This window comes from Streptomyces sp. NPDC001348 (assembly GCF_053597535.1).
The window spans coordinates 1-50,175 of sequence record NZ_JBSFIK010000057.1 but is presented as its reverse complement, the minus strand read 5'-3'; the positions used below and the strand labels follow the sequence as shown (position 1 = coordinate 50,175).

General features: G+C 71.8%; 46 protein-coding genes. 13 read left to right on the top strand and 33 right to left on the bottom strand.

Annotated features, from left to right (window positions below; genetic code table 11):
• Positions 1-100 precede the first annotated feature (100 nt).
• The 3 genes from ACWC21_RS37850 to ACWC21_RS37840 form a co-directional block, all read right to left on the bottom strand.
• Positions 101-868 (bottom strand): hypothetical protein, encoded by a 768-nt coding sequence (locus ACWC21_RS37850; protein WP_450888848.1) that lies wholly within the window; start codon positions 866-868, stop codon positions 101-103.
• Positions 865-1,074: a hypothetical protein gene (locus ACWC21_RS37845; RefSeq protein ID WP_450888846.1), complete on the bottom strand. Its 210-nt coding sequence runs from the start codon at positions 1,072-1,074 to the stop codon at positions 865-867. The genes ACWC21_RS37850 and ACWC21_RS37845 overlap by 4 nt, the downstream gene beginning before the upstream one ends.
• 198 nt (positions 1,075-1,272) lie before the next feature.
• Positions 1,273-3,090: a prolyl oligopeptidase family serine peptidase gene (locus tag ACWC21_RS37840; protein ID WP_450888845.1), complete on the bottom strand. Its 1,818-nt coding sequence runs from the start codon at positions 3,088-3,090 to the stop codon at positions 1,273-1,275.
• Positions 3,091-3,223: 133 nt separating this feature from the next.
• Here ACWC21_RS37840 and ACWC21_RS37835 point away from each other — a divergent pair, with 133 nt between their 5' ends.
• On the top strand, positions 3,224-4,003 hold the full coding sequence (locus ACWC21_RS37835; protein WP_450888843.1) for an SURF1 family protein: 780 nt from the start codon (positions 3,224-3,226) through the stop codon (positions 4,001-4,003).
• 31 nt (positions 4,004-4,034) lie between these two features.
• Here the strand turns inward: ACWC21_RS37835 and ACWC21_RS37830 are convergent, their stop codons facing one another.
• From ACWC21_RS37830 to ACWC21_RS37800, 7 genes are all read right to left on the bottom strand, one after another.
• Positions 4,035-5,087, bottom strand: a complete 1,053-nt coding sequence (locus ACWC21_RS37830; protein WP_450888841.1) for a hypothetical protein — start codon at positions 5,085-5,087, stop codon at positions 4,035-4,037.
• Between the two features lie 113 nt (positions 5,088-5,200).
• Positions 5,201-5,920, bottom strand: a complete 720-nt coding sequence (locus ACWC21_RS37825) for a SigE family RNA polymerase sigma factor (RefSeq protein WP_450888840.1) — start codon at positions 5,918-5,920, stop codon at positions 5,201-5,203.
• Positions 5,921-6,322: 402 nt separating this feature from the next.
• Positions 6,323-7,375 (bottom strand): aspartate-semialdehyde dehydrogenase, encoded by a 1,053-nt coding sequence (locus tag ACWC21_RS37820; protein ID WP_450888838.1) that lies wholly within the window; start codon positions 7,373-7,375, stop codon positions 6,323-6,325.
• Complete coding sequence (locus ACWC21_RS37815; protein WP_450888836.1) at positions 7,372-8,649, bottom strand: aspartate kinase; 1,278 nt, start codon at positions 8,647-8,649, stop codon at positions 7,372-7,374. Before ACWC21_RS37815 ends, ACWC21_RS37820 begins: the two co-directional genes overlap by 4 nt.
• 182 nt (positions 8,650-8,831) lie before the next feature.
• Positions 8,832-9,500 (bottom strand): DUF5063 domain-containing protein, encoded by a 669-nt coding sequence (locus tag ACWC21_RS37810; RefSeq protein ID WP_450888835.1) that lies wholly within the window; start codon positions 9,498-9,500, stop codon positions 8,832-8,834.
• A complete protein-coding gene (gene recR, locus ACWC21_RS37805; protein WP_132856910.1) occupies positions 9,493-10,092 on the bottom strand; it encodes a recombination mediator RecR in 600 nt (199 codons plus the stop codon). The genes ACWC21_RS37810 and recR overlap by 8 nt, the downstream gene beginning before the upstream one ends.
• A gap of 55 nt (positions 10,093-10,147) precedes the next feature.
• Entirely contained in the window at positions 10,148-10,492 is a 345-nt protein-coding gene (locus ACWC21_RS37800; protein ID WP_389143725.1) for a YbaB/EbfC family nucleoid-associated protein, read from the bottom strand.
• A 295-nt stretch (positions 10,493-10,787) separates the two neighbouring features.
• Between ACWC21_RS37800 and ACWC21_RS37795 the strand changes: the two genes are divergently transcribed.
• Entirely contained in the window at positions 10,788-11,537 is a 750-nt protein-coding gene (locus ACWC21_RS37795) for an SLATT domain-containing protein (protein ID WP_450888833.1), read from the top strand.
• Positions 11,538-11,558: 21 nt separating this feature from the next.
• Here the strand turns inward: ACWC21_RS37795 and ACWC21_RS37790 are convergent, their stop codons facing one another.
• Positions 11,559-13,454 carry a serine/threonine-protein kinase gene (locus ACWC21_RS37790; RefSeq protein WP_450888832.1) on the bottom strand — a complete coding sequence of 632 codons (1,896 nt, stop codon included), beginning with the start codon at positions 13,452-13,454 and terminating at the stop codon, positions 11,559-11,561.
• 229 nt (positions 13,455-13,683) lie between these two features.
• On the opposite strand from ACWC21_RS37790, the gene ACWC21_RS37785 reads away from it, so the two are divergent.
• From ACWC21_RS37785 to ACWC21_RS37770, 4 genes are all read left to right on the top strand, one after another.
• Entirely contained in the window at positions 13,684-15,039 is a 1,356-nt protein-coding gene (locus ACWC21_RS37785; RefSeq protein ID WP_450888831.1) for an aminotransferase class III-fold pyridoxal phosphate-dependent enzyme, read from the top strand.
• A gap of 111 nt (positions 15,040-15,150) precedes the next feature.
• Positions 15,151-15,843 (top strand): GntR family transcriptional regulator, encoded by a 693-nt coding sequence (locus ACWC21_RS37780; protein WP_450888829.1) that lies wholly within the window; start codon positions 15,151-15,153, stop codon positions 15,841-15,843.
• Positions 15,844-15,945: 102 nt separating this feature from the next.
• Positions 15,946-16,596, top strand: a complete 651-nt coding sequence (locus tag ACWC21_RS37775; protein ID WP_450888827.1) for a hypothetical protein — start codon at positions 15,946-15,948, stop codon at positions 16,594-16,596.
• Between the two features lie 226 nt (positions 16,597-16,822).
• Entirely contained in the window at positions 16,823-17,983 is a 1,161-nt protein-coding gene (locus ACWC21_RS37770; RefSeq protein WP_450888825.1) for a sugar ABC transporter substrate-binding protein, read from the top strand.
• Positions 17,984-18,012: 29 nt separating this feature from the next.
• Here the strand turns inward: ACWC21_RS37770 and ACWC21_RS37765 are convergent, their stop codons facing one another.
• Together ACWC21_RS37765 and ACWC21_RS37760 are read right to left on the bottom strand one after the other, a co-directional pair.
• Complete coding sequence (locus ACWC21_RS37765; RefSeq protein ID WP_450888823.1) at positions 18,013-19,815, bottom strand: bifunctional metallophosphatase/5'-nucleotidase; 1,803 nt, start codon at positions 19,813-19,815, stop codon at positions 18,013-18,015.
• A 163-nt stretch (positions 19,816-19,978) separates the two neighbouring features.
• The gene (locus tag ACWC21_RS37760) at positions 19,979-21,262 is read right to left on the bottom strand and encodes an adenylosuccinate synthase (protein ID WP_450888822.1); all 1,284 of its coding nucleotides are present in this window, start codon (positions 21,260-21,262) and stop codon (positions 19,979-19,981) included.
• 199 nt (positions 21,263-21,461) lie between these two features.
• On the opposite strand from ACWC21_RS37760, the gene ACWC21_RS37755 reads away from it, so the two are divergent.
• Positions 21,462-22,310 (top strand): diacylglycerol kinase, encoded by an 849-nt coding sequence (locus ACWC21_RS37755; RefSeq protein ID WP_450888820.1) that lies wholly within the window; start codon positions 21,462-21,464, stop codon positions 22,308-22,310.
• On the opposite strand, the gene ACWC21_RS37750 is transcribed toward ACWC21_RS37755, so the two are convergent.
• Positions 22,302-22,901: a Uma2 family endonuclease gene (locus tag ACWC21_RS37750; protein WP_450888818.1), complete on the bottom strand. Its 600-nt coding sequence runs from the start codon at positions 22,899-22,901 to the stop codon at positions 22,302-22,304. The genes ACWC21_RS37755 and ACWC21_RS37750 overlap by 9 nt on opposite strands.
• Before the next feature lie 85 nt (positions 22,902-22,986).
• The gene (locus ACWC21_RS37745) at positions 22,987-23,475 is read right to left on the bottom strand and encodes a GbsR/MarR family transcriptional regulator (RefSeq protein ID WP_450888816.1); all 489 of its coding nucleotides are present in this window, start codon (positions 23,473-23,475) and stop codon (positions 22,987-22,989) included.
• Positions 23,476-23,549: 74 nt separating this feature from the next.
• Between ACWC21_RS37745 and ACWC21_RS37740 the strand changes: the two genes are divergently transcribed.
• Positions 23,550-24,470: an ABC transporter ATP-binding protein gene (locus tag ACWC21_RS37740; protein WP_450888814.1), complete on the top strand. Its 921-nt coding sequence runs from the start codon at positions 23,550-23,552 to the stop codon at positions 24,468-24,470.
• Positions 24,467-26,044, top strand: a complete 1,578-nt coding sequence (locus ACWC21_RS37735; RefSeq protein WP_450888812.1) for an ABC transporter permease — start codon at positions 24,467-24,469, stop codon at positions 26,042-26,044. The genes ACWC21_RS37740 and ACWC21_RS37735 overlap by 4 nt, the downstream gene beginning before the upstream one ends.
• A gap of 24 nt (positions 26,045-26,068) precedes the next feature.
• On the opposite strand, the gene ACWC21_RS37730 is transcribed toward ACWC21_RS37735, so the two are convergent.
• From ACWC21_RS37730 to ACWC21_RS37680, 11 genes are all read right to left on the bottom strand, one after another.
• A complete protein-coding gene (locus ACWC21_RS37730) occupies positions 26,069-27,289 on the bottom strand; it encodes a cytochrome P450 (protein WP_450888811.1) in 1,221 nt (406 codons plus the stop codon).
• Positions 27,290-27,350: 61 nt separating this feature from the next.
• Positions 27,351-28,016 (bottom strand): response regulator, encoded by a 666-nt coding sequence (locus ACWC21_RS37725; protein ID WP_450888809.1) that lies wholly within the window; start codon positions 28,014-28,016, stop codon positions 27,351-27,353.
• Positions 28,013-29,365, bottom strand: coding sequence for a sensor histidine kinase (locus ACWC21_RS37720; RefSeq protein WP_450888807.1), 1,353 nt, complete (start codon positions 29,363-29,365; stop codon positions 28,013-28,015). The genes ACWC21_RS37725 and ACWC21_RS37720 overlap by 4 nt, the downstream gene beginning before the upstream one ends.
• Positions 29,366-29,463: 98 nt before the next feature.
• Positions 29,464-30,138, bottom strand: coding sequence for a response regulator (locus tag ACWC21_RS37715; protein ID WP_450888805.1), 675 nt, complete (start codon positions 30,136-30,138; stop codon positions 29,464-29,466).
• A complete protein-coding gene (locus tag ACWC21_RS37710) occupies positions 30,135-31,508 on the bottom strand; it encodes a sensor histidine kinase (protein ID WP_450888804.1) in 1,374 nt (457 codons plus the stop codon). The genes ACWC21_RS37715 and ACWC21_RS37710 overlap by 4 nt, the downstream gene beginning before the upstream one ends.
• Complete coding sequence (locus ACWC21_RS37705; protein WP_450888803.1) at positions 31,501-32,709, bottom strand: acyltransferase family protein; 1,209 nt, start codon at positions 32,707-32,709, stop codon at positions 31,501-31,503. The genes ACWC21_RS37710 and ACWC21_RS37705 overlap by 8 nt, the downstream gene beginning before the upstream one ends.
• Positions 32,702-33,700: an alpha/beta hydrolase gene (locus tag ACWC21_RS37700; RefSeq protein WP_450888801.1), complete on the bottom strand. Its 999-nt coding sequence runs from the start codon at positions 33,698-33,700 to the stop codon at positions 32,702-32,704. Before ACWC21_RS37700 ends, ACWC21_RS37705 begins: the two co-directional genes overlap by 8 nt.
• Before the next feature lie 413 nt (positions 33,701-34,113).
• Positions 34,114-34,989, bottom strand: coding sequence for an alpha/beta hydrolase (locus ACWC21_RS37695; RefSeq protein ID WP_450888799.1), 876 nt, complete (start codon positions 34,987-34,989; stop codon positions 34,114-34,116).
• Positions 34,990-35,392: 403 nt separating this feature from the next.
• On the bottom strand, positions 35,393-36,580 hold the full coding sequence (gene kynU / locus ACWC21_RS37690) for a kynureninase (protein WP_450888798.1): 1,188 nt from the start codon (positions 36,578-36,580) through the stop codon (positions 35,393-35,395).
• Positions 36,573-37,430 carry a tryptophan 2,3-dioxygenase family protein gene (locus ACWC21_RS37685; RefSeq protein WP_450888796.1) on the bottom strand — a complete coding sequence of 286 codons (858 nt, stop codon included), beginning with the start codon at positions 37,428-37,430 and terminating at the stop codon, positions 36,573-36,575. Before ACWC21_RS37685 ends, kynU begins: the two co-directional genes overlap by 8 nt.
• Positions 37,431-37,589: 159 nt before the next feature.
• On the bottom strand, positions 37,590-38,153 hold the full coding sequence (locus ACWC21_RS37680) for a fasciclin domain-containing protein (protein WP_450888794.1): 564 nt from the start codon (positions 38,151-38,153) through the stop codon (positions 37,590-37,592).
• 349 nt (positions 38,154-38,502) lie between these two features.
• Here ACWC21_RS37680 and ACWC21_RS37675 point away from each other — a divergent pair, with 349 nt between their 5' ends.
• Positions 38,503-38,922 carry a DUF3151 domain-containing protein gene (locus ACWC21_RS37675; protein WP_450888792.1) on the top strand — a complete coding sequence of 140 codons (420 nt, stop codon included), beginning with the start codon at positions 38,503-38,505 and terminating at the stop codon, positions 38,920-38,922.
• Positions 38,923-38,961: 39 nt separating this feature from the next.
• On the opposite strand, the gene ACWC21_RS37670 is transcribed toward ACWC21_RS37675, so the two are convergent.
• The 7 genes from ACWC21_RS37670 to ACWC21_RS37640 all read right to left on the bottom strand — a co-directional run bounded on the left by ACWC21_RS37670 (position 38,962) and on the right by ACWC21_RS37640 (position 46,585).
• Positions 38,962-40,419, bottom strand: a complete 1,458-nt coding sequence (locus ACWC21_RS37670) for an MFS transporter (protein WP_450888790.1) — start codon at positions 40,417-40,419, stop codon at positions 38,962-38,964.
• Positions 40,420-40,488: 69 nt separating this feature from the next.
• Positions 40,489-41,520, bottom strand: coding sequence for a class II fructose-bisphosphate aldolase (fbaA, locus tag ACWC21_RS37665; RefSeq protein WP_450888789.1), 1,032 nt, complete (start codon positions 41,518-41,520; stop codon positions 40,489-40,491).
• Between the two features lie 134 nt (positions 41,521-41,654).
• Complete coding sequence (gene pyrE, locus ACWC21_RS37660) at positions 41,655-42,203, bottom strand: orotate phosphoribosyltransferase (protein ID WP_450888788.1); 549 nt, start codon at positions 42,201-42,203, stop codon at positions 41,655-41,657.
• Between the two features lie 10 nt (positions 42,204-42,213).
• On the bottom strand, positions 42,214-43,002 hold the full coding sequence (locus ACWC21_RS37655; protein WP_450888786.1) for an aldose epimerase family protein: 789 nt from the start codon (positions 43,000-43,002) through the stop codon (positions 42,214-42,216).
• A 403-nt stretch (positions 43,003-43,405) separates the two neighbouring features.
• Positions 43,406-44,284, bottom strand: coding sequence for an SRPBCC family protein (locus ACWC21_RS37650; RefSeq protein WP_450888784.1), 879 nt, complete (start codon positions 44,282-44,284; stop codon positions 43,406-43,408).
• A 52-nt stretch (positions 44,285-44,336) separates the two neighbouring features.
• A complete protein-coding gene (locus ACWC21_RS37645; protein ID WP_450888782.1) occupies positions 44,337-45,977 on the bottom strand; it encodes a polyamine aminopropyltransferase in 1,641 nt (546 codons plus the stop codon).
• Between the two features lie 77 nt (positions 45,978-46,054).
• Entirely contained in the window at positions 46,055-46,585 is a 531-nt protein-coding gene (locus ACWC21_RS37640; RefSeq protein ID WP_450888781.1) for a DUF2617 family protein, read from the bottom strand.
• A 993-nt stretch (positions 46,586-47,578) separates the two neighbouring features.
• Here ACWC21_RS37640 and ACWC21_RS37635 point away from each other — a divergent pair.
• The 3 genes from ACWC21_RS37635 (at position 47,579) to ACWC21_RS37625 (ending at position 50,054) form a co-directional block, all read left to right on the top strand.
• Positions 47,579-48,016, top strand: a complete 438-nt coding sequence (locus ACWC21_RS37635; protein ID WP_450888779.1) for a hypothetical protein — start codon at positions 47,579-47,581, stop codon at positions 48,014-48,016.
• Positions 48,017-48,180: 164 nt separating this feature from the next.
• Entirely contained in the window at positions 48,181-49,377 is a 1,197-nt protein-coding gene (locus ACWC21_RS37630) for a pyridoxal phosphate-dependent aminotransferase (RefSeq protein ID WP_450888777.1), read from the top strand.
• A 119-nt stretch (positions 49,378-49,496) separates the two neighbouring features.
• A complete protein-coding gene (locus ACWC21_RS37625) occupies positions 49,497-50,054 on the top strand; it encodes a hypothetical protein (protein ID WP_450888775.1) in 558 nt (185 codons plus the stop codon).
• The last annotated feature ends 121 nt before the right edge of the window (positions 50,055-50,175 follow it).

Sequence of the window (50,175 nt, the reverse complement as noted above, 5' to 3'; positions counted from 1 at the left end):
AACAGCCTCGCGCGGGGGCACCCCCATCGCCCCCGCTCGGGGTCGGCTGGAAGGCGCCGTCGGCCTATGCCGGCCTGATCCACAAGACACCCCCTCGGCGTCAGAGCGTTTCCCCGCCTTCGGACGCGGCCCCGGCCACGAAGCGCTCGTGCGGGGTCCGCGACCGGTGCCGCGGGGTGGTGCGCCGGGGCGGTCGTGTCAGCGTGATCTGCCGGACCAGCTGCTGGAAGCAGGCCAGCGCCGCGACACCCGGCAAGGCGGCCGTCGCCGTGGCCGCGATGGTCCGCGGCGCCTGCACCACGCAGAGCAGCACCGCGACGGAGGAGAACAGCAGGACGACGAACCACGAGTGGACGGCACGACGCTGGTGCAGGGCCGCACGCAGGATGGACAGCGACCCCGCCATCCAGGGGCCGTAGACCAGCACGGGCCACCAGGCGTCGGCGCCTTCCCGGCCGTGCGCGGTGATGACGAGCAACGGCTCGTAGGTGGCCACGCCGCTGAAGACGCTCACCATCGACACGATGACCGCGCCCAGCGCGGCGAGTACACAGCTGGCGATGCGCAGACCGCCCGGCCGTCTGCGGGGCGTGGGCCGGCGATGGCCCCGGCGGGACGAACGCACCGGCGGCAGTTCGGCGGTGATGTCCTGCAGCTGCCGCATCGGGCTGCCGGGCGCGGGAGCGGTGACCGGCGCCTCGTCCCTGGGCGGCGGCACCGTCTTCGCGTATTCCTCCTGGCCGGCCTTCTGCAGCAGATAGGCGAGTTCCTCGGCCGGGTCCCAGCTCGGGTCCGGCGCCGCCTCGTCGAAATCGTCCAGGTAATCGGTGGTGCCGTGCCACATACGGCCGTAGCGTTCGTCACTCATGAGTACGACAGTGCGCAGGCCCATCGACCGGCGAGATCGGATTCGGCTTGACGGACATCGGTGAGGAAATTCTGCAGCAGTGGATCAGTGACCTGCAGTACGACAGGCACACCGTTCTTGCTGAGGATGCCCGGGGTGTAGACGTACGGCCCCACCGTCACCCCGTAGAGGCCGGGCGCCTTGCCAGGATCGCTTGCATTCGCCATGCCCCGACTAACGGCGGCTCTTTTCACTTGGATGCGCGGCGATCGGGTGAATGGCCGCGCGGAAAAACGCTTTGAATTACCGCGCGGATTCATACAAGATTCGCCCGGATATTCAGACTGGATACGAAGTCGTATTGCCTGCGGTCCACCCTGCGCGGGGCCGTGCAGCGCGGACGCGCACGGCCCCACGGCACCGGCTCAGGCCGCCGTCGTGCGCGCCTGGTCCAGGTGCCTCGCGGCGAAGTCCAGCTCCAGCCGGACCTGCTTGATCCGCTCGTCCACCACCAGGGATCCGTGCCCCGCGTCATAGCGGTACACCTCGTGGACGGCGCCGCGGGACTCCAGCCGCTTGACGTAGTTCTCGATCTGGCGGATGGGACAGCGGGGGTCGTTCACACCGGCGGAGATGTAGACGGGAGCCTTGACCCGGTCGACGTAGGTGAGCGGGGAGGAGGCCTCGAAGCGGTCGGGGACCTCCTCGGGGGTGCCGCCCAGAAGGGTGCGGTCCATGGCCTTCAGGGCTTCCATCTCGTCGTGGTACGCGGTGACGTAGTCGGCGACCGGGACGACGGCGATGCCCAGGGTCCAGTCGTCCGGCTGGGTGCCGATGCCGAGCAGGGTGAGGTAGCCGCCCCAGGAGGCGCCGGTGAGGATCAGCCGGGAGGGGTCGGCGAGGCCGGAGGAGACGGCCCACTCGCGGACCGCGGCCACGTCCTCCAGCTCGATCAGGCCGACCCGGTGCTTGAGCGCGTCCGTCCACGCCCGGCCGTAACCCGTGGAGCCCCGGTAGTTGATCCTGACCACCGCGTAGCCGTGGTCCACCCAGGCGGCCGGGCCCGCGGCGAAGGAGTCGCTGTCGTGCCAGGTCGGCCCGCCGTGCAGGTCGAAGACCGTGGGCAGGGGTCCGGTCGCGCCGGCCGGCTTCTGGACAAGGGCGTGGATACGGCCGCCGGGCCCCTCGACCCACACGTCCTCCACGGGGACCGAGCCCGGGCTCTTCAGGCCGGGCGGGTTCAGGACCACCCGACCCGTCGTCGAACGGACCGACGAGGGCTCGGCGGCCGACGACCACAGGTATTCCACGCTGCCGTCGGGGCGGGCCGTCGCGCCGGACACCGTACCCGGCGGGGTGGGGATCCTCGTCAGCTCGCGGCTGCCCAGGTCGTACCGGAACAGCTCGCTGCGGGCCTCGAAGCCGTGGGCGATGAGCAGCGCCGAGCCGTCCGGGTACCAGTCCGCGCTCACGTCGCCCGGCAGGTCCAGGGCCAGGTCCGTCTCCTCGCCCGTGACGACGTCCCAGACCATGGGCTCCCACCGGCCGCGCCGCTGATGCCCGATGAGCAGCCGCGGATCGGCCTCGCGCGGGGCGAAGCCCAGCACCTCCAGCCCCAGCTCCTCGGCGCCGCCCTTGGTGTCGTCCAGTTCCGCGACCGTCGTGCCGTCCGGGCGCAGCACGCGCAGCGCCGAGTGCATCGCGTCACCGTGCTCGGTGTGCTCGATGGCGATGAGGGAGCCGTCGTGGGAGAGGTCACCGACCCCCGCCGACTCCCGGTGCCGGTACAGCTCGAAGGGCTTCTCACCCTCGCGTGCCACGTGGATCGTCGAGCCCTCGTCGTCCGTGGAGCGGCCCACGACCGCCGTACGGCCGTCCCGGGACAGGGCCAGACCGGCCGGATAGGAGGGCTCCAGGCCGGGGGTGGCCGGTTCGTCCGCGCCGCCCGTGAAGGGCTGGCGGCGCCACACGCCGAACTCGTCGCCGTCCTTGTCGTCGAACCACCAGATCCAGGCGCCGTCCGGGGAGAGCACGCCGTCCGTCGTGCCGTTCGGCCGGGACGTCACCTGGCGCTGCTCCCCCGTCACCCGGTCCCAGGCGTACAGCTCGTACGTGCCCGTCGCGTTCGACACGAACAGGGACCGGTCGGGCGCGTCCTCCGCCCAGTCGGGCAGTGACACCCGCGGCGCCCGAAAGCGCTTCACCCAGTCCGGCATGTTGCTCTCACTCTGTGCCCCAGTCATGCGCCCATACTGCCCGTCGCCGCCGGCAAATAGCTGGCGAGAGTGCGCAGCCTGTGGACAACTTTTGCGATCATGCGCGCACGCAAGGCCCCTGGGGCCGGGGGCGCGGCGGCGTCGCCGTACCGTTGAGGGCGTGTACCGGTTTCTGCTGACACCCCGCTGGTGGGGCATCAACGTGTTCGTGCTGCTCGCCATCCCGTTCTGCGTCTTCATGGGGTCCTGGCAGCTGAGCCGGTTCGAGGCGCGGGTGCAGGACCACCACGACGCCGCCGAGCGGGCCGTGTCCGACCGGAAGGAGGCGGCCCGGCCACTGGCCGAGCTGCTGCCGGTGGACCAGGACACCTCGGGCAGGCAGGTCACCGCGACCGGCCGGTACGGCAAGCAGCTCCTCGTCCCCGACCGCGAGCTGGACGGAAAGCGCGGCTACTACGTGCTGACCCTGCTGCGCACCGGCTCCGGCAGGGCGCTGCCGGTGGTGCGCGGGTGGCTGCCCGGCACGGCGGCCCCGGACAGGGCGCCCGCCCCGCCGTCCGGGGAGGTCACCGTCACCGGGGCGTTGCAGGCCTCCGAGACGCCCGGGGACAACGGCGTCAGCGCGGCGGGCGGACTGCCGGCCGGGCAGACGGCGGCGATCAGCTCCGCCTCGCTGGTGAACCTGGTGCCGTACCGGGTGTACGACGCCTGGGTCACCCTCGACAAGGGCGACTCGGGGATGAAGGCGGTACCGGCGACGGCGCCCGCGGGGTCGGGGCTCGACCTGAAGGCGTTCCAGAACCTCGGCTACACCGGGGAGTGGTTCGTCTTCGCGGGGTTCGTCGTCTTCATGTGGTTCCGCCTGCTGCGCCGCGAGGTCGAGTTCGCGCGGGACGCCGCGCTGGGCCTGGTGCCGGAGGGGGAGACCGCGGGGGTGTGACCCGGGTCCAGGGGGCGGAACCCCCTGGTGGCTAAGAACCGGACAGCAGCCCCGTCCAGTACACCGTGCCGGCGCAGGCGTTGGGTACCGTCACCGATGCCGTCGGGGAGCCGCCCTCCGCGGTGTGGGTCACCACGACGCTCCCGTCCGCCGTGCCGTCCGCGGTGAAGAGCTGGGTGGTGGTGCCGGATGACGTCGCACCCGCGGTGTCCGTCGAGCCGGTCGCACCGGGATCCTGGCTGGTGCTCGGGTCGGGGCTGGGCGTGCCGGGGCCCGTGCCGCCGGTGTCCGTGCCGCCGCCGGTCGTGGGGCACGTCTCGGAGGGGACGAAGGCGAACTTCTCCTCGTAGGCCGCGCCGGGGGTTAGGACCAGCCCGGACACCTCCGTCGACGGGGCGGGCAGGCCCGCCGCCGGGTCGCCGGCGACGTGCCGGGCCGCGCTGATCTTGGCCGGGTCCGCGGCGCCCTGCGCGAGCGGGCTGACGCTGCCCGGGCCGCCGACGGTACAGCTGGTGGAGGAGACGTTGACGACGCGGAAGGTGCCGTAGACGACACCGGTCGTGTCCGGCGCGCCGGCGGTCCCCGTGGCCGAGCCCAGCTGGGCCGCCGTGCACACCGAGGGGCCCGCGACGACGCTGGCGGAGGGGTTGGCGCCGCCGGTCGCGCCGGTGCCGCCGCCCGGCGTCCTGCTCCGGCCGGTCTCCTTGGTGCCCTCCTTGCCCTTGCCCTTGCTCCTGCCGCTGGAGCCGCCCGCGCTGCTGGCCCCGCCGTCCGGGTTCTTGCCCGAGTCGCCGCCCTGCGCCTCGGAGGCCTGGCCGGCCGGGGAGGTGTTGGGGTCGGAGCCGGTGGCGTGGGACACGTGCAGCAGGGCCGGGACGGCGGTGCCGACGAACAGGACCGCCGCCGCCATGCCGACCACGGCCTGCCGCTTGCGGGCCCGCCGGGCGGGCACCGCACGGCGCAGATGGTCCAGCGTGCCGTCGCGCGGCTCGATGTCCTCGACGGCCGAGTGCAGTAGTCGGCGCAGGTCCAGCTCGTCCGGCTCGGGCCCGTCGGGACCCAGGTCGTCGGGGCCGTGGTTCACAGTTCCGTTCCCAGCGTGCGTTGGCGTGTGCTCTTGCTCTTGCTGCTTCGTCGGTTCGTGCCAGGCATAGGGCTCGTGGCGGTCGTGGGAGCCGCCCCCCTCGGCGCGGTCGCTCATGATGCCGCCGCCTCCATGGACACCCGGAGGGCCGCTATGCCGCGCGAGCCGTACGCCTTCACCGACCCCAGGGATATCCCGAGCGTCTCGGCGACCTGGGCTTCCGTCATGTCGGCGAAGTAGCGCAGCACGAGGACCTCGCGCTGGCGGCGCTGCAGGCCCTTCATCGCCTTGATGAGGTCACGGCGCTCCAGCGAGTCGTACGCGCCCTCCTCCGCGCTCGCCATGTCCGGCATCGGCTTGGACAGCAGCTTCAGGCCGAGGATGCGGCGGCGCAGCGCGGAGCGGGAGAGGTTCACCACCGTCTGGCGCAGGTAGGCGAGGGTCTTCTCGGGGTCCCGGACGCGCTTGCGGGCCGAGTGGACGCGGATGAAGGCCTCCTGGACGACGTCCTCGCAGGAGGCGGTGTCGTCGAGGAGCAGCGCCGCCAGTCCCAGCAGCGAGCGGTAGTGCGCCCGGTAGGTCTCGGTGAGGTGGTCGACGGTGGTACCGGCCGCCACGGTGTCCTCGGCGCCGTCGCGCTGGGCGGGTACGCCGCCGTCGCGCTGGGCGGGCACGCCGTCGCGCTGGTTCGGTATGCGGGTGGGCCGCGCTGCGGGCATGGGCGCGATCACCGGCATGCCGCCGGGCGTGCCGGGCATGCGGGGGCGGAACGTCGCGCGGGGCCGAAGGGCCGTGCCGCGGGTCGCCGCGCTGAAGTCGAGTACCTCTGCCACGCCTGTTGGACACGTTTCCCCGCGTGGGGGTTGTACGTGCCGCACGTCACTTTCGCGCCGAGTGACGCCGCTGACGGCGGCATCGCGACCGGCCGTACATCCGACGGTGCCTGAAGTGCCGTCATGCGTCCCGCTCTTCCCTTGTATCCCATATGAACGGACGTCCCCACGCCCTGATCACGGCGTCCCCACGCCAGGACCATGCGCCCCCACGCCCCGTAAGGGTGACCGCAAAGACGCTCCCCGCCCTCCGCGCGGTTGCGGAGAGCGGGGAGAAGAATCTTCGAACGCCGAGGGGGTTCGGTTCAAGTGGTCCGGACCACAGTACGGAGCCGTACTCGTCACACGGATCCTACAGATGGGCGCGCTCCCACCCTCTGCTTCCTCAGCGCGATGTGGGCATCACGACAGTTCCGCAGCCACCAGCTCGGCGATCTGCGCGGTGTTGAGCGCGGCACCCTTGCGCAGGTTGTCCCCGCACACGAAGAGTTCGAGCGCGGTGGGGTCGTCCAGCGCCCGCCGCACCCGCCCGACCCAGGTCGGGTCGGTGCCCACCACGTCGGCGGGCGTGGGGAACTCACCGGCGGCCGGGTCGTCGCACAGCACCACACCCGGCGCCGTGGCGAGGATCTCGCGGGCGCCGTCGACGGTGACCTCGCCCTGGAACCGGGCATGGACGGTGAGCGAGTGGGTGGTGACGACCGGGACGCGCACACAGGTCACGGCGACCGGCAGCCTCGGCAGTCCGAGGATCTTGCGGGACTCGTCCCGCACCTTCATCTCCTCCGACGACCAGCCGTCCTCGCGCAGCGACCCGGCCCACGGCACGACGTTCAGCGCGACCGGCTCCGGGAACGGCCCGGTGTTGTCGCCCACGGCCCGCCGCACATCACCCGGGCTGGTCCCGAGCTCCGTACCCGCGACCAGGGACAGCTGCGTCCGCAGCGCCTCCACACCGGCCCGCCCGGCCCCGCTCACCGCCTGGTACGAGGACACCACCAGCTCGCGCAGCCCGAACTCGGCGTGCAGCGCGCCCAGGGCGACGATCATCGACAGGGTCGTGCAGTTGGGGTTGGCGACGATGCCGCGCGGCCGGTGCCGGGCGCAGTGCGGATTGACCTCGGGGACGACCAGGGGCACGTCCGGGTCCATCCGGAACGCGCCGGAGTTGTCCACCACCACCGCGCCCTTGGCGGCGGCGATCGGCGCCCACCGTGCGGAGACCTCGTCGGGGACGTCGAACATGGCGACGTCGACCCCGTCGAAGGCCTCCTCCGTCAGGGCGACCACCTCGACCTCCTCGCCGCGCACGGCCAGCTTGCGGCCGGCCGAGCGCGGCGAGGCGACGAGGCGGATCTCGCCCCAGACGTCGGCGCGCTGGGAGAGGATCTGGAGCATGACCGTGCCGACAGCCCCGGTCGCTCCCACGACCGCGAGCGTCGGTCCGCCGGTCATCGCCCGGTGCCTCCGTAGACGACGGCCTCGTCGCTGTCGGAGTCGAGCCCGAAGGCGCTGTGCACCGCGCGCACCGCCTCCGGCACGTCGTCGGCACGGGTGACGACCGAGATACGGATCTCGGAGGTCGAGATCAGCTCGATGTTCACCCCCGCGTCGGACAGCGCCTCGAAGAAGGAGGCGGTGACGCCCGGGTTGGTCTTCATGCCCGCGCCGACCAGGGAGATCTTGCCGATCTGGTCGTCGTAGCGCAGCGAGTCGAAGCCGATGCCGGACTTGTTCTTCTCCAGCGCGTCGATGGCCTTGCGGCCCTCGGTCTTCGGCAGCGTGAAGGAGATGTCCGTCAGACCGGTGGCCGCGGCGGACACGTTCTGTACCACCATGTCGATGTTGATCTCGGCGTCGGCGATCGCGCGGAAGATCGAGGCGGCCTCGCCCGGCTTGTCCGGCACGCCGACGACCGTGACCTTGGCCTCGGAGGTGTCGTGCGCGACACCGGAGATGATGGCCTGCTCCACCTTCTTGTCCCCTTGCTCGATCGGCTCGCTGCTGACCCACGTGCCCTGCAGCCCGCTGAAGGAGGAGCGGACGTGGATCGGGATGTTGTAACGGCGCGCGTACTCCACACAACGGTGGAGGAGCACCTTGGAGCCGGAGGCCGCGAGCTCCAGCATGTCCTCGAAGGAGATCCAGTCGATCTTCTTCGCCTTCTTCACCACGCGCGGGTCCGCGGTGAACACGCCGTCGACGTCGGTGTAGATCTCGCAGACCTCGGCGTCGAGGGCGGCCGCGAGGGCCACCGCCGTGGTGTCGGAGCCGCCACGACCCAGGGTCGTGATGTCCTTCTTGTCCTGGCTGACGCCCTGGAACCCGGCCACGATGGCGATGTTGCCCTCGTCCAGCGCGGTGCGGATCCGGCCCGGCGTGACGTCGATGATCCGGGCCTTGTTGTGGACCGAGTCGGTGATGACACCTGCCTGGCTGCCGGTGAACGACTGGGCCTCGTGCCCCAGTTTCTTGATCGCCATGGCCAGCAGGGCCATGGAGATCCGCTCTCCGGCGGTCAGCAGCATGTCGAACTCGCGCCCGGCAGGCATCGGAGACACCTGCTCGGCGAGATCGATCAGCTCGTCCGTCGTGTCGCCCATCGCGGAGACCACGACAACCACCTGGTTGCCGTTCTTCTTGGCTTCCACGATCCGCTTGGCGACGCGCTTGATGCCCTCGGCATCGGCTACGGAGGAGCCTCCGTACTTCTGCACGACAAGGCCCACGTGCGCTCCTCGCTCCGGTATGTACTCGGTCGGCTCAGTCTAACGAGCGCCCACTTTTCCCCTCTGCGGTATCGCATCGTGAGATGTCGGCGGCCCGTCCGGAACAGCACATGCCCAGCCCGGGCCGCCCCACTCGGAAAGTGCCAGGGCTCACAGTCGCACCGGGACGGCGCCCGCGCCGGCTACACCGCGCCCCGGCCGGGGCGCACCCCCAGCGGCTCCCCGATCTCCTCCGCCATGACCCGGCCCGCCTCGAACTCCAGGGCCTCGTCGCCGAGGTCCTGGTCGGTGTCGAGGCCGTCGAGTTCCTCCAGGGGCTGGTTCAGGCGGACGTGGGCGACCAGGGACTGCAGGGCCCGCAGCGTCGCCGAGGCGGTGCCGCCCCAGTTGGAGAAGTAGGAGAACTGCCACCACCACAGGGCCTCCGTGGTGCGGCCGGCCCGGTAGTGGGCCATGCCGTGGCGCAGGTCGGTGATGACGTCGGCCAGGTCGTCGGAGATCCGGGCGGGCACCCGCGCCTTGCGGGGCTCGTACGGGTCGAAGACCTCGGAGTAGACGTCGATCGGCTCCAGGAGGCGGGCGAGGTTCTCCCGGAGCTCGTCCACGTCGGCCTCCGGGCCCAGGTCCGGCTCGTAGCGCTCGTCGGGGACGATGTCCTCGTGGGCGCCCAGCCGGCCGCCGGCCAGCATGAGCTGGGAGACCTCCAGGAGGAGGAAGGGGACGGCCGAGTCCGGTTCGTCGCCCTTGGCCACCTCCGTGACGGCCACCAGGAAACTCTCCACCTGGTCCGCGATCTGGACCGCGAAGTCGTCCGGGTTCCGCGTCGAGTCGTGCAGCGTGGCGTCAGACATCTAGGAGTCGTCTCCCCTCGAAGGCACGGCCGAGGGTGACCTCGTCCGCGTATTCCAGGTCCCCACCCACCGGCAGGCCGCTGGCCAGCCGGGTGACCTTCAGACCCATGGGCTTGATCATGCGGGCAAGGTACGTCGCCGTCGCCTCGCCCTCGAGATTGGGGTCGGTGGCCAGGATCAGCTCGGTGACCGTACCGTCCGCCAGGCGGGCCAGCAGCTCCCTGATCCGCAGGTCGTCGGGGCCGACGCCCTCGATCGGGCTGATCGCGCCGCCGAGCACGTGGTAGCGGCCGCGGAACTCCCGGGTCCGCTCGATCGCGACGACGTCCTTGGGCTCCTCCACGACGCAGATCACCGCCGGGTCCCGGCGGGCGTCACGGCAGATGCCGCACAGCTCCTCCTGCGCGACGTTGCCGCACGTCGCGCAGAAGCGGACCTTCGCCTTCACCTCGAGGAGCGCCTGCGCGAGCCGCCGTACGTCCGTGGGCTCCGCCTGCAGGATGTGGAAGGCGATCCGCTGCGCGCTCTTGGGACCGACGCCGGGCAGCCGCCCCAGCTCGTCGATGAGATCCTGGACCACGCCTTCGTACAACGGACTGCCCTTCCTGGAGTCTTACGGTACGTACCGTAGTTGGCCGCGCCGGGTCTTAGAAAGGCAGACCCGGAATGCCGCTGCCACCGCCCAGACCCTGGGCCAGCGGACCGAGCTTCTGCTGCTGCAGCGTCTGCGCGTTCTCGTTGGCCGCGTGCACGGCCGCGACGATCAGGTCGGCGAGAGTCTCGGTGTCCTCCGGGTCCACGGCCTTCGGGTCGATCTTCAGCGCGCGCAGCTCGCCGGCACCGGTCACCGTGGCCCTCACCAGCCCGCCGCCCGCCTGCCCGTCGACCTCCGTGGCCGCGAGTTCCTCCTGCGCCTTCGCCAGATCCTGCTGCATCTTCTGGGCCTGCTGGAGCAGCTGCTGCATGTTGGGCTGGCCACCACCGGGTATCACGATCAGCTCCTGGTCTCGTCGTTTCCTCCGTGTGCACGAGCCTACGTGGTCAACTCGCCCATCGCCCCAGCACTCTTTCGAGTGACATTTGCGGCAGCCCTATACCTGATCAAGGCCCCCTTACGGGCGGAAAAGCGACGGAAGCCGCACCGCCGCCACCCGTTGGGCGGTAGGAAGGGTTCCGCGCATCGGCATCCGCTATCACGCAGCGTGACGAACGGGATCGGTGGGCCGGAATCGGTGGGTCGGGGTCGGTCGTCGGGATCAGTCGGTCGGAATCAGTAGGGAGTGCCGGGTGGGTCAGCCGGAGATGCAGCCCGAGGGTCCGCCTCAGGACGGGCGGGGCGAGGGGGCGGCCGGGCTGCGGCCGGGCGATCTGACCGGGCGGCCGTTCCCGCTCGGGGACTGGGGAGAGCCGGCGGAGCGGCTCGACGAGCTGTACCGGTGGGTGGAGCGGGGCGCGCTGGACACGGCTGCCTGGTACCTCGAGGACCGGGTGTGGAAACGGCGCGGCGCACGGATGCTCCGGGGCGGAGCGGCGGCCGGGACGGTGTGCGGGGCCGCGCTGCCCCTGCTGGACATCACCGGGGCGGTCGGCGGGATCGCTCCCTGGGGGTACCTCGCGTTCATGCTCGCGGTGGCGTGCGTCGCCGTGGACCGGTGCTTCGGGGTCACGTCCGGATGGATAAGGGACGTGGCCACCGCGCAGGCCGTGCAGCGGCGGCTGCAGGTGCTCCAGTTCGACTGGGCGTCGGAGAGCGTGCGGGAGGTGCTCGGGCCGGCGGAGGGCACGGCCGCGGAGGCCACCGAGCGGTGCCTCGGGGTGCTGCGGAAGTTCTCCGAGGACGTGACCGAGCTGGTGCGGGCTGAGACCGCCGGCTGGATGGTGGAGTTCCGGACCGGCCCGACACCGCTGGGGATCCAGACCGCCGCGGCCGCCTCGGGACCACGGCCGGACACCGCGTCCCCCACGGGCCGCTTCCCCGTCCCGCCCGCCACGGCCCGCCCGAACATGCCGCGCCAGCGGCCCCCGGAACCCCGCTGAGCCCGCCGGACGTCCGGCGGGCTATTCCCTGGTGTAGGTCAGGCTGTCCCCGCTGCCCCGCATGTCGCGGCGCAGCCGGCCGTCGGGCAGCAGCGTGACCTCGCTCGCGTCGCCCGGCTTGCACGTCGGACTCGGCCCCCCGACCGTGACGTCGGACGGGCCGATCTCCAGCGGCCCGTCACTGCCCGGCTGCCGGTCGAGGTCCGCCTCGAAGACGCAGTGATAGGTGCCGCCGTCCCTGGTGGGGCCGTCGGCGACCAGGGTGAGGACCGTGTCCCCCACCTCGCCCTGCCGGAGCGTCAGTTCGCGGGTGTGGTGGCCGAGGCCGTTGTCGATCGACGAGGACCAGGTGCCCAGGTACGGGCCCGGGATCGGGCCGTCCGACGCCGAGGCCGAGGCCGACGCCGACGGGGACTCCGGCTCCGTGGTGGCCGGGGTGGGCCCCGGGGTGGTGGGCGCTCCGGTGGCGCTCGGTGACGGGCTGACCGTGCCCGCGTCGGTGTCGTCGCCGCCGCCCTTCATGAGCGCGTACACCGAGCCTCCCGCGGCGAGCGCGACGACCAGCGCGACCACTACGAGCACCGCGGTGGACCGCCCGTTGCCGCGCGGCGGCTGCGGTCCCACACCGACGGGCGGCGGGCCGTACGGCGGGGTCGCACCGTAGCCGGCGTACGGGTTGTACGGCGCCTGGGCACCGGGCTGTTGCGGATGGCCGTAGGCGGCGGGCTGCGGATGCTGCTGGGGATAGCCGTACACGGGGTGCGGCGCGGGGGTGCCGGGCGGGGGCGTCTGCCCGGCGACCATGGTGGGGAGGTGGTTCAGCGGCACGCCGCCGCCCTGCTGCCCCTGCGGGCGCGGGTCTCCGGGCGGGGGCGGCATCGAGGTTTCGTCGGAGGCGGGGGCGTGCTCCGGGGAGGCGACCGGTACGGCGGGGGCGGGCACCGGCGGCTGCGCCCGGTCCGCCCCGGGACCGGTTCCGGCCGTCCCCGCCGTCCCCTCCGGGTCCTCCGTGTCCAGCAGCCGCACCGCGTGCCGCCCCAGCTGGGCGACGAGCGCCCCCGGCAGCCAGGGGTCGAGGGAACGGCCCCCGGAGACCGTGTCCTCCGCGCCGGTGCGTTCCAGGATCGTGTCCAGCGTCGGGCGTGCGGCCGGGTCCTTGCGCAGGCAGTCGCGGACGAGGTCGGCGATGCCCTCGGGGACGCCCTCGAGGCCGGGTTCCTCCTGGGCGATGCGGAACATCACCGCGTGCGCTCCGGTGCCCGCCGTTCCGAAGGGCAGCGCGCCGGTCGCGGCGTAGGCGAGCACCGAGCCGAGGCAGAAGACGTCGCAGGCGGGCGTGATCCGGTCGCCGCGCACCTGCTCGGGCGCCATGAACCCGGGCGAGCCGACCAGCGAGCCGGTGCGGGTGAGTCCGTCCCCGGCCAGGGTCTCCAGCGCCCGCGCGATGCCGAAGTCGATGACGCGCGGCCCGTCGATGGTGACCAGCACGTTGGACGGCTTGAGGTCGCGGTGGACGATCCCGGCGGCGTGGATGTCCTTCAGCGCGTGCGCGAGCCCGGCCGCGAGGATCCGCACCGACCGCTCGGGCAGCGCGCCGTGGTCGTGGCCGACGACCTGCTCCAGGCTGGGCCCGGCCACGTACCCGGTGGCCACCCAGGGCACGGCCGCCTCGGTGTCCGCGTCCAGTACCGGCGCCGTCCAGTGACCGCCGACCCGCCGCGCCGCCTGCACCTCCTGCCGGAACCGGGCCCGGAACTCCTCCTGCCGGGCGAGTTCCTCACGCACCAGCTTCACGGCGACCGTACGGCCCCGCTCCGACCGGGCGAGATACACCTGCCCCATGCCGCCCGCACCCAGCCGCGCCAGCAGCCGATACGCCCCGATCCGATGCGGTTCCCCCGGCCTCAGCTTCTCCATCGCCGCGCCGCCTCCCCCGATAGGCCCGAAATCTGCGCATGTGCAACAGAGCGAGAATAGTGCGGCCCTGATCGCCGCCGCACCGAGCGGCATCCACAGTTCCGTAACAGGTGACGCCATCGACGTCCCCTCGACGCGCACGCGTGCGACAACCTGTCGCGGAAACCCCCCGCCGACGGAACAGGAAGCCGATTCCGGTCCCCCGTCCCGGACATCTACGCTCGCCCGCATGACCCCACAGCCCAACCCTCAGGCCGGCGCGGCCGTCAAGGCCGCGGACCGTGCGCACGTCTTCCACTCCTGGTCCGCGCAGGAGCTCATCGACCCGCTCGCCGTCGCCGGCGCCGAAGGGTCGTACTTCTGGGACTACGACGGCAAGCGGTACCTGGATTTCTCCAGCGGGCTCGTCTTCACCAACATCGGCTACCAGCACCCGAAGGTCGTCGCCGCGATCCAGGAGCAGGCCGCGACGATGACGACCTTCGCGCCGGCGTTCGCCGTCGAGGCGCGCTCGGAGGCGGCCCGGCTGATCGCCGAGCGGACGCCCGGTGACCTGGACAGGATCTTCTTCACCAACGGCGGTGCCGACGCGGTCGAGCACGCGGTGCGCATGGCCCGGCTGCACACCGGCCGCCCGAAGGTGCTGTCGGCGTACCGGTCGTACCACGGCGGCACCCAGCAGGCGGTGAACATCACCGGCGACCCGCGGCGCTGGGCCTCCGACAGCGGCTCCGCCGGGGTCGTCCACTTCTGGGCGCCCTACCTGTACCGCTCCCGCTTCTACGCCGAGACCGAGGAGCAGGAGTGCGCGCGGGCGCTGGAGCACCTGGAGACCACCATCGCCTTCGAGGGGCCGGGGACGGTCGCGGCGATCATCCTGGAGACGATCCCGGGAACGGCCGGGATCATGGTCCCGCCGCCCGGTTATCTCGCCGGGGTGCGTGAGCTGTGCGACAAGTACGGGATCGTCTTCGTCCTGGACGAGGTCATGGCCGGGTTCGGGCGGACCGGCGAGTGGTTCGCGGCCGGCCTGTTCGGCGTCGTGCCCGATCTGATGACCTTCGCCAAGGGCGTGAACTCCGGGTACGTGCCGCTCGGCGGCGTCGCGATCAGCGGGAAGATAGCGGAGACGTTCGCCAGGCGTCCCTACCCGGGCGGCCTGACGTATTCCGGGCACCCGCTGGCCTGCGCGGCGGCGGTCGCCACGATCAACGTGATGGCCGAGGAGGGCATCGTCGAACACGCGGCCGCGCTGGGCTCCTCGGTGCTGGAACCGGGGCTGCGGGCGCTGGCCGAGCGGCACCCGAGCGTCGGCGAGGTGCGGGGCGTAGGCATGTTCTGGGCGCTGGAGCTGGTGAAGAACCGCGAGACCCGGGAGCCGCTCGTGCCGTACAACGCGGCCGGGCAGGACAACGCGGCCATGGCGGCGTTCGCCGGGGCGGCCAAGCAGCACGGACTGTGGCCCTTCGTGAACATGAACCGGACGCACGTGGTGCCGCCGTGCAACGTGAGCGAGGCGGACCTGAAGGAGGGACTGGCCGCGCTGGACGCCGCGCTGAGCGTGGCCGACGAGTACACCGGGTGACGAAGTCGCCGTCGTCACAGCCCGGTATGCAATCGCTTCGAACGCGTAAGGTGGCGTGCTCGTAGACATAAGCGAACACCCACCCGCACGCGTGAGGAGAGCCGCCCGACCATGCCCGGCACCGGTGCCGTGACCCGCAGTACCCTGCGCCAGCAGATAGCGGACGCGCTACGCGACGAGGTGCTGGCCGGGCGGCTCCAACCGGGGCGGGCGTTCACCGTGAAGGAGATCGCCGAGCAGTACGGGGTCTCCGCGACACCGGTCCGCGAGGCGCTGGTCGACCTGTCCGCGCAGGGGGTCCTGGAGGCCGACCAGCACCGCGGCTTCCGGGTCCCCGAGTACACGCCGGCCGACCACCGGCACATCATCGAGGCCCGCCGCCTGGTCACCGACGGCATGTTCCTGGCCCTCGCCGAGGGCCACGAGGGCCTCCCGGACCCGGAGGACCCGCGCGGGGTGGCCGCGCTCGCCGGGGTGCGCCGCCGCGGCGAGGAGGCCAAGCGCGCCGCCGCCGCCGGTGACCTCACCGTCCTGATCGGCTACGACCTGCGCTACTGGCGCGAGTTGAGCTCCCTGTTCGGCAACCCCTATCTTTCGGACTTCCTGCACCGGCTGCGGGTGCAGTCCTGGGTGTGCACGGTGCAGCACCTGCGCCGCCTGTCCGACCTGCGCGGCCGGCTCTGGTCGGGCCACACCGAACTGGTGGACGCCCTCGCCCGCCGGGACTCCGCGTCGGCCCGCGGGATCGTCGCCGCGTACAACGCGCACTCCCTGAGCCTCATCGACCGGCCGGCCGGCGAATGAGTGGGTATGGGACGTGCACGGGGGGAGCTGACCGGGTACGGCACCGACTACGCTTCCCTGTCCACCGCCATGCTGTACGCGTGCTGATGCGAGGAGCCCTCTTTGGCCTGTGACCTGTGGCTGGTCCCGCTCGTCGACGTGTTGTGCCACACCCCGGACAACCCGTTCGCCGAGGAGCTCGCGCAATACAACAAGGTGCTGACCGAGGCCGGTCTCCCACCGGTGCCGGTGTACCAGTACATGCCGGGCCTGTCCGGTGAGGTCGCGCCGGTGGCGGGCTTCGACTACGACGCGCTGCACTTCCTGCGCCGCGCCTACCTCCTCCAGGTGTGCGGACTGCCGGTGACCCCGGTGGACGAACTGGGCGGGGACTACGAGCAGTTGCTGGAGATGTTCGAGTCGACGGCCCAGCAGTCCCATCTGGTGTGGCACTACGACCACGCGGGCGCCTACGTCCCGGTGGACTTCCCGAGCCCGCTCTCCAACGACGAGTTGCTGGCCGGCGGCGGCCCGCTGGGTTCCGCCCAGTCGCTGCTCAGGGAGCTGGAGCTGGTGGCGCAGTCGATCGGCATCGACCCCGCCAACCCCCCGGCCGCCCCGGAACCGCCGCGGGCGCCGACGGGACTGGAGGAACCCGCCGTGGCCGCCCCGTACGACCCGAGCCCGTTCGCACGGGAACGGCACGTCTGGCTGGGGCTGCACGCGGCGGCGACACGGAGCCTGGCGCAGGGCTCGATGATCGTGTTCAGCTGAACCAATCTCCGCCTATCCACCGGTAGTTGACGGACTCGTGTCACGATCGTGACGCGAGTCCGTCGATCGTTCGAGATTCCGCGTTCCGCGCCTGACCTGCGGCGACCGGCACCCGGTGGGGAAAGTGCGGGGCAACGTGCACAGGACCTCCACGCCTTGATGTCCTTACGTCTTGACGTCGCCCGGTCTCTCTGAGTTTCCTTCCATGCACATCATCGGTTCACGCATGATGCTCCCCCCCACGGAAGGCACCGAGGTGTGCAGTACCCGTAGGCCCCCCGTACGCGCTATCGCCATAACCCTGACCGCCTCCGCCTCGGCCCTCACGCTCGCCGCGTGCGGCACCGTCGACAGCATCGACGGGGGCGGCAGCACCGCGACGCCCAAGAAGGGCGACGACATCACGGTGGGGTTGCTCCTGCCCGACAAGGACACGGCCCGTTTCGAGGCCTTCGACTACCCGATCTTCAAGAAGGAGGTCGCCTCCCTCACCAACGGCAAGGGCAAGGTGGACTACGCCAACGCCGAAGCCGGCCAGGACAGACAGAGTCGGCAGTTCCGGGAGATGGTGTCCAAGAAGGTCGACATCATCGTGGTGGACGCCCTGGACTCCAAGGCCATCGCGCCGGACGTCCAGAAGGCGAAGGACGCCGGCATTCCCGTCATCGCCTACGACCGGCTCGCACAGGGCCCGATCGACGCCTACGTCTCGCACGACAACGAACTCGTCGGCGAGGTCCAGGGCCGCGCCATCCTCGAAGCCCTCGGCACCAAGGCGGCGACCAGCAAGATCGTCATGATGAACGGCGACCCCGCGGACCCGAACACCGGGAAGTTCAAGGAAGGCGCCGTCGGCGAGCTCAAGGACAAGGTCCGGATCGCCGAGATGTACGACACGGACAAGTGGTCGCCGGACGTCGCCAAGGCCAACATGAAGAAGGCGATCCAGGCCCTCGGCCTCAGCAACATCGCCGCCGTCTACTCGGCCAACGACGGTATGGCGGGCGCCGTGATCGAGGCGCTGAAGGAGGCGGGCGCCACCCGGATCCCGCCGGTGACCGGGCAGGACGCGAACCTGGACGCGGTGCAGCGGGTCATCTCCGGTGAGCAGTACATGACGGTGTACAAGTCGTTCCTGGAAGAGGCCACCAACGCGGCGGAGATGGCGGTGTACAAGGTCCAGGGCCGCGACATCCAGTTCGACGCGCTGACCCAGGACACGGTGAACAGCCCGACCAGCAAGAAGATCCCGGCCGCGCTGGTGCCGGTGGTCTCCCTCACGAGGAAGAACATCAAGGACACGGTGATCGCGGACGGCGTCTACACCGTCAAGCAGCTCTGCACTCCGAAGTACGCGTCGGACTGCGCCGCCATCGGATTGAAGTAGCCGCCGCCCGCCGACCACCGCCCGGTCGTCTAGAACACCGGCGTGCCGTCCTGGGTGAGCTTCCAGTTGACGGCCGCGAAGTCCTTCGGGTCGAGGGTCTTCTTCGCCGTCACGTAGTCGATCATCAGCTGGCGGATCTCGTTCGTGGAGCTGTAGGCGATCTCCGCGGCCGCGATGTGCGGGTACCCCGAACCGCCGTTGGCCCGGTAGTTGTTGACGGCGACGACGAAGACCTGGTCGTCGGCCACGGGGTTGCCCTGGTACGTGAGGTTCCTGATCCGCGAGCCCTCGGCCCGGGCGATGTCGATCTCGTAGTCGACGCCCGCGGCGGTGTCGTACATGTAGTCCCAGAAGTTGTTGGCATTGGTGAGGGTGGCGGTGTCGACCTTCGTGCCCGACGGGACCTGGTGGTAGTACTTCGCCGCGTACTCGAGGTAGTCCTTCAGCTGAGCGCCCGTCAGTTTCTTGCCGTAGAGGGTGTTGTCGTAGATGTAGAGCCCGGCGATGTCCTTGATGGTCACGCTCCCCGCGGGGATGTCCGCCGTGCGGCTGAAGGGTGCCGCCACCGAGATCAGCGGGAGCGCCGCGTCCGCCGTGGACAGGCCCGCCTTCACCGTGTCCGCCTGCACCTTGTGGATGAAGTCCATGATGGGCACGTCCTGCCAGCAGGACTCCGCCGCCGAGAGGTCCTCGGTGCAGGTGCCGACCGCCGTGTTGACGTACTTCACGACCAGTTCGTGGTCGGCCTCCAGGAGCTTCTTGATCTCCGGGTCCTCGTCCACGGTGTTCGGGTTGAGGGTCTGGGCGGTCTTGCCGGTGACCTTCCACCGACCGTGGTGCAGTTCCAGTTCGAAGTCGAAGACGCTGAGGCGGTAGCCCCAGCAGTACGGCTCGGAGAGCAGGACGTCCTCGCCGGTCTCCGCGTTCTTCACGGTGTAGGACGGGACCTCGACGTGGGTGTGGCCGACGAGGATCGCGTCGATGCCGGGAACCTGCTCGGCGACGAGGTTCGAGGCGTTCTCGACGTACGGGAGTTCGTCGCCGTACGACGACGAGCCGTCGAGCCCGGAGTGGTCGGTGAGGAAGACGACGTCGCAGCCGAGGGCGCGCAGCCTCGGCACGTACTTCCTCGCCTGCTCCACCAGGCCGGGGAAGACCATCTTTCCGCTGACGTTGTCCTTGTCCCACAGCGCGATGCCGGGGTTGGTCAGGCCGAGGATGCCGACCTTGATGTCGGGGGCGCCGGGCACGCGGATCTTCTTCACGGTGTACGGGGGGAACGCGGGGCGCAGGGTCTTCGCGTCCAGCGCGTTCGCGCCGAGCAGCGGGAAACGGCACTGGCTCTCGAACTTCCGCAGCACGTCGATGCCGTAGTTGAACTCGTGGTTGCCGAGCGCGGCGGCGTCGTAGCGCATGTGGTTCATGGCGACGGCCATCGGGTGCTTCACGCCGTCGGTGATGGGGTCCACGCGCGCGAAGTAGTAGGCGAGCGAGGTGCCCTGGATGATGTCACCGGCGTCGACCAGCAGCACCCGGTCCTCGCCCTTGGCGGCGCGCTGCTGCTTGATGAGGGTGGCGACACGGGCCACGCCCACGGAGTTGCCGGCCTTGTCGCTGTAGGCCGCGTCCTTGTAGTAGTCCCAGTCGAAGACGTGGCTGTGCAGATCGGTGGTGCCCAGGACGGAGAAGGACCAGGTACGGGGCTTGCAGTCGGGCTTGCGCCCGGCGGCCTCGGCGGTACCGGTGCCGACCGCACCCGCGACGGCGACCGCCGCGCCGGTCGCGGCCGACTTCTGCACGAACTCACGGCGGTTCATGGGACTGACGGGCATTCGGGACTCCTGGAGCTGGGGAGCGAGCAGAGAACGGGTGGAACGGCAACTACCCGCGTAGATGCTTGCCTCGGCCCCTTCCGCGCGGAACCACGAACAACCCAAGGGCCGGTCAAGGATGCTCATGTCCATGACCGGCCCAGGGGGGATACGCGCCCGTGTCCTACAGGAACGAGTTGACCTCGATCGTCTCGTCCCGGCCCGGGCCCACGCCGATCGCGGAGATCGGGGCGCCGGACATCTCCTCCAGCGCCTTGACGTAGTTCTGGGCGTTCTTCGGCAGGTCGGAGAACGACTTCGCCTTGGTGATGTCCTCGGACCAGCCCGGCAGGGTCTCGTAGACCGGCTTGGCGTGGTGGAAGTCGGTCTGCGAGTACGGCAGCTCCTCCACCCGCTTGCCGTCGATCTCGTACGCCACGCAGACCGGGATCTGCTCCCAGCCGGTGAGGACGTCCAGCTTGGTGAGGAAGAAGTCGGTCAGGCCGTTCACCCGGGTCGCGTAACGGGCGATCACGGCGTCGAACCAGCCGCAGCGGCGGTCGCGGCCCGTGGTGACACCCCGCTCGCCGCCGATGCGGCGCAGCGCCTCGCCGTCCTCGTCGAACAGCTCCGTCGGGAAGGGACCGGCGCCGACACGGGTGGTGTACGCCTTCAGGATGCCGATGACCCGGCTGATCTTCGTCGGGCCGACCCCGGCGCCGGTGCAGGCGCCGCCGGCGGTCGGGTTGCTGGAGGTGACGAAGGGGTACGTGCCGTGGTCGATGTCGAGGAGCGTGCCCTGGCCGCCCTCGAAGAGCACGACCTTGTTCTCCTCCAGGGCCCGGTTGAGGACCAGGACCGTGTCGGTGACGTACGGCGCGAGCTTGTCGGCGTAGCCCAGCAGCTCCTCGACGACCTGGTCGACGGCGATCGCGCGCCGGTTGTACAGCTTGGTGAGGACCTGGTTCTTGACGTCGAGGGCCGCCTCGACCTTCTGGGTCAGGATCGACTCGTCGTACAGGTCCTGCACCCGGATGCCGACGCGGTTGATCTTGTCCGCGTACGTCGGCCCGATCCCGCGCCCGGTCGTGCCGATCTTGCGCTTTCCGAGGAAGCGCTCCGTCACCTTGTCCACGGTGACGTTGTACGGCGTGATGATGTGCGCGTTACCGCTGATGAGGAGCTTCGACGTGTCGACGCCGCGCTCGTTGAGTCCGCTCAGCTCGGAGAGCAGGACCGACGGGTCGACGACGACGCCGTTACCGATGACCGGCGTACAGCCGGGCGAGAGGATTCCGGAAGGGAGGAGGTGGAGTGCGTACTTCTGGTCGCCGACGACCACCGTGTGGCCGGCGTTGTTGCCGCCCTGGTAGCGAACGACATAGTCCACCGAGCCACCGAGCAGGTCGGTCGCCTTTCCCTTGCCTTCGTCACCCCACTGAGCACCGAGCAGCACAAGTGCGGGCACGCGCGTACACCCCTTCCGGGTGGGGCATGTCCAAGGTCAGGGGCGTACGCGTAGGCTTCACCGCCGCGTGCCACCGCGACCGTCGTTGGCCGCACACAACCGTCGGACCGGATGCCCCGGAATAGACGAAGCCCCTGGCGCAATAGCGCAAGGGGCTCTTGCACAAAGATGCTACCCGAGGAAGCGAGGCAGGACCGAGGTGGCGACTTCCGCGACGTCCGAACAGCTGCTGGTGATCATCGATCCCGTCGCCCGGCACACGGACGGGGAGGCGGTGCGGATCGCGAAGGACGTGCTCAGCGCGGGTGCGGCCACGAAGGTGTGCCTGCCGGACGATCCCGAGGAATTCGCCCGGGCACTGACCCGGCGGGGCTCGCGGCGGCCGGTGGTCGTGGGCGACGACCGGGCGCTGGTCCGGGCGGTGACCCTGCTGCACCGGCGGCGGGAGCTGGCCGGCTGCGTGCTGTCCATGGTGCCGGTGGGCGGCTCCCTGACCCTGGCCGAGACGCTGGGCGTGCCGACGGGTGCCGTCGCGGGGGCGCGGGCGGTGCTGGACGGGGTGGAGCGGCGCATGGACCTGCTGGTCGACGAGAGCGACGGGGTGGTGCTGGGCGCGCTGCGGATTCCGCCGGTTCCCCTGCGGGAGGCCGAGGCGGACGAGCCGGGGGCGTCGCCGGCCGGGCGGGCGAGGCTGCGCACCCGGTACCGCTCGCTGGTCCGCACCCTCACCTCCCACCCCGCCCCCGCCGCTGCGGCCCCCGGACCGTCCCGGCTGCGGGTGGAGGTCGACGGGGAGACGGTCATCGGCCTCGACCAGCCCGTGGAGGCCGTCTCGGTGACGCCGGGCACCTCCGGTGTGGCCGACGTGGAGGTACGTCCGCTGTCGGTGGGCGCGGAGGCGTCACCGCTGCTGGCGTCCGGGAGGACGGTGACGGTCACCGGGGCCGACTTCCGCTACCGGGCCGACGCGGGGGTGTCGGGGCCGGTGCGGAGACGGACGTGGCGGGTGGTGGAGGGGGCCTGGGGGCTTACGGTGCCTTCAGGGTGAGGTGGGGGCCTGGAAGCCGGTGGTGTCGAGGGGGCAGTCGAAGGGCTCGGGGACGTGGAGCTTCTCACCGAAGGGTTTGGTGCAGTGTGACTCGTACCCCTTCGCCGAAGGCGTCCAGAAGACGGTCGCCTGCTCTTCCTGCATGTCGAGGAGGAGGTATACGGGGACGCCTGCCCGTCCGTAGACCATGACCTTGTCCGTCGGGTCGTCCTTCCGGGTGGAAGGGGAGGTGAGTTCGGCGACGAAGGACAGGCCTTCGCCGTCCAAGTGGTTGCTCTCCGTCTCGAAGACCCTCTTGTGCGCCACATGGATGTCCGGCCCGTAAGCGCACTCGTCACCTGGGAAGACGTAGAGGAACGGGCCGACTGTGAGGCTGTGATCCGGAGGCAGGTGCGGCCTGAGCTGTTCGCAGACCTGCTCCATCACGCGGTGGTAGTACCCCTTCGACCACGGCGACACGACGATGTTCCCCCTGTAGATCTCGGCCTTGAAGCCGTCACGCAGGTTCAGCTCGTCGAGGATGTCCAACAGTTCCTCGAAGCTGCCGGGCTCGCTGCCGCTTATCGTCGGTCGCTCTGTCATCAACGTCATGATGCGCCCTCCCTCGGATGCAGACCAGCCACCACAGAGAGTATCCGATCGATCACCCATCTGGACGCACCCTCGATGACCCGGGTCAGCGGCCGAAGGTCCGCTCCCGGTACGCGCGCCAGCGTTCCATCATCTCGGCGACGTCCTTCTCGACGAACTCGAAGAAGGCCAGGGTCTCGGCCAGTCTGCGCCCCGCCGGGGTGTCCGGGCCCAGGTTGGCCACGCCCTCCCGCAGCGCGTCCTCCCAGCGTTTGATGATCGCCTCGCGGCTGGTGAGCGCCTCGTACCACTGGTCGCTGTGCACCCGGTACCGCTCCCGCCGCGAACCGGGCTCCCGCTCCCGGGACACCAGGTGCACCTGGGCGAGGTAGCGCACGGCGCCGGAGACGGCCGCGGGGCTGATCCTCAGCTGCTCGCCGAGTTCGGCGGAGGTCAGGGTGCCGGAGTCGGAGGCCAGGAGCGCGGCGAAGACCCGGGCGGGCATACGGGGCACGCCCGCCTCGACGAGCTGCGCCGCGAAGTGCTCCACGAACCTGGAGACCGACTCGGGGTCCCGCTCCGCCTCTTCCGCCATTCCCCTACTCTAACCAGTCCTTCGGGACCTTCGGTACCTTCACAAATTTCTGAAGGAAGCGTACGTTCGGTGGCATGACGAAGGCAATCACGGTCTCCGGGCTGCACAAGTCCTTCGGCCGTACGCACGCCCTGGACGGCCTGGAGCTGGACGTCGAGGCCGGCGAGGTGCACGGCTTCCTCGGCCCCAACGGCTCCGGCAAGTCCACCACGATCCGGATCCTGCTGGGCCTGCTGCGCGCCGACGCGGGCGCCGCGCGGGTGCTGGGCCGCGACCCGTGGCGGGACGCGGTCGAGGCGCACCGCCGCATCGCCTACGTGCCCGGGGACGTGACCCTGTGGCGCAACCTCTCCGGCGGCGAGGTCATCGACCTGTACGGACGCCTGCGCGGGGGACTGGACCCGCGGCGCCGGGCGGAGCTGATCGACCGCTTCGAACTCGACCCCACCAGGAAGGGCCGCACCTACTCCAAGGGCAACCGGCAGAAGGTCGCGCTGGTCGCCGCCTTCGCCTCGGACGTCGACCTGCTGATCCTGGACGAACCGACCTCCGGCCTCGACCCGCTGATGGAGGAGGTCTTCCAGCGCTGCGTGGCGGAGGAGCGGGACAGGGGCCGCACCGTCCTGCTCTCGTCACACATCCTCAGCGAGGTCGAGGAACTGTGCGACCGGGTGAGCATCATCCGCAGGGGCCGCACGGTCGAGACGGGTTCGCTCGCCGACCTTCGCCACCTCACCCGCACCAGCATCACCGCCGAACTCGCCGGCCCGCCCGACGGGCTGGCACGGCTGCCGGGCGTCCACGACCTCGACGTCCGGGGCCGGCGGGTGCGGTTGCAGGTCGACACCGACAGACTCGACGCCGTGCTGCGCTCGCTGACCGGTTCGGGCGTACGGTCCCTCACGTCGACGCCCCCGACGCTGGAGGAACTCTTCCTGCGCCACTACCAGGACGACCTGGGCGGCCAGGGCGGCCTTCACGAGGTGGCCCGATGAGCGGGTCGCGGCCGTCCCTCGCCGGCACCGGCACGCTGGTGCGGTTCGCCCTGCGCCGCGACCGGGTGATGATCCCGGCCTGGACCGCGGTGAACGCCCTGATGGTCCTCTCGATGCCGAACACCCTCGAGGGCCTGTACGGCACTCCGGCCGAACGTGCCGACCTGGTACGGCAAGTGGAGACCAACGCCTCCTTCCGTGCCCTGATCGGCCCGGTGTTCGACACCTCGATCGGCGCGCTGACCGCCTGGCGCGTCGGTGTGTACGCGGGGGCGCTGGCCGCCGTCACGAGCCTGCTCGTCGTCGTACGCCACACCCGGGACGAGGAGGAGAGCGGCCGTCACGAACTGCTGGCCTCGGGCATGGTGGGCCGCCGGGCCTCCCTGACGGCGGCGCTGCTCACGGCGGCGGTGGCGAACGCCGTACTGGCGCTGCTGGTGACGGCCGGTCTGGCCGGACGGGGTGCGACGGGCGCGTTGTCCTTCGGGCTCGGCCTCGCGGCCGTCGGCATGCTCTTCGCCACCACGGGGGCGGTCGTCGCCCAGCTGACGGAGAGCGCCCGCCTTGCGCGGGGCCTGACCGCGGCGGTGCTGGGGGCCGCCTTCGTGCTGCGCGCCGCGGGCGACTCGGGGAGGAACGACGGTTCCTCGGTGCCGACCTGGCTGTCGCCACTCGGCTGGCTGGAGAACCTGCGGCCCTTCGCCGCCGAACGCTGGTGGGTGCTGCTGCTGTTCGCCGCGGCGGCCGTCGCGCAGGGCACGGTGGCGTACGTACTCGCCGGTCGCCGCGACCTCGGCATGAGCTTCCTGCCCACGCGACCGGGTCCGCCCGCCGGCCGTCTCGGCTCGGCGGGCGCGCTGGCCCGGCGGCTGCAGCGGGGCGGCCTGCTCGGCTGGTCCGTCGGCTTCTTCCTCGCCGGGGTGGTGTACGGCGGGATGACGGACGGCGCGGCCGACCTGGTCCGCGACAACGACAAGGCACGGCAGATCTTCGAGCGGATGGGCGGGCGGAGCGGCCTCACGGACGCGTTCCTCGCCTCGATGACCGGGATGCTCGGCATGATCGCCGCCCTGTACGTCGTGGCGTCGGTGCTGCGGCTGCACGGCGAGGAGACCTCGGGGCGCGCCGAACCGGTACTGGCCTGCGCGGTGGGCCGGCTGCGCTGGGCCGCCGGCCACCTCGCGCTCGCCTTCGGCGGGGCCGCGCTGATCATGCTGCTGGCGGGTGCGGGCTTCGCCGTCGGCTACGGGAAGCAGACCGGTCCGATCCTGGGCGCGTGCCTGCTCCAGCTGCCGGCGGTGTGGGTGATCGGCGGAGTGACGGTGCTGCTGTACGGGGCGGCACCCCGGGCGGCTACGGCGGCGTGGGGCGTGGCCGTCGCCGTGTTGCTGATCGGCTGGGTGGGCCCGGCCCTGGACGCGCCCCGGCTGGTGCTGGACCTGTCTCCCTTCGGGCACCTGCCGAAGCTGCCGGGCGGCCGGATGGAATGGGGGCCGGTACTGGTCCTGCTGGGTGTGGCGGCGGCGCTCGTGGGTGGCGGGCTGGCGGGGCTGCGGAGGCGGGACCTGATGTGAAACGCCCCGCCCGCCCGCTTCGCGTCACCCCACCTCCACGCTCAGCCCCTCCAGCCCCCTGATCACGAAGTTCGGCTTCCGCTTCGGCTCGGCCGCCAGGGTCAGGGTCGGGGCCTTCCGCAGGAGGGCCGTCATCGAGGCGGCGAGCTCGATACGTGCCAGAGGTGCGCCGATGCAGTAGTGGATGCCCGCGCTGAAGGAGATGTGGGGGTTCTCCTTCCGGGTCAGGTCCAGCCGCTCGGGGGCGGCGAAGACCGCCGGGTCGTGGTTGGCGGATCCGAAGAGCATGGCGATCTCGGCGCCCCTCGGGATCACCGTGCCGTCGATCTCGATCTCGTCCAGGACCCAGCGCTCGAAGAGCTGGAGCGGGGTGTCGTAGCGCATCAGCTCCTCGATCGCCGACGGGACCAGGGAGTGGTCCGCGCGCAGGGCGGCCAGCTGGTCCGGGTTGCGGAACAGGGCCCACCAGCCGTTCACGGTGGCGTTGACGGTGGCCTCGTGGCCGGCGTTGAGAAGGAGGACGGCCGTCGAGATCATCTCCTGCTCGGTGAGCCGGTCGCCCTCGTCGTGCGCCGCGATCAGGCCGGAGACGAGGTCGTCGCCCGGTTCCCTGCGGCGCTCGGCGATCAGCCCCCGGAGGTAGTCGGAGAACTCCACCGAGGCGCGCACCGCCTTCGCCGCCGTCTCCTCCGACGGGTTCAGCTCGTACATCCCGCAGATGTCGGCCGACCAGGGCCGCAACTGCGCCCGGTCGGACTCCGGGATGCCGAGCATCTCGGCGATCACCGCGACCGGCAGCGGCTCGGCCACGTCGGTCAGCAGATCGCCGCCGCCCGCCTTCACCAGGGCGGCGACCAGGTCCTGCGCCAGACCCTGCACATACGGCCTGAGCCGCTCCACCGTGCGCGGTGTGAACGCCTTCGACACCAGGCGCCGGATCCGGGTGTGGTCCGGCGGCTCCAGGTCGAGCATGCCGTGGTCGTTGAGGACGTGGAACGGCTCGTGCTCGGGCGGGGGCGGGGTGCGGCCGAAGTCCTCGTGCGAGAACCGGTGCTGGTACGTCCGCCCGAGCCGGCGGTCCCGCAGCAGCGCCGAGACGTCCGCGTGGTGCGGCACCAGCCACTGGTCGGTGGGCGCGTAGTGGATCACGCGCCCCCTCTCCCGCAGCTCGGCGTAGGCCGGATACGGGTCGGACACGAACGCCGGGTCCCAGGGGTCGAACGCGAGGTCGTCAGCAGCTGCCATGACCGGACGCTAGCCCGTCCGCGGGGCTGCTGACCAGGGGTGTCGGCGGTCCGCCCCGTTCTCAGCCCGGTGTGACCAAGCGCGCCTCGTAGGCGAACACCGCCGCCTGCGTCCGGTCCCTGAGCCCCAGCTTCACCAGAATCCGGCTCACGTGGGTCTTGATCGTGGACTCGGCCACCACCAGGTGCCCGGCGATCTCCGCGTTGGACAGGCCCTGGGCTATGAGGACCAGCACCTCCGTCTCACGTTCCGTGAGCTCTCCGTAGGCGGCCTGGGTGGCGGCGGGCATGCGCGGGGTGTCGGCGAGCCGGGAGAACTCCGTGATCAGCCGCCTGGTGACCGAGGGGGCCAGGAGTGCCTCCCCGGACGCCACCACCCTTACCCCGTCGGCCAGTTGCCGTGCCGAGGCGTCCTTCAGGAGGAAACCTGAGGCCCCCGCGCGCAGTGCCTGGTACACGTACTCGTCGAGGTCGAACGTGGTCAGCACCAGGACCTTCGCCGTGCCGTCCGCCGCCACTATCTCGCGGGTGGCCTCTATGCCGTTCAGCTCGGGCATGCGGATGTCCATCAGGACGACGTCCGGGGCCAGTTCGCGGACGCGGTCCACCGCCTCGCGGCCGTTGACCGCCTCGCCGACGACCTCGATGTCCGGCATGGCGCCCAGGAGCACGGAGAACCCCTCGCGCACCATCATCTGGTCGTCCGCGATCAGCACCCGGATGCTCATTCGGCCCCTTCGATCGTCGTGGCGACGGGCAGGAACACCGTCACCTCGTAGCCGCCGTCGTCCGCACGGCCCGCCGTCATCTCGCCGTTCAGCATGGAGACGCGTTCCCGCATCCCCGTGATGCCGTGGCCGGTCCCGTGGGGCGGCTTCACCAGGGACGGCGCGGGCGGCGGGCCGTTCACCACGCGCAGGCCGAGCCCGCCGAGAACGTACCCGACCTCCACTCGGGCGCTCGCTCCGGGAGCGTGCCGGAGGGTGTTGCTCAGCGCCTCCTGGACGATCCGGTACGCCGACAGCTCGACACCCTGCGGCAGTTCGCGCACGGCGCCGGTGACCACCTTCTCGACGTCGAGGCCCGCCTCCCGCACGTTGGCGAGCAGTGCGTCCAGGTCGGCGAGCGTGGGCTGCGGGGCGTCCGGGGCCTCGTAGTCCTCCGCGCGGACGACACCGAGGACACGGCGCAGCTCGGCCAGCGCCGCCACCGCGTTCTCCCGGATGGTGGCGAAGGCCCGCTCCAGCTCGGGCGGCGGGTTCTCCACCCGGTAGGGCGCGGCCTCCGCCTGGATGGCGACGACCGACATGTGGTGGGCGACCACGTCGTGCAGCTCACGGGCGATGGTGGTGCGCTCCTCCAGCAGGGTGCGGCGGGAGCGCTCCTGCGCGGTCGCGGTCTGCTGGGCGGTCACCTCCTGCCGGGCCTCGCGGCGTATGTGCCAGACGGTGACGACCAGCAGGATCATGCCGGCGATGATCAGGATGGGGGCGGTGTTGACGCCGTACTCGCCCCGGCCCAAGAGGTACTCGACGGCCAAGCCGTAGGCCCCGGTGATCGCCCACATCCAGGCCGCCGTGCGCGGGCGGGTGCGTATCGCGACGATCGTGAGCACCGCCAGGTGGGACACGGCGGGGCCGGGCAGCCACGGCCAGTCGAGCGTCGGGTAGCCCCTGTTCAGCAGGGTGATGACCGTCGTCGCGACGAAGGACAGCCAGAAGGCGCCGACCGGACGGATCAGGGTGAGCAGGACCGGGACGGCGACGATCAGGCCGCTCAGCAGGGCGAACAGGCCGCGGCGGTTGTCGCCCGACCAGGCCACCAGCATCGAGAGCACGGCGACTGCGGCCACCAACCAGTGCCGGGCGTACAGGGCGTACTGGCGCATGCGGGGCGTGAACCGGCTGATGATCGGACCGTCGACGTTCATGCTGGGCAGCGGGCGGTAGGCGAAGGCGTCGTGGAACAGGTCCTCCCGCAGCCCCCGCAGGGCGTTCGCGGCGAGCCGGTATTCCGTGCTGCGCGGCCTGGCGCCCGCGCCCGGCGGTGTCGTCTGCGTGTGCGTCGTCTCGGTCACGTTCTCAAGGTAGGCGGGAGGAGTGGTCGTGGGCGTCACCAGTGAGAGGGGTCCTTCGGGGTCCCTCTCAGGTACTACGGGGCGTCCCCGCAGGGGGTTCAGCGGCCGCCCGGGCGGACCAGCCCCGACTCGTAGGCGAACACCGCGGCCTGGGTGCGGTCGCGCAGACCGAGTTTCACCAGGATGCGGCCCACGTGGGTCTTCACGGTCTGTTCCGCGACGACGAGCCGCTCGGCGATCTCCGCGTTCGACAGGCCCTGGGCGATCAGGGCGAGCACCTCCGTCTCACGTTCCGTGAGGTCACCGACGCGTTGCTTCAGCGGTGCCCGGCGGCTGCCGTCCAGGCGGGAGAACTCGGCGATCAGCCGGCGGGTGATCCCCGGGGCGAGCAGCGCGTCCCCCGCGGCCACCACCCGGACCGCCTCGGCGAGCTGGTCCGCGGAGGCGTCCTTCAGCAGGAAGCCGGACGCACCCGCGCGCAGTGCGTCGTACACGTACTCGTCCAGGTCGAAGGTGGTGAGGACGAGCACCCTCATGCCCGGGTACTCGGCGGTGATGCGGCGGGTGGCCTCGATGCCGCCCAGTTCGGGCATGCGGATGTCCATCAGGACGACGTCCGGGGTCAGTTCGGCGGCCTTGCCGATCGCGTCCAGGCCGTCCACCGCCTGGCCGACCACGTCGATGTCGGGCCGGGTGTTGAGCAGCACGGTGAAACCCTGCCGGACCATCTGCTGGTCGTCGGCGATGAGGACGCGGATGGGACTGCTCGTCATGCGGTGTCGTCCTTCGGGTCGGTGACGAGGTGCGGGGCGGCGTCGCCCGCGGACAGAGGGAGGTACGCCAGCACCTTGTAGCCGCCGTCCGGCAGGGAGTGCGCCGTCAGCGAGCCGTCGAGCATCGCGACCCGCTCCCGCATGCCGAGCAACCCGTGCCCGACGCCCGGTGACGGCGATGTGGGCCGCGTCGGCGGCGAGTTGACGATCTCCACGATCAGCCCGTAGGTGTACCGGACCTCGACGCGGGCGGTGGCGCCGGGAGCGTGCCGCAGCACGTTGCTCAGCGCCTCCTGGACTATCCGGTACGCGGACAGCTCGACGCCCGGCGGCAGGGGCCGCCGCTCCCCCTTGACATCGAGGTCCACGGTCAGACCCGCGGCTCGGGTGTTCTCCACGAGCGCCTCCAGCCGGTCCAGACCGGGCTGGGGGGCGTGCGGGGCGGTGCCGGTGGCCGATCCGTCGAGGGAGTCGCCGGTTTCGGGGTGTTCGGAGCGCAGCACGCCGAGCACCCGGCGCAGCTCGGTCAGTGCCTCCAGCGCGTTCTCGCGGATGCCCGCCAGGTTCTCCCTGAGTTCCTCGGGCGGGTTCTCCACCAGGTGCGGGGCCACCTGGGCCTGGATGGAGATGACGGACATGTGGTGGGCGACCACGTCGTGCAGCTCGCGGGCGATGCGGCTGCGTTCCTCCAGGAGTGTGCGCCGCGCCCGTTCCTCCGCGGTGAGCGTGGTCTGCCGACCGAGTTCCGCGCGTGCTTCGCGGCGGCCGCGCAGCGCCATGCCGAGCACCACGACGACCGCCGACAGGACGATCGCGACCACCCCGGTGGGCTGGTAGTTCGACGCACCCCACACCCCCTCCAGGAGAAAGGTGACCAGCACGGTCAGGGCCAGCGCCTCCCCGGACACCCGGGTGCGCACCCGCAGCGCGACCAGCAGCAGCACGAGCAGGTGGGCGATGATCCCGGCCGCGGTCCAGGGCCAGGTGAAGTTCACCGTCGGGCCGTTCGCGGGCAGCCGGCCGTGCACCGCGACGGCCCCCACCACGGTGGCCGCCATGGACAGCCACCACGCCGGTATGGGCCGCCACATGGCGAGGACCACCGCGCCGCCCTGCGCGGCGGCGACCAGCAGCGCGGACGTGAACTCCAGGTGTCCGCCGTCCCCGAGCTGGGCCGCACCCCCGAGGGTGACGCCGAACGCGGCGAGGCACAGCACCCCGTGCGGCAGCCGACGCAGCCATCCGGACGAGGGCAGCGGATCCGCCCCGGGGGTCCACAGGTCGTCGCGCAGCACCCGCAGCCAGCGCAGGACGGGGCCGGTGAGCACGCGCCGCATCCCCCGTTCCGTCACGGGCCCCACCCTAGACATGGCGCTTCGCCACCACCGCTCTTCCGGGGGACGGCCGGTGCGACCGGACCACGCGGGAACGCCGGCGGCGGGGCTGCTCGTAGCAGCGGAACGCGGTCCAGCAGACGGCGAGGGCCAGGGCGAACACGGGGAGCCACGCCAGACGGGACGCCACCCAGCCGGGGTTGTCGGGCAGGGTGTGCAGGCCCGGCAGGCGGCCGGCCGTGAGGGCGGTGGCCGTGGTGGCCATCATGGCCGTCTGGTGCCAGAGGTAGATGGTCATCGCGGAGAGGTTCACCAGCGCCACGGCCGCCCAGGTCACCGGGCGGCGCAGTGCGCCGCGCAGGCGGTCGCGCAGCAGCAGGGCGAGCCCGCACTGGGCGAGGCCGAAGGTCACGGCCGCCAGGGTCGGCGGGTCCAGGTTGGAGACGGCCGCCCCGGGGACGCCGACCATCGAGGCCGGGTAGCCGGCGCAGCCGACCAGTGCCGCGGTGGCGACCGTACCGCCGAGGAGCAGTACCCAGCCCGCCCGGCGGCCCTCCAGCTCGCCCCGGGTCCAGGCCGCGCCGAGGGTGTAGGGCACCAGCCAGCCCGCCGCGACGTTCACCCAGCCGAGCCAGGACGGGTCCACGCCGAGGCCGAATCGGAGAATGTCCACATGGAGGACGACGGCCAGCGGCCACAGCGGGTTGAGCCGGCCGACCAACGGGGTCGCCGCCGTCAGCGCCGCGAACACCAGCAGGAACCACATCGGCGACAGGGCCAGCTTGACCAGGGTGTGGACCGTTTCGTAGGGGACCCCGGAGGCGAGCAGGGCGGTCGCCACGACCGTCCACAGGGTGAGGACGGCGGCGACGGGCCGGAACAGCCGGGACAGCCGGCCGCTCAGCCACTCGCCGTACGACGTGCCCCGGGAGCGGGCGGAGGTGTACCCCTGGGTCGCCACGTGGCCGCCCACCAGGAAGAAGACCGCGAGGGTCTGGAACAGCCAGGAGACCGGGGCCAACCAGGGCATGTGCCGGAGCGGGCTCGCCGTGTGCAGCGCGCCGTCGTCCACGACGAGGGCGGTGACCAGCCAGTGGCCGAGGACGACGCCGAGGATCGCGAAGGCGCGCAGCGCGTCGACCGCGCGGTCCCGGGAGGCGGGCGTGGCGGCGTCCACGCGGCGGGCGGCCTGCCGTATGCCCTGCGGGAACGGTGTACGGGTGGTCGGTTCAGGCACCGGACACCTCCGAGGTCTCGCCCAGGACGATCCGGGCCAGGTTGACGAGGGCCGTGGAGCCCGGGGTGAAGTAGCCGCTGTGCTCCGCGTCGGCGGCCCCGAAGACGCGGGCGCCGAAGGCCGGGGAGACCGGGTCGGTGCCGAAGCCGACGGTGGTGACGGCCAGGTCGGCCCTGACGTGCGGCACCTCGGCCACCCAGTCCTCGCTGCCGCGGGCCGCCCAGACCCGGGCGGGGGTGTGCAGGGCGGCGACCGTGCCGGCGCCCGTGCCGGGGCTGCCTATGAGGGCGATGTCGGACACCGCCAGGCCCGCGGCGGCGCGGCCGCAGACCACCGAGCCGTACGAATGGCAGACCAGGGTGAGGCGGGCGTGCCCGGTGATGCGGCGCAGTTCGCCGACGAGGTCCCTGAGGTGGGGTGCCGCCCGCTCGGCGCGGCCCGCGGTGAGGACGGTCGTACTGACCGTGCCGGGCGTGCGGTAGCCCAGCCAGGCGACGACGGCGGTACGGGTGCCGGGCGGGGCCTGCCGGCCGAGCTCTCGGTACAGGGCGGAGGCGGCCGTGTGGAAGCGGGCGTAGGTGTCGAGGGAGGTGTCGGAGCCCGGGACCACTACGGCCACCCGGTCCGCGTGGGCGAGGTCGCCGAACACCTCCGTGGCGAGGCCCGCGCCGCGGCCGTCGAAGGCGAGGAGGTGGCGGGCCGGGCCGGCGAGTCCGCGGTCCGCGCCGGCGCGGTGCCGGTCGCCGTGGGCGGCTGCCATCCGGGCGGCCCGCGCGGCGTTGGCGCGGTTGGCGGCGTAGGCGTCGCTAAGGGTGGCCGCGGTCACGGGGGCGAGGGCGGCGGGTGCCGGGGCGGGGATCTCCGGGTGGGCCGCGGCGGAGAGGGGGACCACTATGGCGGCGGTGATCGAGGTGGCCAGGAGGGCGCGCAGCCACCTGGGTCCGCGGTGCCGTTTTCCGTCGCGATCGCGTGCCGTCCGTACCAGCTCCATGCCGGCCTCCCCTTCGGGTCCCGACCGGCCGTCGGGCTGGTCTAGGAGGGGAAGTTACGGAGCGGGGACCGTCACCGGCGTCCCGCTCGGGAGCTGTTCTCGGAGGTAGCTCTCAGGTACTACGGGTATGACCGGGTGCCACCCCGGGGTCATGGCAGGGGCCGCCCCGGGGTCATGGCAGGGGCCGCCCCTGGGGCATGGCAGGGTGCCGCTCCCGGGGCCGGGCCTGGGCCGCTCAGGTACATGGCCGGGTGCTCCGCGGTGCCGGGCCTGGGCCACCCCCGGGTGTGTCACCGGGGCCACCCCTATGTGGGATCGGGGCCGCCCTATGTGGGATCAGAGCCGCCCCTGGGTACATCTCCGGAGCCACCCCGATGCCGGACCAGGGCCACCCCCGGGTGTGTCACCGGGCGTCACCACGCCAGCTGCGCGATTTCCTCCGCCACCACCGCGCACGCGTCCGTCGCCGGGTCGATCAGCGGGAAGTGGCCGACGTCCTCCAGGAGCGTCAGGCCCACCATCTCGCCCGCCTTCGCCGCCGCGTCCGCGTACGACTCGGCGACCGCCTCCGGGACGTCGACGTCCGCACGACCCTGGACAACGATGGTCGCGATGCCGGTGGGGAGGAGGAGGGCGGGGTCGGCGTACGGCCGACGCTCGGCGAACTCCTGTTCTCCGCCGAGGAGTTGGAGTGCCGCGTTGCCGCAGACCTCCAGTTTCGCGGCGGCCGCGAAGTCCGCGATCGGGGCGAGGGCCACCACTCCGCGCAAGGGGGCGGGGCCGTCCGTGCGCCAGGGGGCGCCGGCCGGCAGGACATGGCGGGCCGCCGCCCACAGCGCCAGGTGGCCGCCCGCGGAGTGGCCGGTGAGCACCGTTCGGCGCACGTCGGCCTGGGGAAGCACCTCGCGGGCGAGGGCCGGCAGCGCGTCCATGGCCGCCGCCACGTCGTCGAAGGTGTCCGGCCAGCGCCCGGCGACCGGGCCGTCCGCGCCCCGCGCCGGCTCCGCACCGCCGCGGCGGTACTCGACGTTGGCGACGGCGAAGCCCCGGCGGGCCAGGAAACCGGCGAACGGGGTGATGTGGCGGCGGTCGTACGGGGCGCGCCATGCGCCGCCGTGCAGGACGACGACCAGGGGGACGGGTCCGCTCGCTCCCTGTGGCGCGTAGAAGTCGATCACCTGGTCGGTGTGCTCACCGTAGGCAGCGGTGGCGTCGGGCTCCACGGACGGGTGCGAGAAGGCGGACTTCTCCTCGGCGGCGGCGCGGGATGCTGCTGCGTCGTCCGGCATGCTCCAACCTCTCAGCGGCGATGGGGGGTTCGGCGGACCAGGTGGGAATCGGCCGTTGGCCGGGACGGTACCAGGCCGGTGACGTGTCATGTCACGCTCGGTGAGGATAGACGGTTCTGTACGGGGGGCCGGGGGGCCGGGGGGCCGGGGGGCCGGGGGGCCGGGGGCCGGCCGAGGTTGGCCGACGGGCCGACGGCCCGCCGGGAGTGGGCGGGGGCCGCAGGTTCTACGCCCCCGCCGCCCCTACCCTTTCCCGTCCCCAGGGGCTCCGCCCCTTCGCCCCCGCCAGGGGGCTCCGCCCCCTGGACCCCCGCCGGGGCTCCGCCCCGGACCCCGTCGGCCTGAACGGCCTCGTCCTCAAACGCCGGACGGGCTGGGTGATGCACACCCCCGGCGGGGCTCCTCACCCCCCGACCGTCTCCCCCAGTACCCGGGCCGCCCGCTCGACGTCCGCGAAGGTCACGTACAGCGGGGTGAAGCCGAAGCGGAGTACGTCGGGGTGGCGGAAGTCACCGACGACGCCCCGTTCGATCAGGCGGCGCATCACCTCCCCGGCCTCGTCGCAGCGCAACGCGATCTGGCTGCCGCGTTCCTCGTGACGCACCGGGGTGAGGGACTCGACACGGCCCGCCGGGACGTACCGTTCCACGCACTCCAGGAAGAAGTCGGTCAGCGCCAGGGACTTGGCCCGTACGGCCCGCACCGACACGTCCTCCCAGACCTCCAGCGCCGCCTCCAGGGCCAGCATGGAGAGGATGTCCGGGGTGCCGACACGGCCGCGCGGGGCGCCCGGCGCCGGCTGGTAGGCAGGGCGCATGCCGAACGGTTCCGCGTGGGAGTTCCAGCCGGGCAGCGGGCTGTCGAAGCGGTCCTGCAGGTCCCGGCGGACGTACAGGTACGCGGGTGAACCCGGGCCGCCGTTCAGGTACTTGTAGGTGCAGCCGACCGCCAGGTCCACCCCGTGCCCGTCCAGGCCCACCTCCAGCGCGCCCGCGCTGTGGCACAGGTCCCAGACCGCGAGGGCGCCGGACGCGTGGATCGCCGCCGTCAGGGAGGGCAGGTCGTGCAGGCGGCCCGTGCGGTAGTCGACATGGTTGAGCAGGACCGCCGCCGTACGGGCGCCCAGCGCGTCCGGTACCTCGGCCGGGGTCACCGGACGCAGCGTGCGGCCGGTCAGCCGGGCCGCCGACTCGGCGATGTAACCGTCCGTCGGGAAGGTCGTCGCGTCGACGAGGATCTCGTCACGGTCCCCGTCCGCCATGCGTACCGCCGCCACGAGCGCCTTGAAGACGTTGACGCTCGTGGAGTCGCCGACCACGATCTGCCCCGGCGCCGCACCGACGAGCGGCGCGATGCGGTCGCCGATCCGCTCGGGCGCCGTCCACCAGCCGCTCTCCTCCCAGGAACGGATGCGCAGTTCGCCCCACTGGCGGCGGATCACGTCGGCGACCCGGTCGGGGACGTTCGCGGGGAGGGCGCCCAGCGAGTTGCCGTCCAGGTAGGTGGTCTCGTCCAGGACGAACCGGTCCCGCAGCGGCGCCAGTTCGTCCGCGCCGTCCAGCTTCTCGGCGCGTACCGCGAGCTCAGACATGGGACCTCGCCGTCCACAGCTCGGGGAAGACGTTGTTCCGCGCGCGCTTCTCCAGCCAGGCCACGCCCGCCGAACCGCCGGTGCCGGGCTTCGCGCCCATCGCACGGCGGGTGGCGACCAGGTGGTCGTTGCGCCAGCGCCAGACCAGTTCGGCCACGTCGGTCAACGCCTCGCCGAGGCGGGCGACTTCGGCGTCCTGGTCGCCGGAGTAGATCGCCGTCCACACCGACTCGACGGCGTCCGAGGACTCGTGGCGCAGGGACACGTCACGGTTCAGGACCTCGGCGGGGATGGCGTGCCCGCGCCGGGCGAGCAGCCGCAGCACCTCGTCGTAGAGGCTCGGCTCGTGCAGGGCCTTCTCCAGTTCCGCGTGCACGCGCGGCGCGCCCCGGTGCGGGACGAGCATCGACGCGGACTTCTCGCCGAGCAGGAACTCCATGCGGCGGTACATCGCCGACTGGAATCCGGATCCCTCGCCGAGCGCGGAGCGGTACGAGTTGAACTGCGCGGGCGTGAGCTGTCCGAGCGGCTTCCAGGAGGCGTTGAGGGCCTCCAGTTCGCGGACGGAACGCTTCAGCGCGGCCACGGCGGTCGGCACGTCGTCCGAACGCAGGGCGTTCGCCGCGGTCTCCCACTCGTGGACGATGACGGTGAACCACAGCTCCATCACCTGGGTGGTGACCAGGAAGACCATCTCCCCGGGATCGTCGGAGAGGGTGTGCTGGAGGTGGGTGAGCACGTCCGCCTTGACGTAGTCCTCGTACGGCGTCGTGCCCGCGAAGTCGAGATGCGGGGTCTCGGGCTCATGGGCCTCGGGGTGCTGAGAGGTCGGGCGAGCCTGTTGGGACATCGCTGTCTCCTGTTGTTGCTCCGGGTAGCGGTCCGCCCCTGCCGATGCCGGCACGGGGGCCCCGGTCCCCTCCCCGCATCCTCCGCAATCTCCCCGGGTACGGCAAGGCCCGTCCGCTGCCGGACGGGCCACACCAGGCAGTCCAGTTCCGTTCCGGAGTCAGGACGGGGGCTGGAGGACCGAGTCGATGACGTAGATGGTGGCGTTCGCGGCCTTGATGTTGCCGCAGACGATGTTCGCCTTGCCGTTGACCTTGAAGGCGGTGCCCGAGCCGGACGTGGTCAGTTTGCTGCCCTCGACCGTCGTGAAGGAGCCGTTGGAGAGCTCGTTCGGGGTGATCTGCTTGTCGACGACGTGGTAGGTCAGCACCTTCTTCAGCTGCCCCTGATCGCTCAGCAGCGAAGCGAGCTGCGACGCTGTCACGTTCTTGAACGCCTGCGCGTTCGGAGCGAAGAGGGTGATGTCCGGCTTCCCGTCGAGGGTGTCGGTCAGTTTCGCCCTGACCGCGGCCGAGACCAGCTGGCTGAGCTCTGGATACGCGGCCGCCGCCTCGCTGACCTTGTCCTTGGCCGTGTCGACCTTCTGGGAGAGCCCCGAACAGCCGGAGCCGAACGTCCCCGAAGGGCTGGGAGACGGGGCCTGTGGCCGGCTCTGCGACGCCAGACCTCCGAGCGCGAGCGGGATGGCGACCACAACTGCCGCGGTGGCGTTTGCTGTACGCATGCGGGTGAACCTCATCGCAACCTTCCTCCCGTGGAGGCGTGAACAGTGCAGAGGCTGGGATTGCGGAAGTCTTCGTTTTCTCGAGGGGGGTGGGGCGGCTGCAGCGCCGCGGCCTTGGACCGTCATCGTCCGGCCACTCAGCGAGCGTATCCAGCAGGTACCGGTGACCGCATCTCGAAGCCGGCGCCCGCCGTGGAACTCGGCGGGCACGCTGCACCGTTCGCCTCTCCGGTCGCCTCTCCGGTCGCCTCTCCGGCTGCGCCGACCGGCGAATCGGGGCACGATGGTCACCAGGGGCCCACGCGGCCGGAGCCCCGTGAGCCGTGGCCACAAGTGGCAGACTGGCCCCATGACGACTCACACCAACCTCCTCGGCGGCCCCGAGCCGACGTACCTGCCGGAGAACGAAGAGGCGTACCGCCTGCTGGGCGAGGAGTCCCGGCCCCCGGCCGAGGTCGCGGCGAAGCACCCGACGTTCTCGCTCGCCTGGGCCATGCTCGCCGACGACGCCTTCGAGGCGGGACGAGTGGTCGAGTCGTACGCGTACGCCCGCACCGGCTACCACCGGGGACTCGACGCCTTGCGCCGGTCCGGCTGGAAGGGCCACGGCCCCGTCCCGTGGAGCCACCGCGCCAACCGCGGTTTCCTGCGCTGCCTCGCCGCCCTCGCCCGCGCGGCCGGCGAGATCAACGAGAAGGACGAGACGGAGCGGTGCTGGCAGTTCCTTCAGGACAGCAGCGCCGAGGCGTACGCCGAGCTCAAGCGGTGACCCTGCACGCCCCCCGGTAGCGCCGCGGGTTTTCCGTGGCTACGCCCGACGATCGCCGCGCTCCAGCGGTGGCGCCGTCACGTTGCCGTGCGTCCGGCACTCGGGGCGGCGGCAGCCCGGTCGCGGACGGCGTACGAAGGCGAAGGCCAGCACCGCCCCGGCGACCAGCACCCCGGCGCAGATCGGCATCGCCCGGCGGAAGGCCGCGTCGAAGGCGGCCGCCGAGCGGTAGGCCTCCGGGCCCATCCCGGCCAGCAGCGGCAGCGCGGCGACCGCGATCAGGCCCGCCGCGCGTGCCGCCGCGTTGTTGACGCCGCTGGCCAGGCCCGCCCGGGCGGTGTCCACGGAGGCGAGGACGGTGGCGGTGAGGGGGGCCACCAGGGCGACCATGCCGGTGCCCATGACCAGCAGGGCGGGGAGGACGTCCGTGAGGTAGTCGGCGCCCTCGCCGACCCGCAGCATCAGCAGCATCGCCGCCGCGCACAGCAGGGGGCCCACGGTGAGCGGCAGGCGGGGTCCGATCCGGTCGGCCAGGGCGCCCGAGCGGGCCGAGAACAGCAGCATCAGGACGGTCGTCGGCAGCAGGGAGACCCCGGCCTGCAGGGGCGAGTAACCGGCCACGACCTGCAGCTGGAGGGCGGTGAGGAAGAAGAAGCCGCCGAACGCCGCGTACACGCAGAGGGTCACCAGGTTGACCGCCGTGAACTGCCGTGACGCGAAGATGTCGAGCGGCAGCATCGGGTCGGGGCGGCGCTTCTCGACGTACACGAAGGCGACGGCGGCCAGCAGCCCCGCCACCGCGGCGAGGGCGACCGCCAGTGAGCCACCGCGGGCCTCGATCAGCGCGTACGTCACCAGGGCCAGTGCCAGCGCGCCCAGCGCGGCGCCGAGTACGTCGAACCGGCCGTGCACACGGGCGTCGGAGGACTCCGGGACGTGCCGCAGGGCGACCGGCGCACACAGCAGGGCCAGCGGCACGTTCAGCAGGAACACCCAGCGCCAGCCGGGGCCCGACACCAGCCAGCCGCCGAGGAACGGGCCGACGGCCGCGCCGATCCCCCCGAATCCGGACCACAGGCCGATCGCCCTCCCCCGGTCGTCGGGGTGGAAGGACGCCTGGATCAGGGCGAGCGAGCCGGGGGTGAGGAGCGCCCCGCCGATGCCCTGCAGTGCGCGGGCGGCGATCAGGACGCCCGGGGTCGGGGCGAGCCCGCACAGCAGGGACGCGGCGGCGAACCAGATCACGCCGAGCACGAAGATCTTCCGGCGGCCGTAGCGGTCCCCCAGCGAGCCGCCGAGCAGGATCAGCCCGGCCAGCGTGACCATGTACGCGTTGACCGTCCACTGGAGGGCGGCGAGGCTCGCGTCGAGGTCCCGGCCGATGGTCGGGAGCGCCACGTTGACGACGGTCGAGTCCAGCAAGGCCATGCTGGAGCCGAGAACGGTGGTGAGCAGGATCCACTTGCCCTGCGGGGAGGCCATCCGGACGTCGGGCATGCCCTCAGGTATACAGCGAGCCCGGCGCCGTAGACAGACGCCGGGCTCACCGGGAGGTACCGCGAGCGGTTACTTGATCTTGTTGCCGGCGGACCGCAGGTTCTGCGTGGCCTCGACGACACGCGCCGCCATGCCCGCCTCGGCCAGCTTGCCCCAGGTGCGCGGGTCGTAGGTCTTCTTGGAGCCGACCTCGCCGTCGACCTTCAGGACGCCGTCGTAGTTCTTGAACATGTGGTCGGCGACGGGACGGGTGAAGGCGTACTGGGTGTCCGTGTCCAGGTTCATCTTCACGACGCCGTTCTCCAGCGCGGTGCGGATCTCCTGCTCGGTGGAGCCGGAGCCGCCGTGGAAGACGAAGTCGAACGGCTTGCTGCCGGACGGCCGGCCGTACTTGGCGGCGACGCCGTCGTTCAGCTCCTTCAGCAGGTCGGGGCGGAGCACGACGTTGCCCGGCTTGTACACGCCGTGCACGTTGCCGAAGGACGCGGCCAGCAGGTAGCGGCCCTTCTCGCCGAGGCCCAGCGCCTCGGCCGTGCGGATCGCGTCCTCGACCGTGGTGTACAGGGAGTCGTTGATCTCGTGGGAGACGCCGTCCTCCTCACCGCCGGTCGGGGTGATCTCGACCTCGAGGATGATCTTCGCGCGGCGGGCCTGCTCCAGCAGTTCCTGCGCGACGTCGAGGTTGTCGGCGAGGGTCTCGGCGGAGCCGTCCCACATGTGCGACTGGAACAGCGGGCCCAGACCGGCCTGGACGCGCTTCTCGGAGAGCGCGAGCAGCGGACGTACGTACCCGTCGAGCTTGTCCTTCGGGCAGTGGTCCGTGTGCAGGGCGATGTTGACGGGGTACTTCTCGGCGACGATGTGCGCGAACTCGGCCAGCGCCACCGCGCCGGTGACCATGTCCTTGCTGTACTGGCCGCCCAGGAACTCGGCGCCACCCGTCGAGATCTGGACGATGCCGTCGCTCTCCGCCTCGGCGAAACCGCGCAGGGCCGCGTGCAGGGTCTGGGTCGAGGTCACGTTGATGGCCGGGTAGGCGAACTTGCCTGCCTTCGCCCGGTCGAGCATCTCGTTGTAGACCTCGGGGGTTGCGATGGGCATCTGTCCGCTCCTTGTATGTGCGGGTGGCGTTCTGCGATTACGGCCCTGACCTAGGGAATGACGTCATCGTCGGGGCCATCTTCGCAGACTCGGCGGGATCCTTCGGACATCCTGTCCAGCCTGTGGAAAACCGCTCAGTCGAGCCCCAGGTCGTCCTTCGAGTAGGCGAAGAGGTACGGCACTCCCGCCCCCTCCCGGATCTTCTCCGCGGCGCCGGTCGCGCGGTCCACGATGGTCGCCACGGCGACGACCTCCGCTCCCGCCTCGCGCACCGCCTCCACCGCGGTCAGCGGGGAGCCTCCGGTGGTGGAGGTGTCCTCGACGACGAGCACCCGCCGGCCCTTGATCTCCGGGCCCTCGACCCGCCGCTGCAGCCCGTGCGCCTTGGCCGCCTTGCGGACGACGAAGGCGTCGACGCGCTTCCCGCGCGCGGCGGCCGCGTGCAGGATCGAGGCGGCGACCGGGTCGGCGCCCATGGTCAGGCCGCCCACCGCGTCGTACTCCAGGTCGGCGGTCAGATCCAGCAGTACCTGCCCGACCAGGGGCGCGGCTTCCCCGTCGAGGGTGATGCGACGCAGGTCGACGTAGTAGTCGGCCTCCAGCCCCGAGGAGAGGGTCACCTTGCCGTGCACCACGGCCTTGTCCTTGATCTGCTGCAGCAGCTCGCCGCGAACGTCCGTCATGTCGGACAGCTTAGATGCGCGCCCAGTTCCAGGTCATGGTGGCCTCCAGCGGTTCCAGGGGCGTGACCAGGCGCGGGAGCGTGTTGAGGCCGTTGGGCGGGCCGGTCTGCGGCTCGACGCACACCGCGGCCTCCTGCTCGTCGTAGACGACGACCCATTCCTCGCGGCTGGTCACCTTGAGCTCCAGCTGCCCGGGCCAGGTGAGCGTGACGTCCACCCCGCCCGGCATTCCGAAGCAGTCGTCCCACGGACCGGGCTCGGGGTCGACGCGGTTGCCGGTGGGCAGGTGGTCGTCGCCGCGCTCCTCCTGCCAGGCCGGGTCGAAGTCGAGGCGCACGTCCTGACCGCCCAGGTTCCGGTTGAACCACGGGTGCCAGCCCAGCTGCGCCGGGAAGGACGAGTCGTACGTCTCCACCGACATGGTGAGCGTCAGGCTGTCCTCGGTCAGCGTCACCGCCTGGGTGACGCGGCCGGAGTACGGCCACGGCTCGACCAGGTCGTACGTGAGGACCGCCTCGCCGTCACCCGTACGGGCGACGCGCCAGGCGCCGTCGCGGGCGGTGCCGTGGATGGCGTGCGGCGGCGAGTTGAGCGGCATCTGGTGGACGGTGGCGCCGTCCAGGAAGCGGCCCTCCCGGATCCGGCCGCACCATGGGACCATCGGGAAACACCCGAAGCGGTCACCTTGCCGGAGCAGTTCCAGACCGGCGACCTTCAGCCCGCCGACCCGGCCACCGTGGGCGGGCCGCAGGGTCACTTCCGCGTCCCCGGCCTTCAGAGCGATGTCCTTGTTACTCACGTGACGACCCTACTCGGATGATCAAAGGGGCGCTCCGGTCCCAGGGGGTGTCTTGTGGATCAGACCGGTCTGGACCGACGGCGCCTCCCAGCCGACCCGAGCGGGGGCGATGCGGCCGGTGCCGGCCGGTGGCGCTGCCGCGGCGGGTGCGGCGGCAGCGGTTTCCGGGGGGTGCCCCCGCGCGAGGGTGTTCGAGCGTGGGGGAGCGTGCAGCTGCGAGGCGGAGGAGGGCGTCGACGCGATGGGGGTCCCCCGCTCGAGCGAAGTCGAGAGTGGAGGAGTCGGAGACCGACGACAACGCCGGTGGGGCCCCTCCCGCTCGAGCGAAGTCGAGAGTGGGGGAGCGCGTGCCAGGCCCCGCGACCCCGGCATGATCCACAAGACACCCCCTGGGGCGGCCCGGTCAGCGTCTTCTGCGCAGCGCGCGGCCCACGACGATCGCCGATGCCAGTACCAGCGCCGCCGCGGGAGCCGCCCAGCGGAGCGTGGAGGTCACGGCGACGGTCTGGGGCGCCGGCACGGGCGCGTACCGGCCGCGCGGGGGCGCGTGGTCCACCTCCTCCGCGCTGCGGCCGATCATCGTCCGCCGGGCGTGCGCCGCCTCGGCGGGCGGCTCGCCCGGCGCGGGGAAGCCCTCCGTGCCGGTGTTCCCGACGTCGGTGACGTCGGTGACGTCGGTGTCGAAGACCGGGGGCGGTACGGGGCTCTCCTCGGCAACGGGGGGCGAGGCGGCGGACTCCGGGCCGGCTTCCGGCTGCGGCTCGGCGGTCTCCGGCTCGGCGGTCTCCGGCTCGGCGGCCTCCGGCTCCGGCTCGGCGGCCTCCGGCTGCGGCTCGGCGGTCTCCGGCTCGGCGGTCTCCGGCCCGCGCTCGCCCAGCGCCTCCAGGGCGCGGCTCAGCAGCCGCAGCGCCGCCGAGGTCACCGCGTCCTGCGGTAGTTCCTCGACGCGGCCCTTCCCGGTGGCGGTCCCCTGGACGGTCACGGTGGTACCGCCGTCGGTGTCGCGCAGGCGGAGGGTGAGGGCGAGGGTGACCGAGCCGGTGCCCCGGGTCTCGGCGGCGTCGCCCTCGACGACGTACGCCCCGTCCTGACCGGGCGAGACGCGCAGCGAACCCCGGTAGGTGATGGAGTGGCTGCCGACGCGCACCTTCAGCCGGCCGGCGACGGGGTCCGCCCCGGCGTCCTGCTGGAGCCCGGGAACCGCCCGGGCGACGCGCGCGGGGTCGGCGAGCGCCTCCCTCAGCCGCTCGGCCGGAACCGGAAGGAAGACCTCGTGCTCCATGTCGGCTGAGCCTACCCAGGTGCGGCCGGTGCGTACCCTCCTCGGCCTCGCGTCAGTAGCGCGGATGCACCAATGTCGAGGCGGGCAGCCCCGCGACCCGGGTACGGGCCGCCGAGCGGACGGCGGTGGCCAGCTCGGCGCCGGTCAGCGTGCGCGGAGGCGGGGCACCGGGGTCCAGCCGCAGCGGGGGCGGGGCGGTGCCCGGCGCGGCCAGGAAGAAGCCCCAGTCGTGCGGGGCGTGGAAGGCGCCGGCGGAGCGGTGCGGGCCGACCGCGAGGCCGGGGTCCTGGCCCGGGACGCGGTAGGGGCTGGTGGCGAGGCCGGCCGCGCGGAGCGTCGAGGCCACCGTCCAGAAGGTGCGGACGCTGCCGGAGACCGGGCCGGCGTGCACGGCCAGCCGGCCGCCGGGGGCCAGCACCCGGCGGACCAGGCCGTAGAACTCCAGGGAGTACAGCTTCGTGCTGGGCGTGATCCCGGGGTCGGGCAGGTCCGCGATCACCACGTCGTAGGCCGCCCGGGGCGCCCCGCGCAGCCAGCGGAAGGCGTCGGCGGTGGTGGTGTGGACCCGGCGGTCGTCGTACACGTGCCCGTTCAGCCGGGACAGCGCGGGATCGTGCCGGGCGAGGTGGAGGAGGCCGGCGTCGAGTTCCACGATGTCGACGCGGCGCACGCCCCGGTGGCGCAGCACCTCCCGGGCCGCCAGCCCGTCCCCGCCGCCCAGGATCAGCACGCGCGCGTGGGGGCCGGTCATCGCCGGGTGGACCAGCGCCTCGTGGTAGCGGCGCTCGTCCCGGCCGCCGACCCGCAGCCGGCCGTCCAGGTAGAGGTCGAGCGGGCGGCCGTGCGTGCCACCGGTGAGGACGACCTCCTGGACGCCGGTCTGCAGCGCGACCCGTACGTCCGGGCCGTACACCGCGTGCCGGGCGGCCCGTTCGAAGTCGTCGACGAGCACGGCGGCGGAGGCCAGGACCGCGAGGACGACGAGGTTGGCGACCAGCAGCAGCCGGCGGGCCCGACGGGTCAGGTCCCGGCGGAACAGGCCGAGGACCAGGGCACCGCCGGCGACCGCGTTGACCGTGCCGGTGAGGAGCGCGCCGGTCAGCTGGCCCAGCCGGGGCAGCAGCAGGAAGGGGAAGGCGAGGCCGCCGGCGAGGGCACCGACGTAGTCCGCCGCGAACAGGTCGGCCACCGCGCCGCCCGCGTCCTGGCGGCGGATGCGCTGGATCAGCTCCATCAGCAGCGGGACCTCGGCGCCGATCAGCAGGCCGATCGCGAGGGAGAAGGCGACCAGGAGGCAGCGCGGGCCGTCGGCCCACAGGCCGCCCCAGTCGCCCGTCCACGCGAAGACCCCGTACAGCGCCATCGCGCTGCAGCCGCCGACCAGCGCGAGGGCCGCCTCGATCGCGCCGAACCCGGCGGCGGCGAGCCGGCGCAGCCGCTTGGCGACGAGGGAGCCGATGCCCATGGCGAAGACCATCACGGACAGCACCACGGAGGCCTGGGTGACCGAGTCGCCCATCAAGTAGGAGGCAAGCGCGACCAGTTCGAGTTCGTACACGAGTCCGCAGGCCGCGCAGACGAAGACGCCCGCGAGGACCAGGAGACGTCCGGTCGCCGGCCGGACGGGCAGCCGCGCGGGAGTGCCCCAGGACGGCGGTGTGCCGGGCGGGGCGGGCGCGTGCGGTTCGATCACTCTGCGACGTTACGTCACGGGTGCGGTGCGCTTCGTCACCCACACGTGTGTAACTGGGAGTTGTACGAACGCTTGGTTCATCCGGCGGTCGCGTGACGCGCCGAGGCGCGCACGCCCACCTTCGTCCGGGTGGCCACCAGTTGGCCGTCCTGCGGGTAGGCGTGCCAGGTGCGCCAGTTCACCTGGCCGTCGTGGTGCTGGGCCAGGAGCGCGGTGAAGGCGTGCGGACTGCCGGGGAACACCCCGGCCAGGCCGTGCGGGTGGTCGGAGACCAGGGCCAGCAACTCCTGGGCGCGGCCCGCGAAGGAGCCGGGCGGGAGGACCTCCACGCGTGCCGAGAACTCGTACTCCCAGTTCCCGACCCGCTTGGCCACGCCCAACGGAAGCGGGGTGCTGGACCCCGGGAGGCATGCCACCGTCTCCGAGCAGTTGCCCCGCTCCTCCTCCAGGAGCACCTGGTGGGACGCGCCGAGGAGCCGCAACTGGAGCTTCGCGTCGGCCAGTTCCAGATCGAGCGTGGCGAGGGCGGGGAGCGGCTCGCGTCCCAGGGCCCAGGCGAGGTCGGCGGCGCGCGTGTCGGTGTAGGCGGTGTTCAGGGTCGTGAGCATGGATCGGCTCCGCTTGCACGCAAAGATGAGGAGGGGAAGGAAGACGAAGGAGACGACAGGGGCGGCGTCGGTGCGGCGCACCTGGGTCGCCACCGGGAGATCGGCCAGGTCAGCACGGTCGGCCAGGCCTGCCCAGGGCGGTTTAGAGGGAATCATGAACGGTGGCGCCGCCAAAGCGTTTTTACCCAACTTCGTGCTGTTTCCATCCCTCAGAGGGCTCAACAGCTCAACTGTTCAACCACGGCGTGCGCTTCGTGCCCTAGGCGCACGCCCGCGCCCGCACGACGGAGCGCCCGCCGGATGCCTTCCTCCGGCGGGCGCTCGGGTGCGGCGCCTGGGTTGCGGTGGAGCTCAGCTGCCCCGTGTCAGTTGCCTCCTCCGCATCCGCCCCCGCCGCCGCAGGACGAGCCGCCACCACAGGACGACCCGCCGCACGACGAGTGCCCCCCGCAGGAGTGACCACCATGGCCCCCGTGACCGCCGTGTCCGTGTCCGCCGGAGGACGAGGAGCACGACGAGGCCGCCCCCGAGCTCCCGGCCACCCACCAGCTGCCGTCGCCGCTGCGGTACGAGGACGAGGACCGTCCCCCGCGCGTGCCCTTCCGTCCCTTCCGTACACCCGAGACGACCAGGACCGCGATCACCACCAGGATGATGCCGATGACCATGGCGTCACCCTCCTTCCGTTCCCCCGTGACTGTGGTGAACGGGGGATGCCCTGCCCTCTCGCGGGCCAAAGCAGAGTTGAGGAACTTCAGAGGGTTCCCCCCAACGATCTCCTGGGAGTCGCACTCAAACACCGTGTCGACGGCGCGGCGCGCACGCCGGCGGGGGTCGGGCATCAAGTGGGCGTACACCCGCGGCGCCGGCCCCGGTTCGTTTTCAGGTGACGCCTGGGGCAGGGGTACTGGCCGCGGCGCCGGCCACCGCTTCCCGGCGGACTCAGGCCGCCTCATGTTTGCAGCCAACTCCCCTCGGACGAGGGAAGATTGCATGCCTTACAGGCGCATGACATGCTCACAACGCCGCTCGCATCGGCATGCGCTGACTCATGCCGATGCAATTGTGAAGACCAATGTGAAGACCAAGAGGAGAGACCACGTGTTGAGGAACCGCATTGCTGCTGTGGCCGCCTCCGCCGCGCTTGGCGTCGCGTCCCTGAGCCTGGCGGCCCCCGCCAACGCCGTGTCCGTCAAGGCCGGCTGCTGGAACGGGCCGGTCAAGGCGAAGGAGAGCGTCAAGATCCGGAAGAAGCCCACGTCGAGCGCCACCGCCGTCGGCCTCTTCCCCAAGGGGGCGAAGGGCTGCTACGACAGCAGCGAAGATGGGAAAAAGTACAACCTTTGCGGCAAGAAGGACACTGTCTGGAGCTACATCGCCTACAAGGGCATGAAGGGCTACGTCCCGGAATCCTGCGTGAAGCTCGGCTGACCCCGGCGGACAAGCCGGGTTGTGGGCCGTCCGAGGGTGATCGGCGACGACGGACGACGACGGTCGAGGACAGCTCTCCCCCAGTCCAGGCTGGGGGCATCGGGCAGCGCCGCAGGCACTCATCCGCGAACGTGAGTTGAGGAACCCCAGAGCTTCGGCGCAGGATGTCCGGCATGACCTCCAGCACGCGCCCGCTGCTCAACCGCCGGCTCGCCGAGTTCGGGACGACGATCTTCGCCGAGATGTCGGCCCTGGCCGTGCGGACCGGCTCGATCAACCTGGGCCAGGGCTTCCCGGACACGGACGGCCCCGAGGAGGTCAGGGAGGCCGCGGTGCGCGCCCTGCGGGACGGGCGCGGCAACCAGTACCCGCCGGGCCCGGGCGTCCCCGAGCTGCGCACCGCGATCGCCGCGCACCAGGAGCGCCGCTACGGTCTGACCTTCGACCCCGACACCGAGGTCCTGGTCACGGCGGGCGCCACGGAGGCCATCGCCGCGTCACTGCTGGCGCTGCTCGAGCCCGGCGACGAGGTCATCGCCTTCGAGCCGTACTACGACTCGTACGCGGCGAGCATCGCCATGGCGGGCGGCAGGCGGGTACCGGTGACCCTGCGGCCGCACTCCGAGGGGGACGCCTCGAGCTTCCGGCTCGACCTCGACGAGCTGCGCGCGGCCGTCACCGACCGCACCCGGCTGCTGCTGATCAACACCCCGCACAATCCGACGGGTACGGTGCTCACCCGCGAGGAGCTCACCGCGATCGCCGAGCTGGCGGTGGAGCGCGATCTGCTGGTGGTGACGGACGAGGTGTACGAGCACCTGGTGTTCGACGACGCCGAGCATCTGCCGCTGGCCGGCTTCCCGGGGATGCGCGAGCGCACGGTGACGATCGGCTCGGCCGGCAAGACCTTCTCCTTCACCGGGTGGAAGGTCGGCTGGGTGACGGCGGCGCCGGGGCTGGTGGCGGCGGTGCGGTCGGCGAAGCAGTTCCTGACCTACGTGGCGTCGGGCCCGTTCCAGTACGCGGTGGCGGAGGCGCTGGCCCTTCCCGACTCGTACTTCGCCGACTTCCGCACGGACATGCTGGCCAAGCGGGACCTGCTGTCGGCGGGGCTGGCGGACGCGGGCTTCCGGGTCTTCCGCCCCGCCGGCACGTACTTCGTCACCACCGACATTCGTCCCCTCGGCGAGAAGGACGGCGTCGCCTTCTGCCGTGCCCTGCCCGAGCGGGCGGGCGTCGTCGCGATCCCGAACGCCGTGTTCTACGACCACCGGGAGGCGGGCGCACCCTTCGTACGGTTCGCTTTCTGCAAGCAGACACAGGTCCTGGACGAGGCCGTCAAACGGCTGCGGGCAACGTGACACGCATGAGGGCCGGCGGAGAGCGCTACGTCGTCGGCACCGCGTAGCGACTTGCGGTTGCGACAGAGGTGTGACCTGTGCGCCTTGTTCTCGTGTAGAGCGGTCGTGATGATGGACGTATGTCCGAACACGGGGGCGGGGCAGACAAGTCACCGCACGGCAGCGTTCCCAGGTCGCGTCTGTACGACTACGTGGAGACGGCGGTGTCTTCGCAACCGCATCCGGATCCCGGCCGGGTTCCAGAGCCTGGCGCCGATGCCAACGCCAGCGCAAATGAAGCAGAGGCGGAGGCACGCAGGCGCCGGTTCGCCGCCCTGCTGGGTGAGTTCCGCCGCACCCCGGTGCTGGTGTCGCTGGGTGACGGGCAGGGTCCGGACGAGGAACGCGGTCTGCTGACCGCCGACTTGAACGGCATTCGTTTCATCCTGGCCTTCTCGGACGAGCAGGCGCTGGCCCGTTATGCCGTGGCGCGTGGCGATGCGGCGCGTGAGTGGGCGTACCAGACGATCCTCGGCGCGCGATTGCTGGATGTAGCCGTGCCGGCGGCCCGGGTGCCGTGCGGGGTGGCGCTGGACTGTGCGGACGGGGAGGAGGGCATGGTGTTCCCGCCGGTGCGGGGGATCGTGCCGGACCGGGCGGCGGTCGACGTCGATGCGGAGACGGGGGCCCTGAAGTGACCGATGGCGGCAAGGATCTGGCTACAGACGGGCTCGGTCTGATCGCCAAGGGTCTGACCGAGGCGCTGGGTGAGCTGAAGGAGCTGGGCATGGTCGGGGAGGCCGGGGCGGGGCGTGGTTT

Excerpts from the sequence above, each read along its gene's own strand:
- ACWC21_RS37850 (WP_450888848.1), bottom strand. The coding sequence starts at position 868 with ATGAGTGACGAACGCTACGGCCGTATGTGGCACGGCACCACCGATTAC.
- ACWC21_RS37845 (WP_450888846.1), bottom strand. The coding sequence starts at position 1,074 with ATGGCGAATGCAAGCGATCCTGGCAAGGCGCCCGGCCTCTACGGGGTG.
- ACWC21_RS37840 (WP_450888845.1), bottom strand. The coding sequence starts at position 3,090 with ATGACTGGGGCACAGAGTGAGAGCAACATGCCGGACTGGGTGAAGCGC.
- ACWC21_RS37820 (WP_450888838.1), bottom strand. The coding sequence starts at position 7,375 with ATGACCGGCGGACCGACGCTCGCGGTCGTGGGAGCGACCGGGGCTGTC.
- ACWC21_RS37810 (WP_450888835.1), bottom strand. The coding sequence starts at position 9,500 with ATGTCTGACGCCACGCTGCACGACTCGACGCGGAACCCGGACGACTTC.
- ACWC21_RS37790 (WP_450888832.1), bottom strand. The coding sequence starts at position 13,454 with ATGGAGAAGCTGAGGCCGGGGGAACCGCATCGGATCGGGGCGTATCGG.
- ACWC21_RS37785 (WP_450888831.1), top strand. The coding sequence starts at position 13,684 with ATGACCCCACAGCCCAACCCTCAGGCCGGCGCGGCCGTCAAGGCCGCG.
- ACWC21_RS37780 (WP_450888829.1), top strand. The coding sequence starts at position 15,151 with ATGCCCGGCACCGGTGCCGTGACCCGCAGTACCCTGCGCCAGCAGATA.
- ACWC21_RS37770 (WP_450888825.1), top strand. The coding sequence starts at position 16,823 with ATGATGCTCCCCCCCACGGAAGGCACCGAGGTGTGCAGTACCCGTAGG.
- ACWC21_RS37765 (WP_450888823.1), bottom strand. The coding sequence starts at position 19,815 with ATGCCCGTCAGTCCCATGAACCGCCGTGAGTTCGTGCAGAAGTCGGCC.
- ACWC21_RS37750 (WP_450888818.1), bottom strand. The coding sequence starts at position 22,901 with ATGACGTTGATGACAGAGCGACCGACGATAAGCGGCAGCGAGCCCGGC.
- ACWC21_RS37745 (WP_450888816.1), bottom strand. The coding sequence starts at position 23,475 with ATGGCGGAAGAGGCGGAGCGGGACCCCGAGTCGGTCTCCAGGTTCGTG.
- ACWC21_RS37740 (WP_450888814.1), top strand. The coding sequence starts at position 23,550 with ATGACGAAGGCAATCACGGTCTCCGGGCTGCACAAGTCCTTCGGCCGT.
- ACWC21_RS37735 (WP_450888812.1), top strand. The coding sequence starts at position 24,467 with ATGAGCGGGTCGCGGCCGTCCCTCGCCGGCACCGGCACGCTGGTGCGG.
- ACWC21_RS37730 (WP_450888811.1), bottom strand. The coding sequence starts at position 27,289 with ATGGCAGCTGCTGACGACCTCGCGTTCGACCCCTGGGACCCGGCGTTC.
- ACWC21_RS37725 (WP_450888809.1), bottom strand. The coding sequence starts at position 28,016 with ATGAGCATCCGGGTGCTGATCGCGGACGACCAGATGATGGTGCGCGAG.
- ACWC21_RS37715 (WP_450888805.1), bottom strand. The coding sequence starts at position 30,138 with ATGACGAGCAGTCCCATCCGCGTCCTCATCGCCGACGACCAGCAGATG.
- ACWC21_RS37710 (WP_450888804.1), bottom strand. The coding sequence starts at position 31,508 with ATGTCTAGGGTGGGGCCCGTGACGGAACGGGGGATGCGGCGCGTGCTC.
- ACWC21_RS37700 (WP_450888801.1), bottom strand. The coding sequence starts at position 33,700 with ATGGAGCTGGTACGGACGGCACGCGATCGCGACGGAAAACGGCACCGC.
- ACWC21_RS37695 (WP_450888799.1), bottom strand. The coding sequence starts at position 34,989 with ATGCCGGACGACGCAGCAGCATCCCGCGCCGCCGCCGAGGAGAAGTCC.
- kynU (WP_450888798.1), bottom strand. The coding sequence starts at position 36,580 with ATGTCTGAGCTCGCGGTACGCGCCGAGAAGCTGGACGGCGCGGACGAA.
- ACWC21_RS37685 (WP_450888796.1), bottom strand. The coding sequence starts at position 37,430 with ATGTCCCAACAGGCTCGCCCGACCTCTCAGCACCCCGAGGCCCATGAG.
- ACWC21_RS37680 (WP_450888794.1), bottom strand. The coding sequence starts at position 38,153 with ATGCGTACAGCAAACGCCACCGCGGCAGTTGTGGTCGCCATCCCGCTC.
- ACWC21_RS37675 (WP_450888792.1), top strand. The coding sequence starts at position 38,503 with ATGACGACTCACACCAACCTCCTCGGCGGCCCCGAGCCGACGTACCTG.
- ACWC21_RS37670 (WP_450888790.1), bottom strand. The coding sequence starts at position 40,419 with ATGCCCGACGTCCGGATGGCCTCCCCGCAGGGCAAGTGGATCCTGCTC.
- fbaA (WP_450888789.1), bottom strand. The coding sequence starts at position 41,520 with ATGCCCATCGCAACCCCCGAGGTCTACAACGAGATGCTCGACCGGGCG.
- pyrE (WP_450888788.1), bottom strand. The coding sequence starts at position 42,203 with ATGACGGACGTTCGCGGCGAGCTGCTGCAGCAGATCAAGGACAAGGCC.
- ACWC21_RS37650 (WP_450888784.1), bottom strand. The coding sequence starts at position 44,284 with ATGGAGCACGAGGTCTTCCTTCCGGTTCCGGCCGAGCGGCTGAGGGAG.
- ACWC21_RS37640 (WP_450888781.1), bottom strand. The coding sequence starts at position 46,585 with ATGCTCACGACCCTGAACACCGCCTACACCGACACGCGCGCCGCCGAC.
- ACWC21_RS37635 (WP_450888779.1), top strand. The coding sequence starts at position 47,579 with ATGCCTTACAGGCGCATGACATGCTCACAACGCCGCTCGCATCGGCAT.
- ACWC21_RS37630 (WP_450888777.1), top strand. The coding sequence starts at position 48,181 with ATGTCCGGCATGACCTCCAGCACGCGCCCGCTGCTCAACCGCCGGCTC.
- ACWC21_RS37625 (WP_450888775.1), top strand. The coding sequence starts at position 49,497 with ATGTCCGAACACGGGGGCGGGGCAGACAAGTCACCGCACGGCAGCGTT.